The sequence below is a fragment of the Phytoamicus setariae genome (assembly GCF_016722925.1).
Lineage (GTDB): Bacteria > Pseudomonadota > Alphaproteobacteria > Rhizobiales > Rhizobiaceae > Rhizobium_E > Rhizobium_E setariae.
Window position 1 is genome coordinate 1 of the sequence record NZ_JAEQNC010000020.1, and the last position, 55,632, is coordinate 55,632.

At 58.1% G+C, this 55,632-nt stretch carries 60 protein-coding genes, 1 tRNA gene and 2 pseudogenes (1 of these 63 only partly in view); 14 read left to right on the plus strand and 49 right to left on the minus strand.

Annotation, left to right across the window (positions count from 1 at the left end; all coding sequences use genetic code 11):
- Positions 1–177 precede the first annotated feature (177 nt).
- A complete protein-coding gene (locus tag JJB09_RS24540) occupies positions 178–354 on the minus strand; it encodes a Flp family type IVb pilin (protein WP_201663738.1) in 177 nt (58 codons plus the stop codon).
- Between the two features lie 471 nt (positions 355–825).
- Between JJB09_RS24540 and JJB09_RS24545 the strand changes: the two genes are divergently transcribed.
- From JJB09_RS24545 to JJB09_RS24570, 6 genes are all read left to right on the plus strand, one after another.
- Positions 826–1,203 (plus strand): pilus assembly protein N-terminal domain-containing protein, encoded by a 378-nt coding sequence (locus tag JJB09_RS24545; RefSeq protein WP_201663739.1) that lies wholly within the window; start codon positions 826–828, stop codon positions 1,201–1,203.
- 117 nt (positions 1,204–1,320) lie between these two features.
- Positions 1,321–1,935, plus strand: a complete 615-nt coding sequence (locus JJB09_RS24550; RefSeq protein WP_201663740.1) for a TadE/TadG family type IV pilus assembly protein — start codon at positions 1,321–1,323, stop codon at positions 1,933–1,935.
- A 15-nt stretch (positions 1,936–1,950) separates the two neighbouring features.
- Positions 1,951–2,553 carry a TadE/TadG family type IV pilus assembly protein gene (locus JJB09_RS24555; RefSeq protein ID WP_246748960.1) on the plus strand — a complete coding sequence of 201 codons (603 nt, stop codon included), beginning with the start codon at positions 1,951–1,953 and terminating at the stop codon, positions 2,551–2,553.
- A 109-nt stretch (positions 2,554–2,662) separates the two neighbouring features.
- Positions 2,663–3,883, plus strand: a complete 1,221-nt coding sequence (locus JJB09_RS24560; protein WP_201663741.1) for a phosphopentomutase — start codon at positions 2,663–2,665, stop codon at positions 3,881–3,883.
- 123 nt (positions 3,884–4,006) lie between these two features.
- Positions 4,007–4,636: a uracil phosphoribosyltransferase gene (gene upp / locus JJB09_RS24565; RefSeq protein ID WP_201663742.1), complete on the plus strand. Its 630-nt coding sequence runs from the start codon at positions 4,007–4,009 to the stop codon at positions 4,634–4,636.
- A 126-nt stretch (positions 4,637–4,762) separates the two neighbouring features.
- Positions 4,763–5,275, plus strand: coding sequence for a retropepsin-like aspartic protease family protein (locus JJB09_RS24570; protein ID WP_201663743.1), 513 nt, complete (start codon positions 4,763–4,765; stop codon positions 5,273–5,275).
- On the opposite strand, the gene deoA is transcribed toward JJB09_RS24570, so the two are convergent.
- The 5 genes from deoA to JJB09_RS24595 are packed head-to-tail and all read right to left on the minus strand — an operon-like array spanning position 5,268 to position 10,630.
- Entirely contained in the window at positions 5,268–6,578 is a 1,311-nt protein-coding gene (gene deoA / locus JJB09_RS24575; protein WP_201663744.1) for a thymidine phosphorylase, read from the minus strand. The two genes, JJB09_RS24570 and deoA, sit on opposite strands and share 8 nt — an antisense overlap.
- Positions 6,575–6,988 (minus strand): cytidine deaminase, encoded by a 414-nt coding sequence (locus JJB09_RS24580; protein WP_201663745.1) that lies wholly within the window; start codon positions 6,986–6,988, stop codon positions 6,575–6,577. The genes deoA and JJB09_RS24580 overlap by 4 nt, the downstream gene beginning before the upstream one ends.
- Before the next feature lies 1 nt (position 6,989).
- Entirely contained in the window at positions 6,990–7,961 is a 972-nt protein-coding gene (locus JJB09_RS24585; RefSeq protein WP_201663746.1) for an ABC transporter permease, read from the minus strand.
- A 3-nt stretch (positions 7,962–7,964) separates the two neighbouring features.
- Positions 7,965–9,098, minus strand: coding sequence for an ABC transporter permease (locus tag JJB09_RS24590; protein ID WP_201663747.1), 1,134 nt, complete (start codon positions 9,096–9,098; stop codon positions 7,965–7,967).
- On the minus strand, positions 9,095–10,630 hold the full coding sequence (locus JJB09_RS24595; protein WP_201663748.1) for an ABC transporter ATP-binding protein: 1,536 nt from the start codon (positions 10,628–10,630) through the stop codon (positions 9,095–9,097). Before JJB09_RS24595 ends, JJB09_RS24590 begins: the two co-directional genes overlap by 4 nt.
- Positions 10,631–10,779: 149 nt before the next feature.
- On the opposite strand from JJB09_RS24595, the gene JJB09_RS24600 reads away from it, so the two are divergent.
- Positions 10,780–10,965 carry a SlyX family protein gene (locus JJB09_RS24600; RefSeq protein ID WP_201663806.1) on the plus strand — a complete coding sequence of 62 codons (186 nt, stop codon included), beginning with the start codon at positions 10,780–10,782 and terminating at the stop codon, positions 10,963–10,965.
- A gap of 81 nt (positions 10,966–11,046) precedes the next feature.
- Here the strand turns inward: JJB09_RS24600 and JJB09_RS24605 are convergent, their stop codons facing one another.
- From JJB09_RS24605 to JJB09_RS26800, 3 genes are all read right to left on the minus strand, one after another.
- Complete coding sequence (locus tag JJB09_RS24605) at positions 11,047–12,042, minus strand: BMP family lipoprotein (protein WP_201663749.1); 996 nt, start codon at positions 12,040–12,042, stop codon at positions 11,047–11,049.
- Positions 12,043–12,274: 232 nt separating this feature from the next.
- Positions 12,275–12,922, minus strand: coding sequence for a peptide-methionine (S)-S-oxide reductase MsrA (gene msrA, locus JJB09_RS24610; RefSeq protein ID WP_201663750.1), 648 nt, complete (start codon positions 12,920–12,922; stop codon positions 12,275–12,277).
- A 47-nt stretch (positions 12,923–12,969) separates the two neighbouring features.
- Positions 12,970–13,515: a hypothetical protein gene (locus JJB09_RS26800; RefSeq protein ID WP_246748962.1), complete on the minus strand. Its 546-nt coding sequence runs from the start codon at positions 13,513–13,515 to the stop codon at positions 12,970–12,972.
- An 83-nt stretch (positions 13,516–13,598) separates the two neighbouring features.
- Between JJB09_RS26800 and JJB09_RS24620 the strand changes: the two genes are divergently transcribed.
- Positions 13,599–13,688, plus strand: a tRNA-Ser gene (locus JJB09_RS24620).
- A gap of 79 nt (positions 13,689–13,767) precedes the next feature.
- Here JJB09_RS24620 and JJB09_RS24625 read toward each other — a convergent pair.
- The 4 genes from JJB09_RS24625 to JJB09_RS24640 form a co-directional block, all read right to left on the minus strand.
- Complete coding sequence (locus JJB09_RS24625; RefSeq protein WP_201663751.1) at positions 13,768–15,048, minus strand: tyrosine-type recombinase/integrase; 1,281 nt, start codon at positions 15,046–15,048, stop codon at positions 13,768–13,770.
- A complete protein-coding gene (locus tag JJB09_RS24630) occupies positions 15,032–15,223 on the minus strand; it encodes a hypothetical protein (RefSeq protein WP_201663752.1) in 192 nt (63 codons plus the stop codon). The genes JJB09_RS24625 and JJB09_RS24630 overlap by 17 nt, the downstream gene beginning before the upstream one ends.
- Positions 15,224–15,241: 18 nt before the next feature.
- Positions 15,242–15,781: a hypothetical protein gene (locus JJB09_RS24635; RefSeq protein WP_201663753.1), complete on the minus strand. Its 540-nt coding sequence runs from the start codon at positions 15,779–15,781 to the stop codon at positions 15,242–15,244.
- 100 nt (positions 15,782–15,881) lie between these two features.
- Positions 15,882–16,046, minus strand: a complete 165-nt coding sequence (locus JJB09_RS24640; protein ID WP_201663754.1) for an Arc family DNA-binding protein — start codon at positions 16,044–16,046, stop codon at positions 15,882–15,884.
- 97 nt (positions 16,047–16,143) lie between these two features.
- Here JJB09_RS24640 and JJB09_RS24645 point away from each other — a divergent pair, with 97 nt between their 5' ends.
- Entirely contained in the window at positions 16,144–16,689 is a 546-nt protein-coding gene (locus tag JJB09_RS24645; protein WP_201663755.1) for an Arc family DNA-binding protein, read from the plus strand.
- A gap of 11 nt (positions 16,690–16,700) precedes the next feature.
- Positions 16,701–16,973, plus strand: coding sequence for a hypothetical protein (locus JJB09_RS24650; protein WP_201663756.1), 273 nt, complete (start codon positions 16,701–16,703; stop codon positions 16,971–16,973).
- An 872-nt stretch (positions 16,974–17,845) separates the two neighbouring features.
- Here the strand turns inward: JJB09_RS24650 and JJB09_RS24655 are convergent.
- The 26 genes and pseudogenes from JJB09_RS24655 to JJB09_RS24780 form a co-directional block, all read right to left on the minus strand.
- On the minus strand, positions 17,846–18,781 hold the full coding sequence (locus JJB09_RS24655) for a S49 family peptidase domain-containing protein (RefSeq protein ID WP_201663757.1): 936 nt from the start codon (positions 18,779–18,781) through the stop codon (positions 17,846–17,848).
- Between the two features lie 161 nt (positions 18,782–18,942).
- Positions 18,943–19,632 (minus strand): Fic family protein, encoded by a 690-nt coding sequence (locus tag JJB09_RS24660; protein ID WP_201663758.1) that lies wholly within the window; start codon positions 19,630–19,632, stop codon positions 18,943–18,945.
- Positions 19,625–19,765, minus strand: a complete 141-nt coding sequence (locus tag JJB09_RS24665; protein ID WP_343229083.1) for a hypothetical protein — start codon at positions 19,763–19,765, stop codon at positions 19,625–19,627. The genes JJB09_RS24660 and JJB09_RS24665 overlap by 8 nt, the downstream gene beginning before the upstream one ends.
- Positions 19,766–20,123: 358 nt before the next feature.
- Positions 20,124–21,308, minus strand: a complete 1,185-nt coding sequence (locus JJB09_RS24670) for a phage major capsid protein (protein ID WP_201663760.1) — start codon at positions 21,306–21,308, stop codon at positions 20,124–20,126.
- Between the two features lies 1 nt (position 21,309).
- A complete protein-coding gene (locus JJB09_RS24675; RefSeq protein ID WP_201663761.1) occupies positions 21,310–21,984 on the minus strand; it encodes an HK97 family phage prohead protease in 675 nt (224 codons plus the stop codon).
- 166 nt (positions 21,985–22,150) lie between these two features.
- Positions 22,151–22,426: a hypothetical protein gene (locus tag JJB09_RS24680; RefSeq protein ID WP_246748964.1), complete on the minus strand. Its 276-nt coding sequence runs from the start codon at positions 22,424–22,426 to the stop codon at positions 22,151–22,153.
- 482 nt (positions 22,427–22,908) lie between these two features.
- Positions 22,909–23,853, minus strand: coding sequence for a helix-turn-helix domain-containing protein (locus JJB09_RS24685; RefSeq protein ID WP_201663762.1), 945 nt, complete (start codon positions 23,851–23,853; stop codon positions 22,909–22,911).
- Positions 23,854–24,389: 536 nt separating this feature from the next.
- A pseudogene (locus JJB09_RS24690) lies at positions 24,390–24,614 on the minus strand (ATP-binding protein); the annotation flags it as partial.
- A pseudogene (locus JJB09_RS24695) lies at positions 24,596–24,990 on the minus strand (IS21 family transposase); the annotation flags it as partial. The pseudogenes JJB09_RS24695 and JJB09_RS24690, both read right to left, overlap by 19 nt.
- Positions 24,991–25,136: 146 nt before the next feature.
- Positions 25,137–26,165, minus strand: a complete 1,029-nt coding sequence (locus JJB09_RS24700) for a phosphotransferase family protein (protein ID WP_201663763.1) — start codon at positions 26,163–26,165, stop codon at positions 25,137–25,139.
- A 2-nt stretch (positions 26,166–26,167) separates the two neighbouring features.
- The gene (locus JJB09_RS24705) at positions 26,168–27,373 is read right to left on the minus strand and encodes an acyl-CoA dehydrogenase family protein (RefSeq protein ID WP_201663764.1); all 1,206 of its coding nucleotides are present in this window, start codon (positions 27,371–27,373) and stop codon (positions 26,168–26,170) included.
- 7 nt (positions 27,374–27,380) lie between these two features.
- The gene (locus tag JJB09_RS24710; RefSeq protein ID WP_343229085.1) at positions 27,381–28,139 is read right to left on the minus strand and encodes an SDR family NAD(P)-dependent oxidoreductase; all 759 of its coding nucleotides are present in this window, start codon (positions 28,137–28,139) and stop codon (positions 27,381–27,383) included.
- Entirely contained in the window at positions 28,126–29,328 is a 1,203-nt protein-coding gene (gene bktB, locus JJB09_RS24715) for a beta-ketothiolase BktB (protein WP_201663766.1), read from the minus strand. Before bktB ends, JJB09_RS24710 begins: the two co-directional genes overlap by 14 nt.
- A gap of 23 nt (positions 29,329–29,351) precedes the next feature.
- The gene (locus JJB09_RS24720; protein WP_201663809.1) at positions 29,352–31,307 is read right to left on the minus strand and encodes an acetoacetate--CoA ligase; all 1,956 of its coding nucleotides are present in this window, start codon (positions 31,305–31,307) and stop codon (positions 29,352–29,354) included.
- A gap of 30 nt (positions 31,308–31,337) precedes the next feature.
- Positions 31,338–31,874: a flavin reductase family protein gene (locus JJB09_RS24725; RefSeq protein ID WP_201663767.1), complete on the minus strand. Its 537-nt coding sequence runs from the start codon at positions 31,872–31,874 to the stop codon at positions 31,338–31,340.
- A gap of 22 nt (positions 31,875–31,896) precedes the next feature.
- Complete coding sequence (locus tag JJB09_RS24730; protein ID WP_201663768.1) at positions 31,897–32,979, minus strand: ABC transporter ATP-binding protein; 1,083 nt, start codon at positions 32,977–32,979, stop codon at positions 31,897–31,899.
- Positions 32,966–34,090, minus strand: a complete 1,125-nt coding sequence (locus tag JJB09_RS24735) for an ABC transporter ATP-binding protein (RefSeq protein ID WP_201663769.1) — start codon at positions 34,088–34,090, stop codon at positions 32,966–32,968. The genes JJB09_RS24730 and JJB09_RS24735 overlap by 14 nt, the downstream gene beginning before the upstream one ends.
- 15 nt (positions 34,091–34,105) lie before the next feature.
- Complete coding sequence (locus tag JJB09_RS24740) at positions 34,106–35,083, minus strand: carbohydrate ABC transporter permease (protein ID WP_201663770.1); 978 nt, start codon at positions 35,081–35,083, stop codon at positions 34,106–34,108.
- A complete protein-coding gene (locus JJB09_RS24745) occupies positions 35,080–35,937 on the minus strand; it encodes a carbohydrate ABC transporter permease (protein ID WP_201663771.1) in 858 nt (285 codons plus the stop codon). Before JJB09_RS24745 ends, JJB09_RS24740 begins: the two co-directional genes overlap by 4 nt.
- A gap of 73 nt (positions 35,938–36,010) precedes the next feature.
- Positions 36,011–37,618 carry an ABC transporter substrate-binding protein gene (locus JJB09_RS24750; RefSeq protein WP_201663772.1) on the minus strand — a complete coding sequence of 536 codons (1,608 nt, stop codon included), beginning with the start codon at positions 37,616–37,618 and terminating at the stop codon, positions 36,011–36,013.
- A gap of 87 nt (positions 37,619–37,705) precedes the next feature.
- Complete coding sequence (locus JJB09_RS24755) at positions 37,706–38,797, minus strand: LLM class flavin-dependent oxidoreductase (protein ID WP_201663773.1); 1,092 nt, start codon at positions 38,795–38,797, stop codon at positions 37,706–37,708.
- Positions 38,798–39,035: 238 nt separating this feature from the next.
- Positions 39,036–39,785 carry a FadR/GntR family transcriptional regulator gene (locus JJB09_RS24760; RefSeq protein ID WP_201663774.1) on the minus strand — a complete coding sequence of 250 codons (750 nt, stop codon included), beginning with the start codon at positions 39,783–39,785 and terminating at the stop codon, positions 39,036–39,038.
- A gap of 468 nt (positions 39,786–40,253) precedes the next feature.
- Positions 40,254–40,466 carry an AAA family ATPase gene (locus JJB09_RS27190; RefSeq protein WP_201663775.1) on the minus strand — a complete coding sequence of 71 codons (213 nt, stop codon included), beginning with the start codon at positions 40,464–40,466 and terminating at the stop codon, positions 40,254–40,256.
- Positions 40,467–40,523: 57 nt separating this feature from the next.
- Positions 40,524–40,937 carry a GFA family protein gene (locus JJB09_RS24770; RefSeq protein ID WP_201663776.1) on the minus strand — a complete coding sequence of 138 codons (414 nt, stop codon included), beginning with the start codon at positions 40,935–40,937 and terminating at the stop codon, positions 40,524–40,526.
- 17 nt (positions 40,938–40,954) lie between these two features.
- Positions 40,955–41,434 carry an SRPBCC family protein gene (locus JJB09_RS24775; protein WP_201663777.1) on the minus strand — a complete coding sequence of 160 codons (480 nt, stop codon included), beginning with the start codon at positions 41,432–41,434 and terminating at the stop codon, positions 40,955–40,957.
- On the minus strand, positions 41,431–41,760 hold the full coding sequence (locus JJB09_RS24780) for an ArsR/SmtB family transcription factor (protein WP_201663778.1): 330 nt from the start codon (positions 41,758–41,760) through the stop codon (positions 41,431–41,433). The genes JJB09_RS24775 and JJB09_RS24780 overlap by 4 nt, the downstream gene beginning before the upstream one ends.
- A gap of 1,011 nt (positions 41,761–42,771) precedes the next feature.
- Between JJB09_RS24780 and JJB09_RS24785 the strand changes: the two genes are divergently transcribed.
- Positions 42,772–44,229: a winged helix-turn-helix domain-containing protein gene (locus JJB09_RS24785; RefSeq protein ID WP_246748967.1), complete on the plus strand. Its 1,458-nt coding sequence runs from the start codon at positions 42,772–42,774 to the stop codon at positions 44,227–44,229.
- Between the two features lie 240 nt (positions 44,230–44,469).
- Positions 44,470–45,651: an MFS transporter gene (locus JJB09_RS24790; RefSeq protein ID WP_201663780.1), complete on the plus strand. Its 1,182-nt coding sequence runs from the start codon at positions 44,470–44,472 to the stop codon at positions 45,649–45,651.
- An 892-nt stretch (positions 45,652–46,543) separates the two neighbouring features.
- Here the strand turns inward: JJB09_RS24790 and JJB09_RS24795 are convergent.
- The 10 genes from JJB09_RS24795 to JJB09_RS24840 form a co-directional block, all read right to left on the minus strand.
- Entirely contained in the window at positions 46,544–47,008 is a 465-nt protein-coding gene (locus JJB09_RS24795) for a DUF411 domain-containing protein (protein ID WP_425523768.1), read from the minus strand.
- A gap of 82 nt (positions 47,009–47,090) precedes the next feature.
- Complete coding sequence (locus JJB09_RS24800) at positions 47,091–48,332, minus strand: adenylate/guanylate cyclase domain-containing protein (RefSeq protein ID WP_201663810.1); 1,242 nt, start codon at positions 48,330–48,332, stop codon at positions 47,091–47,093.
- Positions 48,333–48,404: 72 nt separating this feature from the next.
- Complete coding sequence (locus JJB09_RS24805) at positions 48,405–48,689, minus strand: copper-binding protein (RefSeq protein ID WP_201663782.1); 285 nt, start codon at positions 48,687–48,689, stop codon at positions 48,405–48,407.
- Positions 48,690–48,715: 26 nt separating this feature from the next.
- Complete coding sequence (locus tag JJB09_RS24810) at positions 48,716–49,195, minus strand: cupredoxin domain-containing protein (RefSeq protein WP_201663783.1); 480 nt, start codon at positions 49,193–49,195, stop codon at positions 48,716–48,718.
- A 56-nt stretch (positions 49,196–49,251) separates the two neighbouring features.
- The gene (locus tag JJB09_RS24815) at positions 49,252–50,601 is read right to left on the minus strand and encodes a multicopper oxidase family protein (protein WP_201663784.1); all 1,350 of its coding nucleotides are present in this window, start codon (positions 50,599–50,601) and stop codon (positions 49,252–49,254) included.
- 13 nt (positions 50,602–50,614) lie between these two features.
- Entirely contained in the window at positions 50,615–52,066 is a 1,452-nt protein-coding gene (locus JJB09_RS24820) for a TolC family protein (protein WP_201663785.1), read from the minus strand.
- Complete coding sequence (locus JJB09_RS24825) at positions 52,063–52,293, minus strand: putative periplasmic lipoprotein (RefSeq protein WP_201663786.1); 231 nt, start codon at positions 52,291–52,293, stop codon at positions 52,063–52,065. The genes JJB09_RS24820 and JJB09_RS24825 overlap by 4 nt, the downstream gene beginning before the upstream one ends.
- 86 nt (positions 52,294–52,379) lie before the next feature.
- Entirely contained in the window at positions 52,380–52,784 is a 405-nt protein-coding gene (locus JJB09_RS24830) for a hypothetical protein (protein WP_343229084.1), read from the minus strand.
- 253 nt (positions 52,785–53,037) lie between these two features.
- Positions 53,038–53,241, minus strand: coding sequence for a heavy-metal-associated domain-containing protein (locus JJB09_RS24835; protein WP_201663787.1), 204 nt, complete (start codon positions 53,239–53,241; stop codon positions 53,038–53,040).
- A 155-nt stretch (positions 53,242–53,396) separates the two neighbouring features.
- Positions 53,397–53,888 carry an Lrp/AsnC family transcriptional regulator gene (locus tag JJB09_RS24840; protein WP_201663788.1) on the minus strand — a complete coding sequence of 164 codons (492 nt, stop codon included), beginning with the start codon at positions 53,886–53,888 and terminating at the stop codon, positions 53,397–53,399.
- Between the two features lie 127 nt (positions 53,889–54,015).
- Between JJB09_RS24840 and alr the strand changes: the two genes are divergently transcribed.
- Positions 54,016–55,134, plus strand: coding sequence for an alanine racemase (gene alr / locus JJB09_RS24845; protein ID WP_201663789.1), 1,119 nt, complete (start codon positions 54,016–54,018; stop codon positions 55,132–55,134).
- Between the two features lie 34 nt (positions 55,135–55,168).
- Positions 55,169–55,632: the beginning of a D-amino acid dehydrogenase gene (locus JJB09_RS24850; protein ID WP_201663790.1), read on the plus strand. Its footprint extends 787 nt past the window's final position; the window shows 464 of its 1,251 coding nt (coding positions 1–464); it begins with the start codon at positions 55,169–55,171; the stop codon falls past the right edge of the window.

Here is a 55,632-nt window from a genome sequence, read left to right on the forward strand (position 1 = left end):
TAGAACCTCCGTTCTGTGTCGCGCATAAAATAGCGGTCCAAGCACGGAGGTCTCTCAACTACGATGTAGAACACGTCCAGTCCTCCACCGTAGGTGGAGGTTTACTTACTTCATAACGAAAAATGGCCCGCTATTGGCGGGCCATTTGGTCTATCGCTCGGAACGCATGCGGCTAAATCAGCTGCCGGTGTAGTTCAGCTTGGTCGACAGGGCATTAAACTGGGCGTTCAGTTTAGTGCCAAGCGCTGTAGCACCGGTGATCAGGGCGACAGAGATGAGAGCAGCAATGAGGCCGTACTCGATGGCGGTAGCGCCGGACTCATCTTTCATGAAACGTGCGAAAATCGCGGACATTCGGTTTCTCCTGGTAAGGGTAATCAGCACTTCCGCCAACTGTTCCGTTGATCGGATAGCTGCAACCTACATGTTGGTCGTTTCAACCCACTTAATATTTACGGTTAAGATTTCGTATAAGCTCCGGAAGTTCTGCAATGGTGAATTTTCTTATAAGCAAACCAACCGCTTTTGACGTATATCCCCTGACGACATGCCGTGCGTTGCTTTGCAGCGCTCGGAGAAACTCTTCAATGGAAAGAAACGACAGCGGGCAGGCGTAAAGGGCAGCGCCAAAACGGGACATCTGATCACACGACGGAGAGACAAAGGCTCGTATGCGTATCAGAATGGACGATTTACACGCCATGGCGCGCCCATCTTAAGGCTTCATTCATCAATCTTGTCCATTGTTGATTCATCAACCCGGTTTCGGAAAACAGGTCTATGCGCATATCGGCCGCTTTCAGACGTACATCCAGCAAGATAGGCATGGCGCTCCTCGGAGGTGTCACCGCAATTGCTGTGGGAACGGCCTCGCTCGCCGAAGAAGGCATGATGCGTGTGTTCCTCAACCACGCCAAGGTGCTGAAACTCGATCGCCCAGTCTCGAAGGTGATCGTCGGCAATGCCAAGGTCGCCGACGCGACAGTCGCAGATGCGCAGACGATCGTGCTGACAGGCAAGGCATTCGGAACCACCAACCTCGTGCTGCTTGATGCCGATGGCAATGCGCTGCTCGACGAGCGCATCCTTGTTTCAATCGATGAAGGCAATACGGTACGTATGTTCCGGCAGACAGACCGGACAGTGCTTTCTTGCACCCCGTCTTGCGAAGTGCATCAGGCCCTCGACACGGAAGAAAAATAGACGGCCACCAGCCGTTACCTTTGCGTTTATTGGATGGCTAAACTTTTAGACTCCTGCAAAACCACGATTTAAACCCTTGCTGCTAGATTCTGGAAAATTCCAGCGCAAGGACGCTTGATGACCAGACAAATTAGCGACAGAAAGCGCGGATGGCGCCTATTGGTGCAGTTCCGCAAGGATCGCGACGGCGCGGCAGCGATCGAGTTCGCACTGCTTTCGATCCCCTTCCTAATGCTAGTCTTTGCAACATTCGAGACATTCATAGCCTTTGCCGGCGAGCAGTTGATGTCCAATGCGGTCGAAACAATGGCGCGCAAGATCCGCACCGGCGAGATCACCTTTGCGCAGGGCAAATCGACCGACAAGACCGAGGCCGAGTTTCGGGCAATGTTCTGCGACGAAATCGCTGTGCTGAACATGTGCTCATCGACGGAGGCAAACACGCCGGAAAAGCTTTATGTAGACGTTCGGCAGTTTGCCAGCTTTGCCGATATGCCGAGGGACATTCCCAAAATATCGAGCGAGGAATATTCCGATCTGGACACATCGGAATTTGCATTCTCTCCCGGCGGCGCCGACTCCAACAACATGGTGCGCGCCTATTACCGCTGGCAAATCATGACCGATCTCGTCAGGCCCTACATCACCAACATACGACCACCCGGGAAGTTGATTCCGACCGATTTTCTCATCGTCTCGACAGCCGCCTTCCAGAACGAAAAATACAACTGAACCCGAGAGCCAACCATGCGTCGCTTTGATGGACTGTCCAGGATAGGAGTGCAGAAAGCGCTCTCGCGGCTGCGACACGTACTCGTCGACCGCTCGGGTGCGAGCGCGGTCGAATTTGCATTTCTCGTCCCTATTCTGCTTTGCATCTACCTCAGCTCGTTCGAAGTCACCAACGGCTATACGGTTGCCAAGAAGGTGTTGAAGGCATCCGGCACGGTCGCCGACATCGTCACGCGCCAGTCGAGCGTCGACAAAGCTTTCCTCAATGGGATGATCGACGCCGCGGAGGCAACGGTCGCCCCACATGCGACCGACACCATGACCATGAAAATCAGCGGCATCACCATCGACAGCGCCGGAAATGCCAAAGTGTTGTGGTCGTGGGATCAGAGCAACAGCGCACCCTACGTCAAGGGTTCGACCGTCGACATTCCCTCCGACATGAAAACGCCGTCGTCCTTCCTCGTTCATACCGAGATCTCGTTGCCGCATGAGATGCTGTTGTTCCTCGGATCTGGAACCGATTTCGCCTCCTCTGCCCGGACAGTGACCATCACGCGGGAGTTCTTCTTCCGGCAGCGGCTCAGCGAGGAGATCGCGTGTACAGATTGCTCCTGAAAATCGCCTTTCAGCGCGATTGCAATTCGCCTCGCCTCTCATTAGTCAAATAGTCAGCATTCATTGAACGCCCGGGCGCATTCGACCCGTCGCGTGGGAGAGGCGTATCATGGCGCGTGCATTTCTTTTCGTGCTGGATTCCTTCGGCATCGGAGGTGCGCCCGATGCTGACAGCTATGGTGACATGGGTGCCGACACATTGGGGCACATCGCCGAGTTCTGCGCTGCAGGTCTCGGCGATCGGCAGGACCTGCGCGAGGGTTCCTTGAACTTGCCTAACCTCGGCAGCCTCGGTCTGCTTCACGCCCACCAGATGTCCGCGGGCATTGTTGCCGCAGGCATGCAACTTCCAAAGAAGATAATTGGCTCCTATGCGGTTGCGCGCGAGATGTCGCGCGGCAAGGACACACCGTCCGGTCATTGGGAAATCGCCGGCACTCCTGTGATGTTCGACTGGGGATATTTCCCACAGGGAGAAGAAGCCTTTTCGCCGGAACTCGTCGCCGAAATCTGCGCTGCCTGCGAACTGCCGGGTATTCTCGGCAATTGCCATGCATCCGGGACCGAGGTTATCGCCCGCTTTGGCGAAGAGCATGTGTGGACGGGCAAGCCGATCTGCTATACGTCCTCGGATTCGGTGTTCCAGATCGCTGCGCATGAAAAGAGCTTCGGTCTCGATCGCCTGATTGCCGTGTGCGAGAAGGTGCGAACGATCCTCGACTCCCTCAACATCGGCCGCGTGATCGCCCGGCCGTTCGTCGGCACAAGCCGGGAGAATTTCGAACGCACCGGCAACCGACGGGATTTTTCCATTCCACCGCCAGAGCCGACATTGCTCGACCGCCTGGTCGATGCAGGCGGGAGTGTCCATGCCGTCGGCAAGATCGCCGACATCTTCGCCCATCAGGGGATTAGCACCTTGACCAAGGCGAACGGCAACATGGCGCTGTTCGATGCCACGCTAGAGACAATGGACAAAGCTGACGAAGGCGATCTCGTTTTCACCAATTTCGTCGATTTCGACATGCTTTACGGTCACCGGCGCGACGTGCCGGGCTACGCCGCCGCACTTGAAGCTTTCGATCGGCGCCTGCCCGAAATCGCGCGACGGATGCGCCCCGACGACCTGGTCATTCTCACCGCCGATCATGGCTGCGACCCCACCTGGCGCGGCACGGACCACACCCGCGAAACCGTCCCGGTGCTCGCCTTCGGACCGGCCATTCCAACCGGCCCGGCCGGAGTGCTGAAAACTTTTGCCGATATCGGCGAAACTGTTGCCGCGCACTTGACGATAGGCCGTGGCAAACACGGCCGCAGCTTTCTCTGAGGGACACGTCCAGCCGCCTAAAATGGGGATGATGACGTGAATCCGAACTGGGTACTTGCAGCGCGCGGCCGGGCGTGAAAAGACTTGGCCTTGTTCAAGTCAAGAAAATATGAGGGCTTCCCGATGGACGGCGTTACGGTCATCAATCACCCGCTGGTGCAACACAAGCTGACGATCATGCGCAAGAAGGAAACGTCTACGGCAGGTTTCCGGCGGCTGCTCAGGGAAATTTCCACGCTGCTCTGCTACGAGGTGACGCGCGATCTCGAAATCACCTATGAAGAAATCGAAACGCCGATCACCACCATGCAGTCGCCGATCCTCGAGGGAAAGAAGCTGGTCTTCGCCTCGATCCTTCGGGCCGGCAACGGCCTTCTCGAAGGCATGCTCGATCTCGTGCCTTCCGCGCGCGTGTCCCACATCGGCGTCTATCGCGACCATGAGACCCTGAAGCCGGTGGAATATTACTTCAAGGCCCCCGAGGACATCGACGAGCGCCTGGTCATCGTGGTCGACCCGATGCTGGCGACCGGCAATTCCTCGATTGCGGCCATCGACAAGCTCAAGGAACGCGGCGCCAAGAACATCCGCTTCCTCTGCCTGCTGGCTGCTCCGGAAGGGATCCGGAATTTCCATGAGTTCCATCCCGATGTGCCGATCTTCACCGCGTCCATCGACAGCCACCTGGACGAGAACGGTTATATCGTTCCCGGCCTCGGCGATGCCGGCGACCGGATGTACGGCACGAAGTAATTTACACTCTGTTAACTGCAAGACGAGACGCCCGGGGACGGACCGGGCGTCTCGTTCCCAAATTTACCCTTCGATCAGAGTTTCCGCCTACTGTTCTGAAATTGTTAAGAACCGGGGCAATATTTCATGATCGGACGCGCAATTCTCATTTGGTCGTCGGCGATTGTCGTCGCAATCAATGTTCCGAGCATGGTCGGCGTCGTTTCCAGTAAAGTCGAAGCGATAACCACTGAAGATGCATCCGTGCTCAACGCCTCGGCGTCGAATGGGCGCAGCTATGTGCTGAAATCGAACGACGGCGGGCATTTCGAAGGCAAATTCCGGTTTAACGGCAAGTCGCTCTCCGCGATGGTGGATACGGGCGCCACGTTCGTCACGATCAGTGAATCCGACGCACGCAGCCTGGGTTTCGGCGGCAATGAGCTTCGTTTCCGCTATGAAGTGATGACCGCGGGCGGCAAGGTGAAAGCTGCTCGGGTTCAACTGAAGTCCGTGGAAATCGGCACCGTACAAGTTCGCAACGTCGATGCGCTGGTGCTGCGCGGAAAGACGCTCAAGTTCCCGCTTGTCGGTATGAGCTTCATGAAGAAGCTTGGTTCCTACTCGGCCGACAACGACCAGATGACGCTCATCAACTGATAAGCTTCAGAATTACCGGCGCCGGCTCAACCGGCATTTCCGAAATCGTCACGCAATCCAGAAAAGCGCCCGTCGCCCTGGCTGCATCCGCTTCGTTTGCGGCATGCACGAAAGCCAGCGGCTGGCCCTTTTCCACACGCTGACCGATCGGCAGGATCTCGGTGAAACCGGTTCTGTGGTCAATAGCGTCATCGGGCTTCAGACGCCCTCCCCCCAGACCGATCACGGCAAGCCCGACATTGCGGGTTTTGTAGGCCGAGACGTAGCCTGGCGCCGTTGCTGCGATCGGCGCAATGACCGGGGCTACCGGCAGATGACGCTTCCAGTTCTCGACAAAATCCTTCGGTCCGCCCATGGCAGCCACCATCTGGCCGAACAATTCCAGCGCGCGGCCTGAACCAAGCGCCCGTTCGGCCGCTGCATCTGCTGCTTCCAGGCTACCCTCCACACCGGCATTGACCAGCATATGGCTGGCGAACGCTATGACGATCTCGTGGATGCGGGTGCCTCCCTTGTTGCCCGACAGGAACTGCATCGCATGGGCGACTTCCACCGCGTTGCCGGCACAATCTGCAAGCGGCTGGTTCATGTCGGTGATCAACGCCGAGGTTTTCACGCCAGCGCCATTGGCGACATCGACAATCGACCGCGCCAGGATTTCCGCGTCCTGCAGGCTCTCCATGAAAGCACCATTGCCGGTCTTCACGTCCATGGTCAGCGATTGCAATCCGGCCGCCAGCTTCTTCGACAAGATCGAACCGGTAATCAGAGGCACGGAATCCACCGTCGCGGTCACGTCACGGATCGCATAGAGCCGCTTGTCAGCCGGTGCGATCTCGCCGGTCTGGCCGACGATGGCATATCCCACCTGTTCGACGATGGCGCGAAATCGCTTCGCGGTGGGGAATATATCGTAACCCGGAATGGATTCGAGCTTGTCGAGCGTGCCGCCAGTGTGACCCAGGCCGCGCCCGGAAATCATCGGCACCGCCACGCCGCAAGCGGCGACGATCGGGGCCAGCATAAGGGAAACGTTGTCGCCTATGCCACCGGTCGAATGCTTGTCCCCCACCGGCTTGCCGAGTCCATCCCACCGCATGACATCGCCGGAATCCCTCATTGCCAGTGTCAGTGCCACGGTCTCCTCGGCGCTCATGCCGTTGAACCACACCGCCATCGCAAACGCCGCGACCTGCCCTTCCGAAATGCGGTTCTCTGCGAGTGCCTTGATGAAGGCATAGATCTCTGCGGGCGGAAGGCTTTCGCCATTCCGCTTCATCCGGATGACTTCCTGCGGGATCATTTTTGGCCGGCTCCGTCGATCGTATCGGTCTCAAAACTGAAGGGCAGCAATTCGTCCATTGTCATGGTCTTCTTGATGCCGGTCTCGTCGCAGAGATAAATGCGTGTTTCGCGGTCGGCGAACTCGGCGATCTTCTGCCGGCAGCCGCCACAGGGCGGGCAAAGCGCCACTTTTTCGGCGATGACCGCAATCTCGACGATTTTCTTCTGTCCACCCATGACCATCGCACCGATGGCGGTGCATTCGGCACACCAGCCCTGCGGAAAGGCAATGTTCTCGATATTGGCGCCCTTGTAGATCTTGCCGTCTTCGGCGCGGATCGCCGCGCCGACGGGGAATTTCGAATAGGGTGCATAGCAGAGCGCCATCGCCTCGCGCGCAGCTTCGAACAGTTGGTCGGTCGGCGCCATCTCAGCGTTCCTTCACATACGGGTTGCCCGATGCCTTGGGCGGAATGGCCTTGCCGATAAAGCCGGCAAGCAGGATGACCGTGAGGATATAGGGCAATGCGGTCCAGAGTTGCACGGGAACCGCTCCGATCAACGGGATCGTCTTGCCCTGAAAGGCGATCGACAGCGAATCCAAGAAGCCGAACAACAGGCAGGTCAGCAGGATGTTTTTTGGCTTCCAGTTGGCGAAGACCAGCGCGGCAAGCGCGATGAAGCCCTTACCGGCCGACATGCCCTTGGTAAAGCCGGCGCTCACAGCCATCGACAGGAAGGCGCCAGCGAGACCAACGAACACGCCGCCCAGAAGCACCGCCATGTAGCGTAGCCGCACGACCGAGATTCCGGCGGTATCGACCGCGCCGGGATTCTCGCCCACCGCGCGGAGGCGAAGACCGAAGCGGGTGCGATACAGGATCCACCAGGTTACCGGAATCATCGCATAGGCGAAGTAGGTCAGCAGGAAATGCCCTGACAGAATCTTCGCGTAGATGACGCCGATGAACGGCACCGACAGCATGGCGTCGGCAAACGGCAGCGTGATCGTTTCCAGCTTTGCGCCGGCCCCGAGCGACGGTGTGCGTCCCGCCATGCTGAACCATGCCTGACCGATGATGACGGTCGCCCCCATGGCGATAAAGTTGATCGCCACGCCCGAGACGATCTGGTTGCCGCGTTGGGAAATCGACGCATAGCCATGCACTGCTGAAAACATCACGGCGCAGCCGATGGCGGCGAGAATGCCCAGAAATGCCGAGCCCGTCACCGCGGCGGCCGAAGCCCCCGCAAACGCGCCGGCCAGCAACTTTCCTTCCAGCCCGATGTCGACGACGCCCGAGCGCTCGGCATAGAGGCCGGCGAGCGCGGTCAGGATCAGCGGCACCGACATGCGGATGGTGGATTGGAAGATCGAGACGATCCAGTCGATATTGTCCATCGTTCAACCTCCCACGGCTTCGGTGGCGGCCGAGCCGCTTTGTCGCATTCTTGCAAAAGCCGCGACGATCGCCGGCCGGAACATATGCTCGAGCGCCCCGGCAAACAGGATCACCAGACCCTGGATGATTACGATCATGTCACGCGAGATGTTGGGCATGTCGAACGCGATTTCAGCCCCGCCCTGGTAAAGCACGCCGAACAGAATGGAAGCGAGGATGATACCGATGGGATGCGAGCGACCCATCAATGCCACGGCGATCCCGACGAACCCGGCACCGGCGACGAATTCCTGCTGGATGCGATGCTGGTCGCCCATGATCGAGTTGATCGCCAGCAGACCCGCAAGCGCCCCGGAAATCATCATCGTCACCACGATGATGCGTTTCTCGGAAATGCCGGCATAGCGCGCCGCTCCGGCGGAATGACCGAGTGTGCGCATCTCATAGCCCAGCCTGGTTCGCCAGATCAGCAGCCAGACCAGATAGGCTGCGACAAGCGCCAGCAGGAAGGACAGGTTGAACGGCGAGTTGCGGTTGTCGAGCCCGAAGATCGCCAGCAGCCAGTCGAGCTTGGGCAAATGCCCGCCCTCACCGAACGTGCGCGACTGCGGCGCCATCTGCCCCAGCGGCTTGAACACGTTGTTCAGCATCCACAGCATCAGTGAATTGGCGATGTAGTTGAACATGATCGTGGTGATGACGATGTGGCTACCGCGATAGGCCTGCAGCCAGGCCGGTACCAATGCCCACAACGCGCCCATCAGCGCACTACCGGCGATTGCCAACGGGAAGATCACGTACCAGGGCAGCGAATTGTCGAAGAGAAGGCAGGCGGCGGCAACGCCGATGCCTCCGATATAGGCCTGCCCCTCGACGCCGATATTGAACAGCCCCGCATGGAAGGCGACCGCCACCGCAAGGCCGGCGAAGATGAAGTTCGTGGCGTAAAACAGCGTGTAGCCAATGCCCTCGCCCGAGCCGAATGCACCCGAGACCATAAGATAGGCGGCCTTCAGCGGGTTTTCACCCGCAAAGATCACCACCAGCCCCGCAACGAGGAAGGCAATGACCAGATTGACCAACGGGATGAGGCCATATTCCGCCCAGTTCGGCAATTTCGCAAAGGGCGCGCTCATTCCGCTGCCTCCAGTTCTTCTTCTACACCGGCCATCAGCAGGCCAATTTCGCCTTCCGGCGTTTCAGGGGTACGCTCACCGACGATCCGCCCGGCAAACATCACCAGCACCCGGTCGGCCAGCGAGCGGATCTCGTCCAGTTCGACGGAGACGAGAAGGATCGCCTTGCCGGCATCGCGCATCTCGATGATCCGCCGATGGATGAATTCGATCGCACCGACATCGACGCCGCGCGTCGGCTGGCCGATGATCAACACATCCGGATTGCGCTCCATTTCGCGCGCCAGAACGATTTTCTGCTGGTTGCCGCCGGAAAAATTGGCGGTCTTGAGCCGCGGATTGGGTGGCCTGATGTCGTATTGCTCGATCTTCTGCTGTGCATCGGCGCGGATCGCATCGACGTTCAGCAGCCAGCCCGAACCGTATTTCGGATCGTCGTGATAGCCGAGGACCGAATTCTCCGCCTCGTCGAATTTCAGGACCAGCCCGACATGATGACGGTCCTCGGGCACATGCGCCAGCCCGCGCTTGCGCAAGCCCGCCGGATCGCGCCGCCCGGTGACGTCGGTGTCCTGACTGTTGAGCTCGACAGTGCCGCTGACGGCTCGACGCATACCGGAAATCGCCTCGAGCAACTCCGATTGCCCATTGCCGGCAACGCCCGCAATGCCGACGATCTCGCCGGCGCGCACGTCAAAGGAAACGTTGTCGACCATCGTCACCCCGCGCGTGTCCTTGACCGTCAGGTTGCGCACCGAAAGCTTGACACCCGCAGGCTTTGCCTCGCCCTTGTCGACCTGCAGCAGGACGCGGCGGCCAACCATCAGCTCGGCCAGTTCTTCCACAGAGGTTTTCGCGGTTTCGCGGGTCGCCACGATCTCGCCGCGCCGCATGACCGACACCTCATCGGTTATCGCCATGATCTCGCGGAGCTTGTGCGTGATGAAAATGACCGTCTTGCCCTGATCCTTGAGCTGGCCGAGAATCCGGAACAGGTGATCGGCCTCGGCCGGCGTAAGAACGCCGGTGGGTTCGTCGAGGATCAGGATTTCGGCGCCGCGAAACAGCGCCTTGAGGATTTCGACGCGCTGCTGGATGCCGACTGGCAGTTCCTCGATGATCGCATCGGGATCGACCTCCATCTCGTATTCGACTTCAAGCCGCTTGAGTTCCTTGCGCGCCTTGGCAATACCCTTGTTGAGCACCGCGCTGTCTTCCGCGCCGAGCATGACATTCTCAAGCACGGTGAAATTTTCGACCAGCATGAAGTGCTGGTGAACCATGCCGATGCCGGCGGCGATCGCGGCACTTGGATCATGGATTGCAACTTTGCTGCCACCGATCTCGATCTCACCCTTGTCGGCCTGGTAGAAGCCATAGAGGATCGACATCAACGTCGATTTTCCAGCGCCATTTTCGCCGATAATGCCGTGAATGGTGCCCTTGCGAACCTTGAGGTCAATGTTCTTGTTGGCGTGAACAGGGCCGAAACTTTTGTCGATGCCCTTGAGTTCGATAGCGAGTTCGCTCATGACAACCCAATCGTAACCGTCCGGCCTTCATGGCGCGGATCCGGGTAAAATAATGCGAAGGTTCCGGACTTGTTGTCCAGCGCCTTTTTCAATTCGGGAAGCGAGGTGGAAAAGTGGACACTGATGACGATCGACTCCGAGCGCGCGTCATGCAGCTCGAAGAAAGCGCCGCCCATCAGGCCCGGACGATCGACGAACTGTCGTCCCAGCTTGCGGAGCAATGGAAGATCATCGATCACTTGCAATTGAAGCTTACGCGATTGTCCGATCAGTTTCAGGCACTGGAAGATGCCACGCTCGAGGCGCCTGCAAATACCAAGCCGCCGCACTACTGATCTTTCGCTGCTCTCTTTTCGTTCCCCGACCCATAAAAAACCCGCCCCTTTGATCAAAGGAGCGGGCCTTCATCACCTATTTCAATAGGGGCACTTTTCGTCCGACATGTAGTCGTGGACTTCGACGGTCCCGCCGACGATATCAGCCCTGGCCTTGTCGACGGCCGCAGTCATTTCCGGGGTCACGAGCGGCTTGTTGTTGTCGTCCATGGCAACGCCGACGCCATCTTCCTTCAGGCCGAGATTCTGGATGTCGGCCACGAACTTGTCGGACTTGACGTCACTGAAGGCGTTGTAGACGGCCACGTCGACGCGCTTCAGCATCGAGGTCAGCACTTTGCCCGGCTGCAGCATGTTCTGGTTGGAGTCGACGCCGATGCCGAGCTTGCCGGCTTCAGCCGCAGCCTGCAGAACGCCCACACCGGTACCGCCAGCGGCGTGATAGACCACGTCAGCGCCCTGGGCGATCTGCGATTTGGCGATTTCGCCACCCTTCACCGGGTCGTTCCAAGCGGACGGATCCGAGCCCGTATAGGCTTCGAACACTTCGGCGTCCTTCTTCACAGACTTGACGCCGCCGATATAGCCGCAAGCGAACTTGTGGATCAGCGGAATGTCCATGCCGCCGACGAAACCGACCTTGTTGGACTTGGCCGAAAGCGCAGCCATCACGCCGGCAAGGTAGGAACCCTCCTGCTCCTTGAAGACGATCGACTTGACGTTCGGCTGGCCGGCCACGACCATGTCGATGATCGCAAACTTGACGTCGGGATATTCCGGCGCGACCTTTTCGAGGGCAGCAGCCCAGGAGAAGCCGGCAACCACGATCGGGTTGTTGCCGTCGCCGGCGAATTTGCGCAGCGCCTGTTCGCGCTGTGCGTCGTTGGCGATTTCAAATTCACGGTATGCAATTCCGGTGTCGGCCTTGAATTTCTCCGCACCATTAAAAGCGGCTTCATTGAATGATTTGTCAAATTTGCCGCCCAGGTCATAGATGATCGCCGGCTTGATATCGGCAGCCCATGCAGAAGCGCTCATCGACGCGGTCGCCATGAGTGTCAGAAGAATTTTTTTCATTTTTTATAGCCCTGTTTTTGCACACACAGTTTTGCGGGTTAGCCGGAAGCCCTCGATTTCGGCTCGCAACCAAGCACCGGCCTCATTCCTCCTGAGGCGGGACGGCATGCATCCTTGCATGGCTTCGGAAAAAATTCACCAAAAATTTTTCAGATGGTAAAAAAAGCAAATTTCGGCCAATTAGCTGTTTGTTATCAACAGCTAACGGCCATGAAGAAAACGATCGAGACCGTCAGATGACGCAGGCCACGCCGGTCCCCTTGAGGCCGCAATAGCCACCCGGGTTCTTGGCAAGATACTGCTGGTGCGGTTCATCCGCATAGTAGAACGGCCCGGCAATGCCGATTTCGGTGGTGACCGCAGCATTGCGCCCGGCTTTCTTCAGCTCGGCTTGGTAAGCGTCGCGCGCGGCTACTGCGCGCCTCTGTTGATCCTCGTCGAAGGTGTAGATCGCCGAGCGATAGGTGGTGCCGATATCGTTGCCCTGCCGCATTCCCTGGGTTGGATCATGCTCCTCGAAGAATGTCTTCAGCAGTGCCTCGAAGCTGACAACCTGCGGATCCCAGACGACGAGAACGACCTCGGCATGGCCGGTAAGGCCCGTCGTGGTCTCCTGATAGGTCGGGTTCTTGGTGAAGCCGCCGGAATAGCCTACGGCAGTGACCCAGACGCCGGGCACCTTCCAGAACAATCGTTCGGCTCCCCAGAAGCACCCCATGCCGAACAGCGCCATTTCAAGGCCTACCGGAAACGGAGCCTTGAGCGCCCGGCCATTGACGAAATGATGGCTGGCGGTCGGAATTTCGGCCCCCCTGCCCGGCAGCGCATGCGCCGGATCCGGCATCGCCGTCTTCTTGTTGAACATATCGATCACAAACATCTCTTCGTCCTTTCACAAGCGATCCTGCCTCGCGGGATCCCGCGCAGTCAGGCCGCGAAGCGTCCAGCAGCAGGCTGACGCTTGAACGCACCCAGCCAGAACATCAGCGACAGGGCCAATAGCACCATGAACGCCGGCTGCAACAACATCCATTCGATTGCTGTATCCCACACATAAGCGGAAATATGGCTGCGAAAATAGTCCTCCGCGGCCGACAGCATATCCGGATTGACGCTGAAAAGAGCTGCGCCGAGAGGTGTGAGCAATACGCGTTCGCTGGCAACCGACTGGATAGAATCAATTATTCCAACAATGACGGCGGAAGCGAGAAACAAGAGACTCAACAGCCGCAACAAGAATCGCATCGCTATTCCTCCAGGTGAACCACCCCCAAACCGGGGCGACATGTCATGCAGTTCACCTGACGCGCTCCGCCTTGCGAAAAGCCCATTCCCGAACCGGTTTCCGCAGAAATCCGAACATTGTTTCCATGAGATAACGTTGATATCGCGGCCTTTCAATGGCGGCTGAGTGCCGGTTGTGAAAAAGCCGTTCAAAAATATGTTAAAGAGGGTTGATTGCGCGCAGATCATCGGTATATATCGCGCCGGAAGTTGGACGGACCAAGGCCCGCGCGTCGCGCAGGATTTGAATGCGGCCAGTCTCTCAAAAATGTGGACAGGTGGCCGAGTGGTTGAAGGCGCACGCCTGGAACGCGTGTGTACGTGAAAGCGTACCGAGGGTTCGAATCCCTCTCTGTCCGCCATTATCTTTATTTTCCGTAACCATTTCAGCCTCTTACGTTTCGGATTGTCCAACTTCTTGGGACAGTTGGACAAAAGTTTCTATTTTGCGCTCTCCGCGATCGCCGTTGACCAAGCAGCTTCGAAAGCAATTCTTGCCTCGTCCTCGGTTACTCGGATTTTCGAGCCGGAAAGACGCATAAACATAAGCTGATAGAGAAGCGCGGGCTCCGGGCGGCCGTCTACCATGTGGTTTTGGTGATCACGTCTCATCCGACCGGCGAGGCAGTCAGCCACTAGCACGCGGGCGACGTCCTGAATTAGCTCCTCCCGCTTGCGATCAGACCTTTCGGGCATGGTATCGACGGCTGCGTCGGCCATTTTTTGCTGGTCTGCATCTCGGGTGTAGACTTCGACTTCCTTAAGCGAGAGGTGGCCTGTCACAGCCGCGATATGATTGGCGCTGTTGCCTGCCTCGGCCAATCGACGCGCCGCTGCCTTGCGCAATCCGTGGGCGGTGCAGTGCGTGAGGCCAGCTTCATTACAACGATCACGGAACCAGTTGCCGAAGCCAGCCGCGGTGAAGGCCTTGCCGAAATGGGTCACAAGCAGTGTTTGGTAATTGGACCCGCGCACCATTTCGAGCGCATCGATCAGAGAACCATGCATCTTGATTGCAAGGCGGGTGCCTGTTTTCTCCTGCCGCACCTTGATCCGGTTGCCGGTCACATCCAACCAGCCCAGCTTGACCGCGTCGCCGCGCCGCTGGCCTGTGTAAAGCATTAGCGCCATTGCCAGACGCGGCTTCGTGCCGATCGGATGCCGCCTTTCATAGATGGCGATCTCCTCCTCGGTCCAAGTGTGAAAGCCATCCGTTTTCTTGCCGTACCCCTTCATCTTCACAGTCGGGTCGCGCGCTATCAGCTCGATGTCGATGGCATGCTTGATCAAGATCCGCAGCATACGGAGATAGTTGTTCGCCGCCGCCGGCGTCGCCGCCTTCTTGCCAATTATGGCCTTGACATGAGCACGCGTCAGATCGGCTATGGCCTTGGTGCCATGTTCCCGGCGAATGCTCTCGCAAATACCTCTGTAAGTGCGTTGCGTTGACACCGCCGTCCCCCGAAATTCGGGAGACTGATAATAGGAGGCAATCACCGATGACATGCTACCAGGCTTCTGCCGGGCCTTGCCGACCCGCGTAACCGCGACACGCTCATTCTTAAGTGCCGCCTGATATTCACGATCGAATTCATCAGAGGGGAAAGGTGACTTCAGATAGATCGAAGTCAGACCCTTGCGAAAGCGAAGCCGCAATTTCTTATGCCGGTCACGGCTTGCACTGACATATTTGGGCAGCGCGGTTTTATTCTTCCTCGCCATTGCCCAAGACCTCATCCCATTCGTTTTCTCGTATGGACAAATTGTCCAAACGGCCCGCCGCCTGGCTGATGATCCTAATACCGTCTTTGTTTGCGATGATTTCGCGGATGACAACGCCGGCCGCCAGCGCGCCCTTAACCGCCCTCGTGACTTCAATCTGCTTAAATGTGTTCATCAGTCAAATCCTCGATTTCTAGTCCAGCTCTTCAAAACGGCGAATGACATCTCGCTTTTGGTCGACGTTCATTCCCGCCAGCAATGCGACGAACTCCGACACCTTCATGCCGGCCTCGGCGGCGTCGATCTTGCGCACGATGGAGCGCGCTCCGATCAGAACGGCAGGCGCTATTCGGCGGCCGTCCCAGATATAGTTTCCCCGAAGGTAGTACCGCTGGTCCATTTCGCTGAAGAACCGTTCGATGTAGAAGACGCCGGCGACATTGTTGTCTGTCTCAGATACTTCGTAGTAGCCGGGACCGTCATATTCGACACGCGGCGGCGCATAACCATCCATCCACACCGAGAACGCCCTGCCGTTGTCCCAGGTACGATAAGCGAAGCTCACTTTGTCAGCGTCTGGATGCATCGTCGCTAGGACGGCCCGTATCTGGGCGACGCAGGCGTCAAACTGCTGGTCAAGCGGAACCAGCTCCGCGATGTCGGACGCCACGGCCGGTGCGGCGATCGCGACCGACGTCGCGGCAGTGCCGACGAGAAATCCCCGACGGCTCATTTCGCTTGCATTTTCAGAGGGATTTGATCTATACAATTCAGGCATTTGATGCACCTTTGCTATGGGGTGTTGAAGATAGAAAAAGGGCGAAGTCGGTTTCTCAGGCCGTGACTTCGCCCTTTTTCGTTTCCGTCGTTTTTCCGACGACACTTTTCAGCATCGTTACGATTTCGGAATTCATGGAGCGACGGTTTTGGGAGGCGATCTGCTTAATGCGATCTCTCAGCCCGTCGGGCACCCGTATCTTAAGCTGGTCACTGCTCATCGGCGTCTCCGTCAATTGGACCTAAAAGGTACCGCAACTTTGGTGGTACCTTTTAGGTCCAATTGCGTCAAGTACCTTTTTGGTCCATAGAATTTTTATGGCGCCTAAACAGACCGACCCACAGTTTAAATTAAGAATGCCGCCCTCCCTAAAGGAGGCGATCGAGGCTGCCGTTGTAGAAACGGGCCGTTCAATGAACGCGGAAATGGTCCATCGCCTCGAGCAATCCTTCAGGCCTAGTCAAGGATTGTTGCCGGAGACGGATTTAAGATTCCTTGTTGAGCACATACAGTCTCTCCAAGAAAACATTAAACAAAGACAGAAATGGACAAAAACACAAACTACAACTGTCAAATTTTCCATTTTAGCGCTGATGAAGAGCGCAAATCTTCTGAGAGAGGGCGCGGAATTAATACTAAATACTCCGGAAGCACCTGAAAATATAATTAATTTTGCGATGGAGATGCACAAATTCTCTAAAGAAACGCTTGCGGTAGCATCAAAGATTCTAGGATCTTCTGCAGATGAAGCACCGACGCTTGTGGAAGAGTTTCAGCAAGAGGTACGCGAATTCGACACGCACCAGCGGTCAATCTTTGACCAGAATGCGTTCAAGGATCTCGACCTTCCAGACGACGACTGAGAGGAAGGCAAATGGCTGAAGAAAGCGAGCAGGAACGGCTTGCATCCTTGGCGAAAGCCGAGATCGAAAATGCCGAGGCATTTCTGCCAGGCAGTTTCGGCTGCCACGAAGCCTTGCATGCAGCGTCAATCATGACCGACGCCGTTGCCCGCAACCTCCTCGAACACGAAGCGATCTTGCTGGACCCCGAATTCTACCGCCTTGCCAGCGCCGCGCACACCGCGCTTTTCGATCTCTATCAGGCGATCGGCGCAAAGCACCTCAGCCCCGTTGACGACGATTGACGATGCGACTGCATGCCTCGCGCTACGACACTACACCCGCTAGGTCAGCTCTGACAGATCGCGGCCGGGAAAACTGGGATGACGACTAAGCCGCACCTGTTCGACTATCCGGATATAGATGATGCCGTTTCAATACAAAGACCGAGCGTTTAGCTATGTGATAGGCAGCGACCTAATTCGCGACGGCATGTACATCGAAGTGACTGAAGATTTTGACGGGGCAAACACCCTGATGGAGATATTCTACTCCGACACCACCCACGAAATGTCATTCACTCTGTTTTGCTCCGATACGCCCCTTGAGGTTGTCGAATGGGCTATATCTGTCGCAAGAGAGCACCTACCGGCGGCCTGAGAATAGCAACCATGCAGTCACGTCCAAAGCCTCATGGAACATGGGGTGCGAGCAACGATGAAGGAAGAAAGATGGTCTGGGTACTGATTTTCGCCCTAACAACTCCGACCGGCACGGCTTTGTCCTCAGCAGAGTACCGCAGCCGTGACGCTTGCATGCAAGCAGGCCAGAATTTCACTGCGGCCACGGCAAACGACGGCTGGCGATCGAGCTATTCATGCAATCCAAAGGGCTGAATGCGCGATGGCGATTGAGGAAACGTTGATGGCCGAAGGCGTGCTCGTCAACGCCAACGCGACCAAGCCCTATGAGGGGCGGCGGTAGGAATATCATCAAGAGGGAATGCACATGTGGATGCGCTTAAGGGTGTGGAATGTTGCCACCACTCAACCGACCCCGATGGTTGCTCAGGAAGGAAGTGATAGGCCAAATGAAAAGGCCCCTCTTGGGGGCCTTCGTTTACATTGCACAGCTTTCAAGCGTTCGATTGTACCATTCGCCACCTAACGATCTCTTTTCATCCCGTGGCGGCGGCGTCACTGTCTTCGTCGCCGGTCGCAGCACTTTCAGTTCCGACTGCTGCTGGAGGATTTTCTCCATCGGCGTCTGGTCGTTCGGTTGCTTCTTCGTCGTCGGCAGTTTCTTCATGATCGTTATCGCTCTCTAGGTTAGTTGCGCCAATATCCCTAACTTTCTGTAGTGTCAAACTCCTTTGAGGATGTCTCGCCAGCAAGCCCAATTCTAGCACAAGGCCGAGCTCCTCGTCATTTGCCATTCTAACGCGACTAAAAAGGGCCTCAGCTTCTTCCGAATCTATTACGAATCCGTGACTAGAGTATGTCTGCGAAAGCTTGGCCAATGCGCCCGGCTTAAGATTGTTCCATTTGGAATTCAGTCGCTTACCGTAGTCCTCGCCTATGCGCATCGCGCGAGACCGGCTACCGACTTCTTCCGGGTCTATTCTACTAAAGATCGGACCATACAGAGCAGTGACGATTTCAGTTGCGGCGTGCGAAGCTGTCGGGAACGAAACTACGCCGCCGCTAGAGGATATAATGTCGAACGTAACGTTTTGGTAGGTTTCACGAGCCCGGTTTTCCAAGGTCGAAAACGCCTCGCTTATGTTCAGTCCAGATTCCAGGCCTGTAAGGTGATCAGTCCGCGCCATTTGGACATCTAACGGTCCTAGCTCGCCATAGGGTGTGAAAATCAGCTCATTCGCGCCGATGGCAAAGAGTGTTCCGGCACTTTTGCAATATCCCGAAATCAGAACCTTGTAGGAGTCATAGCGGCGCTGCAAGTAGCGCGCCATCTTGTATGCCGCATCCGGATCACCTCCTGGCGTGACCAAGATTACCAAGCACTGATTCGATTCCTGAGTATCCGAAACCAACTCAATGAACTTAAGGTCATTACTGCGGCTTATCTCGCCGTTGTAAAGGTATACGTCCATCGCCCCTCGCATGCATGCCCCTATAGCGAGGATGCATGAAAAGCCTTACGCGTGCAAGCTTGCCTGTGCATGAAGCCTGTCGTGCACGAAAGCGAATAGTCACACCCTCGCATCGCCTATCGGCACATGCACAACGGCCTCACTCGGAGCTAGATTCTCTATTATGAGTTGGTTGAACTGGATTCTGCGCCTAAATATTGCTTCCCGCTTGCTCTCTCTAAAACACTTGTCAGTTGGACAGCGAGCATGCTCTCAATTAGGTCTTCCATCTTTGAGAGATCTATTCGGCCGGCCGCCTCAGCTTCGTCAGCCGCTTCAAGTGCGTCAAAATAAGGTTTTCGATTGTCAACGATTTGGTCGGGAATGGTGTTTCTGCCCGGGAGCAACAACCCTTCCTTCACACTTAAGACCAGGTAGGAAACCATCCTAGATGTTCGCCCGTTACCATCACTGAAAGGATGGATCCAGTTCAGCCGCCACATAATGTATGCCGCCAAGTGGATGCCGGTCTTATCCCAATTTTCATTTACATAGTCACACAGGTCCTCGATAAGCTCGGGAACCTGAAAAGCTTGGACCGGCTTGTGATGACTGCCTTGAATTGCAACATCTGAGGGTCTGAAGTTTCCGGCATACGAGCTGATACCATTCAATGCGGCACGGTGCAGCGCCAGTACGGCCGAAGTTCGGAGCTTCCATTTCTCGCCCCGATCGATAGCGTCAATTATCATTTGACAAGCAAGATCGAACTGAAGGAGGCCATTTCTGGCCTCAGCTTCAGCGCGCTCTTTCTCATCCCTTATAAGATAAGCTTCGCTAGCCACGCTGTGGCGGCGATCTTCCTCAGTCATGATCGCCCTTCACTTTCGGAATGGAATACGGAGACGGCATCTCGTCAGCGATCTTATTGACCATTTCTCGAGTAATCAGGCTGTTCTCGAAATGCGTGTTACCATAGGCAAAGCTTCGACGTTGAACTTCCATGTCACTCTTCGTTTGGGGAGCTTTCCGAGCGGCTTCCAGAAGATTTCGGAGTGGTTCATTCATAGGCTTGTCCTTTCGTTCACATGAGCCTTAGAGACTGATTTGGGATTTCGTTCAATCCGAAATCAGGCCATCAAGCGAATGTGAGATCGAATGCGGCCAGCATGTTGCAATCGATCACCAACGCTATTTTGGCACGGATAGCTCAAATAACAATGACAAACGAAAATTGCGCCAATCTGTAGATGATGGGTATCAAAAGCGTCCACACTGAGCTTCAGCTCGGTGAACTCGTGCGGAGGATATCACCTCTCCCCCCGCACGCAGGCGCGGCCAGACCAAATTGGCCACGCAGAGATCAGGCAACGTTTCCGAAATCGCCATAGGTCAATGCAGTCGGCCGCTTGACCGCAAGTCCTAACCGCTCCTCACAGAGGATGGCAACAAGGTTCTTGGTGAAGAAATCGGCGTGTTCGGTCGATACTTCGATCCGTGCATCCCAACGGTCATAGATCGTGGCCGCCGCCTGGAAACTGCCGACAAGGAACTTGTCGATGGTCATTCCGGTCGTGTCGACCACAGGCAGGCCGAACAGTACTCGGGCGGTATCCTTGGCAGGGTCGCCGAGGATGTATTCGCCATCGGCATTCTTCAGCAAGCGCATGCGCATCCAGTCGGATGGATGAACAATGATCCCGTCGGCCGGATACTCGGCAAGGGCGTTCTGCAGGATCGCAAGGCCGAGCTGGTCAATCATCGTCGGCGATGTCAACGTGATCGGTGCAGAATAGGCCGTTGCCTGCGGGATCAAGCCGAACAGGTTCTGCCCGGTGCCGTCGCCGGCGAGCAACTGGCTGTCTTCCTTCAGCTTGAGGCCGTACATAAGCTCGGTATCGATCAACCCACGCAGCTGGGGGGCATCGTCGAGCACCTGTCGGGAGGCCGGGATCCAGTGTGCAATCGTGCGAATTGGCGTGTTCTTCATCTCGAACGCGTATTCGCTTTCGGGCTTGGATGCGCCTTCGGCGACTGGCGCGGCTGCATTGGTGCGAGTGGTCTGCCGAGGATACTCCACCGATCCCTCGGTGACCCGTATCGTGGGGATTAGATCCCGCACGGCAAGCCGGCGCTGCGGCTGCATAACAACGCTGTCGCGATGTGTGTTCGTAAGCGCTTCGCCGGAAGCGGTCGCGGAAGTGATCGTCGCTTTCATCCCCATGCTGAAACGCGAGGGACGCGTGCGATACTCCGAAAACGTCTTCAGTTCCGGATTATCGGTGAACTCTTCGCCAATCGTTTTCTTGTAGGCATAGCCTTCATATCCGCCCCCGCGTGCGGCCTTCTGCTCCATTTCGGCAAGTTGTTCCTTGATGCCAGCCAGGTCGCCATTGGTGGCGCCGAGCTTAGTCAGCACTTCCGAAACATGATCGCCGAATTTCTTGGCGAGGATGTCGAGCGGGTCGCCAGCATCCTTGGTATTGATCGGGGCGGCCGAGGCGAGCAGGTGCGCCGCTGCGGCGGTTACGGGATAGGTATGCAACATTTCAAAGGCTCCTGATTTTTGCCGTCGCAGCGTCTATCTGGGCGGCGAGGTCGATTGCTTTCTGGTGATCGGCGTTCGAGAGCGCGGGCCATCCACCCGCTGCCACCCGCTGGGCCGCAGTCTTTGCCAAGCCGGCCTCGCGTAAAAGGTCGACCAGTTCCGTTTTTGAGTTGATGGATTTGACCGTGGCGATACGAGCGCGACGATTGGCAGGCGTCGGCGTCACGCTGATTTCGATCAGGTCAATGTCGGTGAGCGTGAAAGAACCATCCCGGTTGTAATTCCGGCCACCTTCCGGCAGCAGAAAGCCAATCGAGAGGCCGGTGGCGCTGCCGCCGACGATATGATTGAAAGCCTTGAGGCCGTACTCAGTCTTAAGATTGATCTGGCCTGTGACAGCCAGGCCGAAACCATCCTCTGCGATCGACAACCATTTGCCGATCGGCTCATCCTGCTTGTGATGCCAGAGCATCGCCGGAACCACGCCTTCCGCCTTCTGCTCGCGCAGGGTACGGGTGAAAGCCCCAGGAGCGACGATATCGCCCTGAAAATCCGGCGCACCGCCGAACGGCGAGGCATAACCGGAAATCATGCCGTCTGGCTGCGCCTTGATGCCCAGGTCGGACACAACAGACAGCCGCATAGCGGAAACATCGAAATTCTTGCGGAAGTTCATAGCGCACCTTCGGAAACGTCAAAGCTTCGGGCGAATTGCCCGTTTTTAGCTTCGCGCCCGGTATGGTCGCCGGTGCTATCGAAGGTGGATTGTTTATGCGCTCCCTGCCTAACAGGTGAGCCGTCAATCAAGCCAAGAACGAAAATGCCAGCTTTGCGAATCATCGTCAATGCCTCGCGCTGCCGGTGTCGTTTTCGCCGGTTATCCTGTGGAAAAGTCCCGCCTCGATCTTGTCGGCGACCTCACGGAACACCTGGGCAGCACGGGGCGAGCCCTCCAGCGAGGCAATTTGCGCCGCTACGAAGGTCATCACACGATCGATGACCATTTCCAGCGATGCGCCTGCGTCCGTCATCATCAAATCTGTCGCGTGGCCGAGGATACTGTCGCAGACAGCTTTGCGGGCTTCATCGTTCTCGGGCATTGAGGGAATGGTGGTCATGGCTTGGTCCTTTCGGAGTTCAGGAGGTCGAAGAGATCCGGCCGGCGTTCGTGGAGCGGGTGATAGAAGGCCCGCTTGCAGGTCGGTGAACAGAAATGCGGTGCGCGACCGCGACGGGAATTACTGAGCGTGAACGGCGCGCTGCATTGTCGGCACGTTCTGGTCTGGTCAATCGGCGAGGGGTGTTCCGCCTTCCATATCTTCACTTGCCGATGCCAGTTCGTTTTGCGGCAAGCCGGCGAGCAATAGCGCTGGCCACCATGCGGCGGTCTAAACTCGGAGCCGCATTCACGGCACGCAAGACGCAGCGAGTTTGAACTGTGTTTTGGGCCCAGAAATTCAAAATAATCCCACGGAAACAATGTGTTATTCATTTGTTCAGCCCAGAAATTTTTAATCCGCCAATTTCGCGGCGATACGCGCAAGCACACCCACCGGTCTGGACCCTCGGGCCCCCAGACTTTCGACCGCCCCCACCCCCATCAATGCGCATTGGCATGGCCTCCAGCTCCTGGCGTGGCGGCGCTTCGCATCTCATCGAGGATGATGACCAAACCTTGCCCTCGTCGGCGCATCTCAGCAGAAACGGCGAGGTTCCATGTGATCTCGGTGGAATGTTCGATGATGTTGGCCTGCAAGTCGAACGACAGCTTACGCGTCGCATCCTGCAGTCGAGCTTCAGCCGTCGCCCAAGCTGCATCGGCATGGCTGCAACCTCTCGTTGCTGCCCGCTCTCGTGCTTCGTATCCAGGCGGTTTGGCTGCCGCGATTTCCCCTCTCAAGAGCCCTTGCGACAGAGGCTCCAAATTCGGTTTTTGAGGGTCGCGCGCAGCCACAAACTCAGTGGGTTCTGACGCTATGGGTTTATAAGATGGGTTATTAAGATTGGTTTGTAGGACATTTTCGCCCGGTTCTACCGGGCATTTTTGCCCGGTGTAAGCGGACATTTCTGTCCGGTTGCCATCGTCTTTCTTGTCATAGATGTCACGCGTGACATGCGTGACATGCGTGACATTGCGTGACATCGGCGCTTCGTCAGCGCTCGCTGAACCGGACATTTCTGCCCGGTTGCCGCCACTACCGTTCGTGGTGGGATCGCCCTTCATTCGCTGGTCCCATTCGTTGACGATGGCGCGGAACGTGGACCAGATCGGCGCGTAGCTGGCCCGAAATGACTTGCCGCCGTGACTACGCTTGCGAAATAGTCCGTGCTCGGCAGACAAAGCCGCCGTGGCACGGCGCACCGTCCGTTCGTCGAGTTCGAGTAAAGCCGCCAGGCGCTCAATGCTGGGATCGCATTGCCCGGTCTTTCTGTTGAAATGATCAATGATCGCGGACGCGACGGCCTTCTCAGCCCCAGACAGACCGCGCGCCAGGTTTATTGCCTTCTGTGCAATGGCAACGTCATTCCTCTGTAAGGCTGTCATTTTGGTCAGCGCTCGCGATGTCGGAGCACGTGAGCCACCTTCAGTGCGTCAATGGCCTCTCTGATGTCGAGATTAAAGCACTTCATGACGGCAGGGATGACAGGGCCGACAAGGTCTTGTCGATGTTGTGCAAGCCATATCGCCGCGACGCGAACCGGGTTGGGAACCGCCGCGAATTCCGGCGTATTTTCAAAGGGGGTTTTTGGTCGGTTGGGCGGGTTAACTACTTGATCTTGCTCAAATGGTTGACACCCTCTCTGTCCGCCATTTTATTCCGTCAAGCAATTGATAATGTTTAGTTTATTTATTTTCGGCGCGGTTGCCCTGCACTCTTTTCTGGACCTTTGCCTCCCCGACTGAACTTGACGAGCAGGATTTCATTCGCTGTTCCATAAAGTACCTGCCCCATTCAAACCAGAGGTCACAGGGTTGCCCCACCTACCCCCTACCCCTATATCGGCTTGCCACCCTGCACACGCGTCCATACTAATCGCAACGAACGGATCTAGCAGGTTCAGGAAAAATTTTGAAAAATTTCAATCGCTTGTCAACGGCGGAGTAAAATCCCGCCACGCGCCGGAGTAATAGTCGGCCACGGTTTGCACGAGACGATAGCTGTCACCATTCATCTCGAGAATATTGACGTGGTGGGTGATGCGGTCGAGCAGCGCGCCGGTCAGACGCTCGGCCCCCAAGGTTTCCGTCCATTCGTCAAACGGATGATTGCTGGTGATCAGGGTGGCATCGCCTCGCCGAAATCGGCCTGCGCATGCCCTGGCGGATGCGACAGCGGCACGAACACCTCCTGGCTACGCTGATCCCGCTAGCGCATGTAATCCTTGATGATTGTGTAGCCGCCGGTGAACCCGCAGTCGTCCCGAAGACGGTCGAACACCCGCTTGGCCGTATGGCGCTGCTTGCGCGGCACCTTCATGTCCTCATCAAGCCAGTGATCGATCGTCGAAACAAATGCATCCAGCTTGGGCCGCCGGATCGGTGACTGACGCTGATAGCCGGGCGGGTCGAATACGACATCATCTTGACCACGCTATCGCGCGATACGTTGAAATGCTTTGCAGCCTGACGCCGGCACATACCTTCCGAGCAAGCCAGACGGACCTTCAGATATAGTTCCACGGTATAGATCCCCAATCCTCCCGCAATCGTTGCAGAAGGAAAATAGGTGGCCGGGTTTTACGCCGCTCGCGACGGGACCATCCCGCCGCTACCGTGGACTTGCACCGCCGCTCTCAGCTTCCGAACAGGTCGTGACAGCAGGCCAGCTATCTCCCTTCGATAAGGTCCATGGCTCGCTTGGCAAAGCGTTCGGCAAGCGGCGCCACGAGCGCAGCATTTGCGGCTGCGGCGTTTCCGGCGCGCGCGCGATCGGCAATGCCGATGAAAATGACGGCAAACCGGAACAGTGCAAAGACGATATGAAACGGCTGCAGCGGGGCAGCGCCAATGGCAGTTTGATAATATCGTCCCAGGAACTCCTCCTCGGACGGCAGGCCAAGCGCGTGGGCATCACGACCCAGAATGCCGCCATATTCCTCCGGCGACGTATGCCAAGGCATGGCAGCGAAACCGAGATCTGCAAGCGGATGCCCAAGCGTGGAAAGCTCCCAATCGAGAATTGCGACGACGCGCGGCTCCGTCGGATGAAACAGCATGTTGCCGAGCCGAAAATCCCCATGCGCGATCGAGGCCGCGCCATCATCGGCCGGCAGATTGTGCGGCAGCCAGTCGGCCAGCCTGTCGAGCGCCTCGATCGGCTGGCTTTGCGATTCCCGCCACTGGCGGCTCCAGCGTTTGATCTGGCGTTCGAAGTAGTTTCCAGGCCTGCCGTAGTCGCCGAGGCCGACAGCCTCTGGCCGCACCGCATGCAGGCTGGCAAGCGCATCCGCCATGCCGAAATAGATTGCTTTACGTTCGCCTGGCTCAAGTTCCGGCAGTGCGCAATCGCTGAAGACACGCCCCTCGACCCGCTCCATCAGGTAGAACGGCGTTCCCAGCACATGGCGATCCTCATGCAAGAGGATCGGCCGCGGCACCGGAACGGTAGTCGGATAGAGTGCGCTCAAGATGCGGAATTCGCGCTCGATTGCATGCGCACCGGCGAGAATGGGGCCAGCAGGCTTTTTCCGCAGGACCATTCGCCTGTTTCCGAAGGTGACGAAATACGTGGGGTTCGACTGCCCACCACTCACCCTTTCGATCGAGATGGCGTCGCTTTCACCAAAGCGCTCTGTGAGAAAGATGCGGAGCTTTGCCGGATCAAAATCGAGCAACGATGCGGGAGCCTCGAGCATTGTCACGTTGCTCCCACGCCCCAATGCCAGAACGATCGTTCTTCCGTCGTCAGAAGGCGGCTGAGCACCATCTTGTGGACTTCGTCGGCCCCGTCGACCAGCCGCGCCTGACGGGCATAGCGGTAGATCCATTCGAGCACCGTGTCGGTGGAGTAACCGCGTGCACCATTGATTTGTATGGCTGTATCCGCTGCCTTGTGAAGCAGGTTGGCGACATGCACCTTGGCCATCGACACCTCCTTGCGGGCAAAGCCGCCGCGATCGAGTTCCCAGGCGGCTTTCATCACCAGCAGGCGACCGATCTCGATGCCCATGGCGAGATCGCCAAGCATGATCTGGATGCTTTCCCGGTCGGCGAGCCGAACACCGAAACCATGACGCTCGGCGGCATAGGCGGAAGCGATCTCGACGCAGCGCTTTGAAAGCCCGAGCCAGCGCATGCAATGGGTCAGCCGCGCCGGCCCGAGGCGGATCTGCGTAAGCTTCATGCCCTGCCCTTCGCCGAGCAGCACATTTTCCGCCGGAATTTCCAGGCCGTCGAATTCCAATTCGCAATGGCCGCCGTGCTCCTCCGGCCCCATGATGCCGATGCGGCGGACGATCCGCCAGCCGGGCTGGTCCTTGTGAAATAGAAATGCCGTCAGCCCATGGCGGGGATCGTCCGATGTTCTCGCCACCAGAATGAAGTGGCTTGCCTCGCCGGCACCGGTGATGAACCATTTGCGGCCATGGACAACATAGTTGCTGCCCTTTTTCTCGGCGCGGGTCTGTATCATTGAAGGGTCGGAGCCGCCGCCCGGATGCGGTTCAGTCATGGCGAATGCCGATTTTACCGAGCCATCTTCGATCGGGGTCAGCCAGCGCTTCTTCTGCTCCACCGTCGCCACCCGGTCCAGGACCATCATGTTGCCGTCATCGGGGGCAGCGGAGTTGAAACAGGCCGGGCCGAAGATGGAACGGTTCATTTCCTCATAGCAGACAGCCATGCCCACCTTGCCGATTGAAGGCCGGCCGGGGCGATCGAGTTGCAACGTCCACAGCCCTTCGGCCTTCGCCCTGGCGCGGACCTGGTCGAGCAGCTCCATGGTAATATTGCCATGCTCATCAAAGGAAGAATGGTCGCTTTCAAGCGGCAGGATCTCAGCCTCGACAAAGCGGCTGATCCGGGCTCTTAAGTCCTCGATAGTGGGAGAAATATCGAAATTCATCTGGCCCTCACAAGGATGAAACAAGGTGGCCGCCATCGACCACGAGCGCGGATCCGGTCATGTAGCTGCCGGCTTTGGAGCAAAGCAGCAGCAATGGCCCGTCCAACTCTTCGGGCAAGCCGAGACGCCGGCTCGGGATGCGATTGACAAGCGCTTTACCCGCCTCGCTTTGGAAGAAATCCCGGTTGATCGGTGTTTCGATGTAGCCGGGGCAAAGCGCATTGACGCGGATGCCATGGCGCGCCCATTCGAGCGCCATGGATTTCGTCAGCTGGATCACTGCTGCCTTGGAAGCCGCATAGGCCGCGAGGTGTCCTATGACCCGCAGGCCGAGTATCGAAGCGATATTGACGATCGTTCCGCCGTGGCCCTGATCACGCATGCGCCGCGCCGCAGCCTGGGCAACCAGGAATACCCCCTTGAGGTTCGTATCGATTACCGCGTCGAAATCGGCTTCACTCTGGTCGATGACAGCCGCTCCGCCACTGATGCCGGCATTGTTGACGACGATATCGACCTCGCGGTCGATGGACGCAAAGAGTTGCTCCACGCCATTCGACACAGTGACGTCCAGCGCGATAGCCTCGGCGCTGCCGCCACGGGTCCGGATTGCCAGCGCATTTTCTTCGATAGCAGTCACATTGCGCGCGGCAAGGATCACATGGGCGCCCTGACTGGCCAAAAGCGTGGCGAAATGCAAACCGAGCCCGCCTGAGGCTCCTGTTACGAGTGCAGTCTTGCCAGAGATATCCTCAAACAATGCGATCTCCTCCTGACGTGTTTTCGACCACGACAGCGATGCCCTGTCCGCCACCAATGCACATCGTCGCCAGGCCATACCGGCCGCCGATGCGGCGCAGTTCGTAGACGAGCTTTATAAGGATAATCGCGCCCGATGCTCCAACCGGATGGCCGAGTGCAATCGCCCCGCCGTTCGGGTTGGTCTTGTCGGCAGGAAATCCGAGTTCGCGCGCCACGCCGCAGGCCTGGGCGGCAAACGCCTCGTTGGATTCGATCACGACGAGATCGGCGACCGTAAGCTTCGCTCGTGCGAGTGCCTGTCTCACGGCCGGCACCGGACCCAGCCCCATGACATCGGGCGCAACGCCGCCCAGGCCGTAGGAAACGATCCTCGCCAGCGGCGTGACACCCCGCGCTTCGGCAGTGCTGCTATCCATCAGGACCAGCGCCGCAGCCGCATCGTTGATGCCGGAGGAATTGCCGGCAGTGACGGTGCCGTCCTTCTTGAACACCGGCTTGAGGCCTGCGAGATCGCCCTCGGTCACATTTCCGCGTACATGCTCGTCTGTCTCGAAAACACGTTCCTTCTTTCCCTGGCCGACGGTCACGGGCAGGATCTGCTCGCGAAAACGGCCTTCCGCAATGGCGGCGGCGGCGCGCTGTTGGGATGCGAGCGCGACCTGATCCTGCTCCTGGCGCGATACACCCACCCGCTCGGCGACATTTTCGCCGGTATTGCCCATATGCCCAGCGCCGAAGGGATCCTGCAGCGCACCCAGCATCATGTCGACGGCGGTGACATCGCCCATTTTGGCGCCAAAACGCGCCTTGCTCAGCAGATGACCCGTGCGGCTCATGCTTTCAGCGCCGCCTGCAAGCACAATATCGGCATTTCCGAGCAGAACTTGCTCGGCCGCCGTGACGACGGCCTGCAGACCGCTGCCACAGAGCCGGTTGACGGTCAGCGCCGGGGATGTTTCCGGCACGCCTGCTTTAATCGCTGCCACGCGAGAGAGGTACATATCCTTCGGCTCGGTATGGATGACATTGCCGAAAACGCTCTGCTGGATATCGGCCGGCGCGCAGCCCGCACGCGCAATCGCTTCCCGCGCCACGGCAGCGGCCAGATCCGTGGGCGGGAAGTCCGCAAGCGAACCGCCAAAACTGCCGATGGCGGTGCGCACTCCTGAGACGATGACGACTTGGCGATCCATTGCATTTTCCTCGATATGGCGGGTCAGGCGCTGAGTTCAGCGAGACCTTCGAATAGTTTCAGGGCTTCGGGATTGGCGAGCGCGTCCTGGTTCTTCACGGCAAGCCCATGCACGATGTTGCGGACCGCAAGCTCGCTGATCTTTCCGGACTTGGTGCGCGGAATGTCAGCGACGGCGACAACGCGAGCCGGCACATGCCGGGGAGAAAGATTGTCCCGGATTTTTAGCCGGATTCGATTGCGAAGCCGGTCGTCCAGTGTGACATCCTTTGCCAGCCGGACAAACAGCACCGTGCGGACGTCATTGTCCCAGATCTGCCCGATGCACACGGCCTCGACAATTTCCGACATCTGCTCGACCTGACCGTAGATTTCGGCCGTGCCGATCCTGACGCCGCCCGGATTGAGCGTCGTATCGGAGCGACCGTATATGACCATGCCGCCATGTTCGGTCCATTCGGCGAAATCGCCATGGCACCAGACGTTGTCGAACTTGCCGAAATAGGCTTCGTGATATTTCGTTCCGTCGGGATCGTTCCAGAACATCACCGGCATGCACGGAAATGGCTTGGTGCAGACGAGTTCACCCTTGTCTCCGACGACCGGAGCCCCGTCGTCACTCCAGACATCCATCGCCATACCGAGGCCGGAGCCCTGGATCTCCCCACTCCAGACGGGCAGGATGGGAACACCGACAACGAAGCCCGAAACGATATCGGTTCCGCCGGAAATCGATGCGAGATGGACATCGTTCTTGACCGCTTCGTAGACATAGTCGAACGACAAGGGCGACAACGGCGAGCCCGTCGAGAAAATCGTCCGGACCGAAGACAGCCTGTGCGTATCGATCGGACGCAAGCCGGTTTTGCGCAGTCCGTCGATGAATTTGGCCGAGGTGCCGAAATGGGTGATCTGCTCAGCGTCCGCATAATCGAACAAAACATTGGCATCAGGATAAGCGGGCGAACCGTCGTAGAGAACCAGTGTCGCACCCGATGCGAGTGCTGTCGCCAGCCAGTTCCACATCATCCAGCTCAGTGTCGTGAAATAGAAAAGCTTGTCGCCGTCACGGATGTCGGCATGCAGCCGATGTTCCTTGACATGCTGGATCAGCGTGCCGCCTGCCGAATGGACGATACATTTGGGAACGCCAGTGGTGCCTGACGAGAACAGGATATAGAGCGGGTGATCGAAAGGCAGAGGCTCAAAACGCAGCGGGGCCACCGCGATAGGGGCAATCAATGAATCGAGGCTGATTGCGTTGGCAATGCTACCTGCGACGGCATCCGCGTCGCCGATGTAACGCACGACAATCGTCTGTTGCGGCTTTAGCTCCGCCGCGATTGCCGCAACCTTGTCTCCCACCTCGAACGTGTTGCCGTTGTAGTGATACCCGTCGCAGGCAATGAACAGTTTGGGTGCGATCTGCGCAAAACGGTCGAGCACGCCCTGCTTGCCGAAATCGGGCGAACAGGACGACCAGATTGCCCCGAGTGATGCCGCTGCCAGCATGCACGCGATGGCCTCAGGCACGTTGGGCAGCATTGCCGCAACCCGGTCGCCGGGCTGCAGGCCGGCATTTGAAAATGCCTGTTGCAGCCGGGAAACGAGCGCGCGCAACTCGTCCCAGGTGAGATGTCGCTCAACCTTGTCCTCGCCCCGAAAGACGATCGCATCCGTCCCGCCGGTCTTCCAGAGCAGGTTTTCCGTAAAGTTCAACCGGGCTTCAGGAAAGAACGAAGCTCCCGGCATGCGTTCGCCATCAGCAAGAACCACCCTACCACGCTCGCCGCGAAGCCCGCAGTAGTCCCACACGAGCGACCAGAAGGCTTCACGATCATCAACCGACCATGCATGTAGCTCCTGGTAGTTAGCAAGCGTCTTGCCCGTCGCTTTTGCAGCAGCCGTCATGAAATCCGACATGGCGCTTGCCCGAACGCGCGCGGCAGAAGGTGACCACAATGGCTGTTCAGCTGGCATGTCTTTCATGTCCTCTTCAAACCGTTTCAATCATAGTGTCGCATGATAGGCGAGCGGAGTTGCGGCCAGCGATATCTCGTATTGCCCGCCGCCATAAAGCAGCGGCGTACCCTCCGAGACGTCGATACCGACCACCTGGCCGAAGAAGATGTCATGGGTGCCGATCGTCACGACCTTGATGACCTGGCAGGCAAAGCTCGCGAGCGCGTCCTCCATGACTGGTACACCCAGAGCGCCTTCGGACCATTGCCCGATTTCGAAGCGCGCTTCGCCGGAAAGACCCGATGAGAACCGGTCAGCGAGATGGCGATGCTTCGGCCGCAGGATGTTGACCCCGAACGCACCGGTGCTCTCGATCTGGTCGTGAATGCTGGCGCCGAGATTGATCCCGACAAGCAGGATCGGCGGTTCGGCACTGACGGAGCAAACCGCAGTTGCCGTCATGCCGTTGCGTCCTGCAGCGCCGCCGGCAGTGATGATCGAGACCGACGAGGAAAGCCTGCGCATCCCCTTCTTGAAGTCCGCTTGCAGAACTGCACCCGGTTGCGGCTGTTCCTGTGTAACCATTGCTACCTCCCGCATCTGTCTCTCACGCCATCACATTGTGCAGCAGATTTGCACCGTTTATCGGATCGAACGCATGACAATGGCCGGGCTCAATGCGCAGCGCCACTTCTTGACCAAGGCTAAGCCCGGCAAGACCGCGCATCTGCGCTTTCAGGATGATATCGCCCGCGATGATGTCGACTATCGAATAGGCACCGAGCGGTTCTGTCTCGTATACCTTGAAATTCGAGCCATGCCCCTGGGCGCCGCCGCCTTCGTGCAGGCTAAGATCTTCGGGTCTGATGCCAAGCACGATGTCACGGTCGGACAGGCCATTGTCGAGATTCACCTCGAGATCGAGCTTGCTGGCGCGGAAGCGCCCGGAAACGATGCTGCCTTCGATAAAATTCATCGGCGGCGATCCCACCAGCTCGGCCACATAGCGCGATGCCGGGTTGTTGTAGATCTCATCAGGCGACCCGATCTGGGCAATCCGCCCATTCTCCACGATGGCCATGCGATCGGCGATCGACATGGCCTCTTCCTGGTCATGGGTCACATAAACCAGCGTGTGGCCGACTTCCCGCTGCAGGCGCTTGAGCTCCACGCGCATTTCCTCGCGCAGCCGGGCATCCAGCGCCGCGATCGGCTCATCCATGAGATAGGCGCTCGGCTTTCGAACCAATGCCCGGCCGATGGCGACGCGCTGACGTTCGCCGCCGGAAAGCTGGGCCGGAAATTTTTCCAGCAAAAGTGTTATATGCAACTTCTCAGCGACGCTTTTCACTCGGGCATCGATGATGGCCTGTGTTTCACGGCGTTCCCGAAGCGGAAACTCCATGTTTTGCCGTGCCGTCAGGTGCGGAAAGAGCGCAAGGTTCTGAAACACCATGGCGAGGTCACGGTCGGCCGGCGGCACGTCCGTGACGTCCCGACCGCCGATCAGCACACGCCCGCTATCGGCATGTGCAAGCCCGAGAAACAGACGCAAAATCGTGCTCTTGCCCGAACTCGGCGGTCCGAAGATGCAGAAGAATTCGTTGTTTTCGATCTTCAGGTCGATTCCATCTACGGCCACCGTGTTGCCGTAAGCCTTGGTGACATTGACGAGTTCAAGCGTTGACATGACGCGCCTCCATCCGAAGTGCCGCACCGCTTTTGGTGTCGAACAGATGGCATTTGGGTTCGGGCATGATGATCTTGAGCGCCTGGCCCAATCCAGTCCTGAAGCGTTTTTCGGTGATGACCTTCATCCGAACCTCGCCCTCGCCCAAGTGGATGGTGGTGCGTGGGCCGATCGGCTCGACGAACGTGGCGGGCAGCGTCAACCCGGGTCTCGGGTCGCTGGTATCGGCCAGTTCAACATCTTCCGGACGGATGCCGAAGGTGACCTCACGTGACTTCGACGACAGAAGTCGTGTGGCCAGCGGCCCGTCTGCCGTAAGGGCGAGATTGCAGGCATTCTTGAAAGACATGGCCGTCCTGCCACTCTCCTCCGTCACAACCGCGGTGATCAGGTTCATGCTTGGGCTGCCCATGAAATTGGCAACAAAGGTATTCGCGGGCGCATTGTACACCTCTTCCGGGGTGCCGAACTGCTGCAGAACGCCGTTGCTCATCACCGCGATCCGATCGGCAAGGCTCATTGCCTCGATCTGGTCGTGGGTCACGTAAACCATCGTCTGCTTGAGCGCGTGCTGCAGGTGTTTGAGCTCCGTCCGCATAAAGGCACGGAATGCTGCATCGACATTGGACAGCGGCTCGTCCAGCAGGAAGATCGCCGGTTCGGCGATGGCGGAACGCCCGATCGCCAGTTTCTGCATTTCGTTGACGCTGAGCCGCGCCGACGGCCGGTCCAGCTTGTCCGACAGCCGCATCAGCGCGGCGATATCAGCCACTCTTCTGTTTATTTCCTGGCGTGGAACACCGCGTACCCTCAGCGCAAATGCCAGGTTTTCCCGCACGCTCAAATGCGTAAAGATCGCATAGTTCTGGAAAACAAACCCAATTCCACGCTTATTGGCAGGCAGGCCGGAAATGTCGCGGCCGTCGAAGCGGATCTCGCCGGACGTCGGATGCTCGATACCGGCGATCATGTTCATCGTCGTGGACTTGCCGCAGCCGCTCGGCCCCAGCAAGGCCACGAACTCGTTATCGCGAACATTCAGCGTCAGGTCATTCACCGCCGTGGCGGGGCCGAATGTCTTGGTCAGGTTGATAAGGTCAATCGAAGCCATCGTAAATCCGAATTCCTATGCGTTGCCAGCCGTGACGCCTGCCATGCGGCGGCGGCCGGCAGCCTTCAGGGAAGCCATCAGACCCAGCGCGATCAGCGACATCGACAGCACGATGGCCAGTCCGAGCGCCGAAACATAGGCCCATTCGAGATCGCCGTAGGTGCGCTTGTAGATGTAGAGGGAGAGCGTTTCGGTCGCGACACCCGGTCCACCCTTGGTCATGATGTACATGATGTCGAACAGTTTGAGCCCTTCGATAAAACGGATCCCGATCGCAATCGCCATGACGGTCTTGATGCGCGGGATCGAAATGCGCCACAGCACCTGCCCCCCATTGGCACCGAGCAGCCGCGCTGCCTTGATCTGGTCTTCCGGCACCGACATCAGGCCGGCCAGCAGGATCAGAAACACCATCGGCGTCCATTGCCAGACCTCGCCGACGATCACGGCGACCAGGGCAAGCTTTTCATCCGCCAGCCACACAACCTCGAACGGCTGGCCGATCACGGCCGAAATGATCTGGTTGATGGGGCCTGTGCTCTGGAAGAGCATGAGGAACATGTAGCCCGCCACGGCCGGCACGACCATCATCGGCATGAGGATCAACGTGTAGTAGACCGGCCGCATGCGGAACTTGTCTACGAATAGCAGTGCAAGACCGAAGCCGAAGACGAATTCCAGCGCGCAGGCGATGATGACGATGAAAAGTGTCCGCCCCAGCGCTGCCATCAGCTTGTTGTCGTTGAAAATTTCGACGTAATTATCGAACCAGGCAAATGACGTATAGGCTTCGGTCCAGGGGATGCCATCGAGCGGCGTCCACCAAGTCAGGCTGATATAGACGGTGACGATCGTCGGAAAGACGACGATGAACAGCAGCAGCAGCTGTGCCGGCAGCGTGGTGAAAAGGCCGATCTGCGCGCTCTTCCTGGCACCGATCGCTTCGGCAAGCTTGCCGGCGCCGCTGTTGCTGGGTGTGGACGAGCCGCTCATTGCTTCAACGCTCCGAAAGTCAGGCCACGCACGAGGTGCTTCTGGATCAGGATGCCCAGGATCAATGGCGGTACGATTGCGATCAGCCCGAGCGCTGCCTTCGCGCCATAGAGCTGGCCAGTCTGGGCAGTGTTCAGGTCGTTCATGAAGACGGGAATGGTGATCCATTCCTTGCGCGTCAAAAGCAGCGCCATGATGTAGTCGGACCAGTTGAGAATAAACACGAAGAGTGCCGTGGTGGCGATAGCGGGCTTAACCAGCGGTAGCGTGATCTTGTAGAAGATGCCCCAGGAACTCGCGCCTTCGATCATCGCCGCTTCTTCGAGTTCCACCGGAACTTCGTCCAGGAATGTCAGCATCAGCCAGAAGCCGAATGGCAGGGTCACGATGCCATAGATCAGCGACAGCCCCCACCAGGTATCGATGAGATCGAGATAGGCCCACATGATCATGATCGGGATCATCACGGCGAGCGGCGGAAACATCCTCAGCTGGATGAGCGAGAACGGTAGGTTCTTGCCCCATCTGTGACGCGAAAATCCGTAGGCTGCCAGCGAGCCGACCACGGTGGCGATGAGGGTCGCGACCGACGAGACCAGGACGCTCGCCAATACCGGTTGCCATGCTGTCCGTTCCATGACGGTCGACGTGCCGTAGGCTTCGCTCTTGCCCGTGAAAATGTATTCGAAATTCGCCAATGTCGGCGCTTGCGGCAGCCAGGTGACGGTGCCGGCAGCGCTCGTCCATTCGAGTGGCGGCTTGAAGGCCATGCTCGCCATCCACGCAATCGGAAACAGCGCGACGATGATTGCCAACACGATCACCGCATGGCGAAAAATATCTCTGAATTTCATTGGCGGACTACTCCGACTGCATAGGCTGAAGAGTGGCCGCGCTTGGAAGCGCGGCCACTGTCGGCTGTTTTGTCTACTCGACGGATGTCGGCCATGCGGCCGCCTGGGCGCGAATTGCCGCGACAGTTTCGTCCTTGCGCTTGGAAATGATTTTCTTCCAGGCCTTTTCTGTCGCCGCCATCGCTTCCTCGGCGGTCATCTTGCCGGTCAGCGCGGCCTGCAGATTTTCATCCAGCGCGTTGTCGAGGGCAGCCTGTCCGGCAAAGTTGATCGAAGGCACGGCATGGGCGATCGTGTCCTTGATCGGATCCATCATGTATTCGTTGACATTCGTACGAACATTCGGATCCGCGAGGTTTGCGAGCTGGAACGGGTCGCAGCCACCGACCGGGTTGCCGCAAAGGCGGCTGTAGGTGCGGGTCGAGCTGATATACTGCAGGAACAGATATGCAGCTTCCGGGTTCTGGGATTTCGCCGCCACCGAAGCGGTGACGTTGAAATAGATTACCGACCGGCGCACAAGCTTGCCGTCGACCCTGCTGCCCACCGGCTTCCACGCCGACAGCTTGCCCGTCAGCGGCGTTGCCGGCTTGCCGTCCTTCATCTTGTCGTTGATGGCGGCCATGTTGGAATAGGTCATGGCCATGCAAGCCTGCAGGTTCGCCATTGCGCCATATTGTTCGGCCCAACCCCAGGTCAGGTTGTCCTTGGAGGTCCACTGGGCGCTTCTGATATGCGCTTCAGCCGCCTTGATGCCTTCCGGCGTCGTCAGGGTCGGGTTGGCATCCTCGTCCAGCCAGTTGTTGTTGGGAGCCTTCATCGAGGCGAAGCGTGCATAGAAGTTCGACAGGCCCCAGAACGGACCGAGGAGGTTGGCATGGCCCATGCCATGGCCGTGGAAATATTCCGAGATGTTGTCGATCTCGTCCCAAGTGGACGGCTGTGCAGGGATGTCATAGCCGAATTTGGACTTGAACGCCGCCATGTGTGTCGGGTCGGTCATCAGGTCCTTGCGGTACTGCCAGCAGACGAAGTCGCCGTCGAGCGATGCCACATAGTTCGAGCCATTGTACTTGTAGAGCAGTTCGCGAATCTGCGGCGTCGGTGTGCCACGGTCCGGGTCACCCCAATCCGGCTGGTATTTTTCCACATACTCGTCGAGATTGAGGGCGCCCTTGGCGCTTACGAGGTCGCCGATATTGTTCCACGAATGGGTATAGAGGTCGTAGGTACCGTTGCCCGTCGTGACATCCTGGAGAACCTTTTTCCAGATTTCACCGGCTTCCGTGCTGACGATATCGAGCTTGATGCCCGTTTCGCGTTCCCATGTTTCCTTGACGGATTCGCCGCCGCCTGGTGGCGGGCTGATAAGCTGCGGCACACAGGATGCGACAAACAGAAGCGTCAGCTTTTCCGGTGCCTTACCGGCTGCCTTGAGCGCCTTGATGCCCTCGATGGCGCGCCCCTCGGACATGCCTGAATTGTATTGATAGAGTTCGGAGCCCGCGAAATTGTCGGGACCGCCGGTCATACCGGCAGAGAGACCCGCCGCATACGCACTGCGGGGATTGAAAAAGCCGGGCAGCGGCGCAAGCGCACCGATTGCAGCGGCTCCCGTACCGGCCATGAAGGCACGGCGGCTGGGACGTAACACGTTAGACAGACTCTTGGACGCACTCATTTAGTTCCTCCCTTGGTTTAAATGAGACTCAATCAGTATCCGCCGGCACCGCAAATCTGCGGTGCTCCTCCCGGCGGCTACGGATTGTCAGGCAGCCTTTTCCTCTATGGAAAGTGTTGGCAGCACCTCGGTTTTCAGTGCTGTGAGCGATTCCCGATACGACGACATCTCCTCCAGATGGTCGTAGCCGACATGCAGCAGGGTTCCGAAATCCCCAACCTTGTCACGCAGACGCGCGAGCCTGTCGGCAACCGTCTTCGGGCTTCCCACGGCCCAGACATGGTCGGCGAGATATTCGACGGTGACATCCGAATCCGGCACCGACTGGTCGTGCTTGCAGGCGCCGATCGCGCCGAGCTTGGCAAGCAGCGGCAACATGTAATTGCGCCAGCTTTCGCCCATGGAGCCGTTGATGCAGCGCTTGCGGGCTTCGGCGTCAGTCTCGGCGACATACATCTCGACGCCGATGCGCCAACGCGAGCGGTCGGCCGGCTTGCCGGAGGCTTCCGCACCTTCCTCGAAGGCCTTCCAGTGCGAGACGAGATAATCCGGGCTCCAGGCAAGGCTCATGGGCAGGAAGCCACGCAGACCGGCAAAGCGCAGCGTCGGCGACGAGTTGCTCAGCCCGGCGATCGCAATATCGGGATAGGGCTTCGTCAACGGCTGCATATGATAGGCAAGGCCCATCTCCGGCATTCCGGCCGTCCGGCCACCCTTGTAGTAGGTGCCGTGATGCTGGAAGGGACCGTCGCTGGTCCAGAATTTCACCATCAGGTCGAAGGCCTCGACCATCATGTCGCGATTTTCACCGGCCGCGCCGTCGACACCGAACAGATCGCAATCCGTCGGCAGGCCGCCCGCGCCGATGCCGACCATGAAACGACCACCGGAAATATGGTCGAGCCACATGATGCGGTGAGCGAGTTCAGCAGGCAGGTGATACGGCAGCAGGAATGCGCCAGCACCCAATCGGATCTGCTTGGTCTTGACGAAAGCCTGCGCGATCAGGATGTCCGGGCAAGGCAGCGGCTCGCGCTTGCAAGTGTAATGCTCGCCCACCCAGGCTTCGCTGTAGCCCAGGCCATCGATAAATTCCAAAGTGTCGAGATTGTGCGAATGCGCATCCGCATAGCGTCGATGCTCCGGATGGTTGGGCATCATGAAGTAGCCAAGTTTCATCGCGCTTTCCTCCCTATGCGGCGCCGGCAATATCGAGCTCCTCAACCCGATTTTTATTCCACTATCATATGTTCCTATTGTCCGACAATGGGTCAAAACAAAAAATGTGATGCATAGTCAGATCAGCCAAAAGGAAAGACGCAAACTTCTGGGAAGATGGCGACGTCGAACCGCCGACCGAATTCTCATCGGTCGAGCGCACACTAAAATGTCTGATATTGCCTGCCTGGAAGCGTGCTCAGCCGTCGGCGCCTGGCAGCCGCACCGGACCATGGAAATCGAAACCGGCGATCACATGGCCTCGCTTGAAATCCTCGATGTGCTTGCGCATCCAGGTTTCTGCCGTATCGGCATCGCCACTGGCGATCGCCTCATAGATTTTTCTATGTGCCTCGAGCAGGCGATAGCGCGCCTTGGGCGACGCTCGGTAAAGTCGCCTGGTGGAATTGTAGAGCAGCAGCCCGAGCGGCTCTTCAGACAGAACAAGGACACGGTTCTGCGTCGCCTGCGAGACGAGGCTGTGGAACTCCACGTCGAGGCGTATGATGGTTGCGTCATCGTGCAACCGCTCCTCGGTCTCGGCGACATTCGCCTCGATCAGCTTCAGGATGTCCTTCGGCGCCCGCTCCGCCGCATAGCGAGCAGAAAGCGGCTCCAGCACGATCATCATCTCCCACAGCTCGGCAAAGGTGACGCTGTGCAGGCTCATCGCACGGCTGGTATATTGCGCGATTTCCGAACTTTCCGGAATGCTGACGATCAGCTTCTTGGCGCCCGCGCGCTTGATGAAGCCTGCATTTTCAAGTGCGCGCAGTCCTTCGCGCAGCGTCGAGCGGTTCACACCCAGCTGTTCGGCGAGCGTATGCTCGGTCGGCAGCGCCTCACCCGGCTTGATCTTTCCGCTGATGATCTGCTCTTCAATGGCCAGCGAGACACGTTTGTAGCTCGGCATCGCATCTATAGCCTCGAAGAGCGCCTTACCTTCCATAGTACCGCCTGAGATTCCCGGATTCGTACAGATATTAGCATCTGTTGGATGCGAAGCGTCATACCTGCGATTGAAAATACGTTGAAATTTGCAAGAGAACCCTTCCTTAACAGAAGCCTCAGCAGTTGCAACCGGGCCAACGGGGCACCACTTCGCAACTACCTTGTTTGTTGCCGGCGTTTAGCAAGGCTATTCTTCAGCAGCCTCCGTGGAACCGCATTGCATAGGCCGGCCCGTCCATGGCCTACGCGCCTCGCATGACCCGCCGGACACGAACCGAAACGGGGCGATTGCGGCCTGTATCGACGGTTGTGATGCACCGAATTCACTAGCCTCTATTTCTTTGAGTTCATAAGATATTCAGCGACCGCTTCGTAGGCCGGAAGCGATGTCACATCGTTGGCCGCGTTGCCGGCGGTGGGGTGGGAGGAAATGCTCAACCGGTCCTGTCTTGTCCTGGTACTACGTCTAAGCATGGCCGGAGGAGACAGACAGCAGGAGGTCGAGTGCGAGAAAAGACTTACCAACCCCTGAAGCCCCATAAATCAGGAAGATGGCCCCCTCATGGATGAGGCCGTCAACAAGATAGGAGCGCGGTGTTGCACCGCTATAGAACGACTCCCACGTTGAGCCAAGTTTGCCGACAAGGGCGTGTCGGTACGCAATCGCTCTGCAACTCATGACATTTGTCGCCAAATGCCATGAGTTGACTGTCGCAAGCCGGTATCGCGCATTATTTCACGAAGTCGGCATCTTGTCGAATTTCGGCAGTGCCGGATCGAGGTGATCCCAGGCATGTCCGGCTGCGGTCCAGGACACCAGTTGTGGCTTATAGCAGCTTGGGTCGTCTAGGCTTGCCGGCGTGACGATGAACACATCCGGCATGTCGGGAAATGTCAGGTAGACGGACGAACCGCATGTCGGGCAAAAGGCACGCCGCTTCACGGTTCCGCCATCGCCGACGGTCTGCCAACGCGATACTTCTCCCTCGACCTTCACCTGCGCTGCAACAAAAGTCAGGTGCGATTGATGTCCGGTGCCGCTGTCACGCTGACATTGCCGACACTGACAGTCAATCATGACGGCCGGTTCACCTGATATCTCGTAGCGGATCGCGCCACAGGCGCAGCCACCGGTATAGGACCTGTTCATGTCGTTCTCCTGTTGCTTCAATGCAGCGTTTGCGAAGCCGCTTCTTCGGCGACCACTCTGTCGAGATTCTTGACCACCTTTTTCCAGCCTTCGCTCATGTTGCGGTAGGCGGTGTCGTTCTTCGGAAGCACGAAGCCGGAGTGGACCAGGCGCAGGCGCGTGCCTGTCTTGGCCTGGGAGAGGGTGAAGGTGACCACCGTCTCCAGTTTTGAGCCATAGCCGTCATTGCCCTCATGGCCGCCCTTCCACGCATAGGACAGCCGCTCATTCGGCACGACCTCCAGCACCTCGCAATGAATGGTGCCGTCCCATTCGCCTGCCGGATTGGTTTGAAAGGTGAAATGGCTGCCAGCCACAGGCTCGAAGCCCTTCGGCGCCATCAGCCAACGGCCGATCAGCTCGCCGCTGGTCAAGGCTTTCCAGATGACATCAGGCGCATGCGGGAAGACTTCGTCGACCACAATGGCCTGCGTGTCCGGAATCACGGCTTGGTTCATGGGTCGATTTCCTTCAGCAGGTTTCTCAAATCGGCGAAGCGTTCGCGCCAGAATACGCCATAGTGGCTCATCCAGTCGGCCAGCGGCTCCAGGCCGCCTGGCTGGGCACGATAATAGACATTGCGACCCTCAGGGCGCTCGCAGACAAGGCCGGCCTGTTTCAAGGACTTGAGATGTTGGGAGATGGCGCCCTGTGTGACACTGCTGCCGCGGGTCAACTCAACGACGGTGATCTCGTCGGAATTGACGATGCGCTCGAACACGGCCCGCCGCGTGGGATCGGCAAGGGCGCGCATGACAGCAGTTATGGTTTCAGCCTCGATCATGAACAACCAAATAGCAAGCGCTAATCAATTAGTCAATACTATTTGAATTGACCTGTGCGCCCTTTCAGCATCGCCGTAGTGGCTGCCTCCAGCCCGCATGTTCGGCACATGCATGGCTACGGCGATCGGATTTGGCCGCACCAAGCGGCCAAGTTTCACTACAGTCCTTTCGCTCTGAGTGGTGCCGGTGCTGCGGGTCGTGCCTGGCTCCAGAAGCACAATTTCGCAGACGACTTTTCCGAATGAAATCTACTCGCCAGTGGCGACATACTTAAATTCGCCCACGCGGCCGATGAGCTCGCCTCGTGCGATCCGTGGGCAGAGCAAACCGCACTGCACCTAAGCAACGTTATCTTCAACAGCAAGGCGAAGAAGCCGGTCAATGCTGCTCATGGGTAACGTTTCCTCAACATAGGCCGCCCCGAAAAACCCATAAAACGACAGTTCTTCTTCTGATTTTTGCCACGTCGCAGAATAGGGACTTTTGCAATCGCCGCAATGTCCGCTTCTGGCCCAAAGCGGACTTGGCCGGGCTTTCAGTTGGCTCGACCATTTTCGGAAGCCCCAAACCGGATATCCCGCGCAAACGGAAGGTGGCGGTGAACCACTCGGTGAGGACCTATAGGTCACCAGCTGGCATCTCGGCCTCCGAGTTCATCGTCCGGGACGATTTGAGGTTGGCGGCGAAGACTGGTGTAGGGTTCCACGTAGGCCATAGTGAATGCATCGCCGATCAAGCGGGTTATGGCATTGAGCGACGCGCCGATTGCAAGCCTCGGAAAGCTTAACCGTGGCAGTCTAAGGCGTCGGATGGCATTCGGAGCAGTGGGTGAGATATCAGTCATGGTGTCCTCCTGTAACCGTGAGAATGACACCGCTTCCCATTCAGGTCCTTGGCTCAGGCCTGAAGAGTCCTGAACAGCCCTGAAGTTCGCCTTTAGGGTCATCTTGGATTATCTTGTCCGCGAGGGACGGGTTTTGGCCATGGACGTGGTGTTTGGGAACTATCGTTTGAAACGAGCCGAACGGCTGCTGCTGGGGCCGGAAGGGCCGGTGGAGCTTTCAGCGCGTTCCTTCGACATCCTTGCCATATTGGTCGAGAGGCCAGATGAGGTGATCGGCAAGACCGAACTTTTCGATGCGGTTTGGCCCGGCCTGGTGGTAGAGGAGAACACCCTGCAGGTGCACATTTCGGCACTCCGAAAGCTGCTGTCTGCCGAGATGATCGTCACCGTGCATGGTCGCGGCTACAAATATGCCGGTCCCAAGCCCTTCATGGCTTCGACAGAGGCTACCGCACCATCCAGGCCATCCATCGCCATCCTTCCCTTCGACAACATGAGCGGCGACCCCGAGCAGGACTATTTCAGCGACGGAATTACCGAAGACATCATCGCTGAGCTTGGCAAGTTCAAGGAGTTTCTGGTCATCGCGCGGAACTCTTCCTTCCAGTTCCGCAAGGCGAATGACCTGGCCGAGGTGGCAAAGAAACTTGGCGTCCAATACGTCGTCGAAGGGAGCGTGCGGAAAATCAGCAACCGGGTGCGGATCACCGTGCAGCTGATCGATGCCTCCTCGATGGCGCATATCTGGGGTGAACACTACGACCGGGAACTCGATGACATTTTCGCGATCCAGGACGAAATCACCCAGATGACGGCAGCCCGTCTGGCCCGGCAGGCGAGAACCGCGATCGCATCGCGCGCCAGGGCCCGGCCGACCAACAATATGTCGGCTTATGAGTCTTACTTGCGGGCGCTGCAACTCGCAGCCGTCTATGAAACGGCCCACGAAGCAGAGCCCTTTCTGCGCCAAGCGATAAAGCTCGATCCGCAGTTTGCTGCCGCCCACGCCATGCTCAGTTTCGTGGAGACCCTCAAGTTTTTCTGGGTCTTCTACAACCCCGATCTTCTGCATTCCGGACTGGAGATCGCCAGAACCGCATTGCAGCTTGACCCCGACGAGGCCTATGGGCATCTCGCGACCGGCTTTGCTCTCTTGTTCTTGCGCCAATTCCGGCAAGCTGAAATCAGTCTTGACCGGGCTGTTTCGCTCAATCCGAACGACCCATTCATCCTTACTGTCCATGCGCTTCTCCTCAACTACACGAACAGGCCGGATGAAGCGCTTGGTGTCATCACTGAAGCCCAGCGCCGCGATCCATACGCGGTGGGCTGGTATGAAGACTTTTGTGGCGTCATGCTGACGACGGCTGAACGATATAGCGAGGCAACAGCCTGCTACGCGAAGATGGCAACTGTGCCACCGTGGTCGCTCATTCGGCTTATCGTCTGCCATTTCGAACTGGGCGAAATCAAGCTGGCGCAAGACGCACTCGCGAAGCTCAAGGCACATTGGCCCGGACGACGCATTGACGAGATCGTTGATTCGGAAGTGGATTTCTATGAGGATCCCGCCGTCTGTAGCCGATATCGCGCGATCGTGCAGCGCGTTGACGGGCAAGAATAAGCTCTTCCCAGGCCGCGCGCGGTACCGAGCTATAAGCACCCCGTCCACTCAGCGGCGAGAAGTCGGGGCATAAACGCGGCGTTGTCCGCCTTTGGCGCCAAGCAGATATCTAGCGAGGTGGCGCAGTTGGTTTTCGGCAGATTCGTTCCGCAACTCTCGATTTGACATCGACCACTCGCTCTTGTTGTGGCGCGAAACATGATATAAAGAAATCCTTATATCTTTATTTGGGAGCAGGATTTGCCCTTACCCTTGTTCGCTTTGTTTCTGGCTGCCTTCGCGTTCGGCACAACAGAATTTGTCATCGCAGGCATTCTCCCGGATGTGGCTGTGGGATTGGGTGTTTCGATCCCATTTGCCGGCTATCTGGTTTCTGGTTATGCGTTGGGCATTGCAGTGGGTGGGCCGCTATTGACCATGGCGACACGGCATGTTTCGCGCCGTACCATTCTCATCTTGCTTACGGTCGCGTTTTGCTTGGGGCAGATAGCGTGCGCACTCGCGCCCACCTTCGCCGCCATGCTCCTATTCCGCATTGCCACCGCCATCGCTCATGGTGCCTACTTCGGCATTGCAATGGTGGTTGCGGTCAGCTTGGTCCCGCCGGCGTTTCGGGGGCGTGCGGTGTCGGTGATCCTTGCGGGTTTGACCGTGTCGAACATCATCGGCGTACCGGCCGGCGCGGCTATCGGCGGAATTTGGGGATGGCGCGCAACATTTTGGGCAATGACTTTGATCGGTGTACTGGCATTGGTCGCCATATGGACTCTGATCCCACAAACGAAAGCCGAAACCCAGCAGCCCAGTCATTTGAGCCGTGAAGTTCGCGTGCTCGGCCGCCAGCAGGTCTGGACCTCTCTCATCATGATGCTCGCTCTGATGATCGGGCAAATGGTGCCGTTCACCTACATCACGCCGCTCTTGCGAGACGTGACGGGCCTTGATGCCATGGTTATTCCCTGGGTGCTCCTGCTCAATGGCGTCGGGGCAACGCTGGGTGTTCTGATAGGTGGGCGGCTGTCGGATTGGAAACTAATGCCATCGCTTATCGTAATGCTCGCAATTCAGGCGGGGATACTCGTCATTCTTTACGTGGTCAGCCCCTATCCATTGCTGATGACGGCGACGATTTTCGTTTGGGGTGCGCTTAATTTCGCAATCGGTGCCCCGATTCAGGCTCGTATTCTTATGTGGACTGCCGATGCACCGAGCCTGGCTTCCTCGCTCATCCCATCGGGGTTCAATATTGGAATTGCGATCGCAGCTGTCGTGGGAGCGGGTTTGCTTGATGGTGGATATGGCTATCGCAGCTTGCCAGTGCTGGGTGCTGTTGCACTTGCACTGGCCTGCGTGGTCGCTATCCTCTCTGCTGCAAGTGAAAAGCGCAGCGGTGCTGTCGCCCCACATGCAGCTGTGACGTAACTGTGCCCCTAGGTTCCCATTTGGCGGCCCAAAGCGGCCTTTCACCAACTGGACGCGGCATGCCTCAAACCAAGCAAACCGCGCCCGAGGAAATTAGGAAAGCTGACCAACGAAAGCCCGGATATCGTCAGCAAGGAGTTTCGGAACTTCGAGGCTTGGGAAATGCCCCCTCGTTCCATCACTGTCCATAGACGGATATCAAGCCACCGTTCGCCCCAGGCTTGGGGTGCCGGTAGGATGTCCTTTGGGAAATCGCAACAGCCACAGGTGCCCCCTGTTTAGGTGGCGGTGACATTGCACCGATGTCGCCGAATGCCTCGCGGTAGAGCCATTGAGACGATCCAATGGTTTGTGTGGCCCAATAGATAGTCAGGATCGTGCAGATAACGTCGAGCGAAACCTTGCTCTCGTCGGTCCAGGCTTGGAACTTCTGTGCGATCCACGAGGCCAGCCCAGCAGGTGAATCGTTTAGCGCGGCGGCAATGGTGTGGGGCTTCGCGGCGTGTAAGCACTAAGCACGCCACTGACATCGTCGAATATCCCGACAGTGGTAGGTTTCGAGTAATTCATGCGCCGACATCGCACCCCTCTCCGGATGACCAGCCGCTGGATATTTGGGGGGTGCGGGACGATGATGCGGACTATTGGGATGCGGGCTAAGTCAAACCTATGTCGATCACCCGCAAGTTCTCCTTTTGGGCATTCCGGACGGGGGCAAACGGCTGTTTTTGGCCCCAAGCGGAAATCATTTCCGCTTTGTCGGCTGCTATATGTCTGAAATTACAAGTCTCTGTGTCATCAGGCCCCCGCAACCAATCCATCCCCCACAACGTCCCGACACCCCAAGCAAATCTGCAAGGGGCTATTCGCGTTTCGACTTCACCGATCCGGATCACACCCGCGGTCGGATCGCATCGTAGACGTAAAGCTTGGCCCCCTTGACCTTGGGAACCGCAAGCACCTCAAAGTTCCCTTTGGCTTCGTCGCCCATGCCTAGCGAACCGGCCGGCATGCCGGGAACTGCCAGACCGGCGAGAGCGGGTTTTTCCAGCAGCAGCCGGGTGACCGACTTCAGCGGCACGTGTCCCTCAAGGAAATAGCCGTCGATCTCGGCGGTGTGGCAACCCTGTAGCTGTTCACTGATGCCGAAGCGCGTCTTTATCGGCGACAGATCGTCAAGATCGACGGTTTTGACCAGAAAGCCGGCATCTGCCATTGCCTTGCCCCAAAGGTGGCAGCACCCGCAGTTCGGATCCTTGTAGATCGTCATGGTCTTTGGTGATGCAGACGCTTTCACAGAGCCGAGAGCGGCTGTTGAAAGCGCCAGGCCACTGAGAAGTATATTGCGGCGGGTGATGTGCATGGCGGGGTCCTTTGTGTGTTTGCTCCCGGCGGGAGGTTATGGGATTCTGGATGGTCGGGCCATTGAATTGGATACTTCATTGGCTTTTCAGGTAGGCTATGTCGATCGGGGTTCTGCGACCGGGAAGGGCGACCGCTTCCTGGGTGACCCAGTTCGCCTTCGGGATCGGTCCGGTCAGATTCCCAAACAGCGAAACTGAAACGGCGAGCGGTGATTCAAACACTTTCGATACCGACTCAAGCCGTTGCGCAACGTTGACTACATCGCCGATGACTGTGTATTCGCTATGGCAACCTGCTTCGATGACGCCGCCGACGACGGGGCCGAAGTGAAGTCCGATACCGCTTTCCAGACTCGCAAGACCCTTGCTCCGGCAATGATTTTTCCAGTCGTCCAACGCGTCCACCAGGTCGAGTGCGCAGGCCAGCGCGCGGTCTGCGTCATCGACCGCAGCGGCGGGTTGACCGAAAACCGCCATCACGCCATCGCCGATGAACTTGTCGACCGTGCCGCCGTGTCGCAGCACGACGTCGGAGACGACATCGCGGTAAACGGCGAGAACATAGGCCAGTTCGTTGGCGGGCGCATTCTCGGCAAAGCGGGTGAAATCACGCAAATCCACGAACATGATCGCTGCATTGCGGCGCTCCAGCGCCAGTGAGGCTCCACCCTCTTCGAGGTCGGCGACAACGTGAGGCGAAAAAAACCGTGACAGGTTGATGCGCCTTTGGTCGGCGTCCAACGCCTCTCTTCTGGTTTGCTCGTGATCGGCGGCTATGAGATAGATGGCGAGCGCGGTGAAACCGAAGCTGATTGCCAGGCCCAGGTCGCGGTTGACGAGGTTGGCCAGCAGACCCGGAATGTCGGCTTCATGGTGGCGCATGCCCATCGCCAGGAGCATGGCGATCCATGATGTCAGGACGATTGCGGAGAAGATCAGGATCGGCGTTCGCTTCAGGCTGAGACCGACGTGATTGAGAAGAATGAATGCGACCACCAGGCTGGTCGTGGTCAGATTGTGATTGTCGGTCACGGGGGCGCCGAGGATGTGGGCATAGAGGATCACCCCGACCAGAACTGCATCGAGAACCACCGTCAAGGTGTGAAGCAACGTCCGTTCTGTGCGATAGCGCGCCGCGATCATCAGCGCCACGCTGGCGGCCATGTAGTTCATCACGACGACCAGATAGGTCCAACGTGTTGCCTCCTTCTCTCCGAGCAGGAGGTTTGCGATGAGGATGACGAACACGACAAAGCGTAACGAGATCGAGCGAAGTTCCCGGGAGGAACCGGAGCGCGGGTTCGTTTCAAACTTCATGGCCTGATCTGCCATTCGTCGCCTCTATCTGGTTTGGGGACCGCGCCGTTGCGGCCCCCGCGCTGCGTGCACCTACTTGATGGCGGTGACTGTCAGCTTGCCATTGACCCGTTCGGCGATGAACTCGATCTTGGCGCCTTCCTTCAGTTTTGTGAGCATGGCGTTGTCGCCCACCCGGAACACCATCGTCATGGCCGGCATCTCGAGGTTTTTCAGCTCCTCGTGGATGATCGTGACCTTTCCGGCTTTCTCGTCGAGCTTCTTGACCGTGCCCTTGCTGAATTCGGCCGCGTGAGCGGCCAATGCCGCGGCCGCGACGAGCACGGAGGTGAGTGCAAAGCGGATCATCGTCTTCATCGGTTTTCTCCTGTGTTAATCGTGGATTACTTGTTGGCGACTGTGACGTCGCCATGCATGCCGGCGTCGTAGTGGCCGGGCACCAGGCAGGCGAACTTGAACGTGCCGTCGTTGGTGAACTTCCAGACGATCTCGCCGGATTTGCCCGCAGCCAGGCGGATGGCATTGGCATCTTCATGTTCCATGTCGGGGAACTTCTCCATCACCGCCTTGTGCTCCATGATCTTGTCCTCCTGATCGAGCACGAATTCGTGATCGAGCTCGCCGACATTGCTGATGGCGAAGCGAACCGTCTGGCCCTTGCGCACCTTGAAGCTGTCAGGTGCAAACAGCATCTTCCCGTCGTCGGTTTCCTTCATGGTGATCTTGATCGTCTGGGTGACCTTGGCTTTGTCTCCCGGTTCGCCAATTGCCATTGCCTGGCCGTGGCCGCCATCATGGGAGCCGGAAGCCAGGACAGGGGTTGCGGAAACGGCGAAGAGAAGTGCGAGAATGGTCGTCTTCATAATCTGGTCCTTTCGATTGGTACCAATGTGTTTGCGGGTTGCGTGTTCGTACGCATTCAGTCGTGTTTCATGGGTTTTGGGGTTATCCGGGTTTTTGCGTCGGCGGCCTTGGCCGGGTCGGGCAAAGCGCCGGTCCATTCGTAGGCCTGGGTGCCCGGCGGGTTTTCATACCACCCGGGGTCGGCGTAATCGGTGGCGGAGATGCCCTCGCGTACCTTGACGACGGAGAACATGCCGCCCATTTCGATCGGGCCGTGCGGCCCCCATCCAGTCATCATCGGGACGGTATTTTCGGGGATTTCCATCTCCATCTCGCCCATGTCGGCCATGCCCTTGGTGCCCATCGGCATGTATCCGGGCTGCAGCTTGCGGATCTTTTGCGCCACGTCCTTCTTGTCGACGCCGATGAAGGTGGGGATGTCGTGGCCCATCGCGTTCATGGTGTGGTGCGACTTGTGGCAATGGATCGCCCAGTCGCCGAGATATTTTGCATCGAACTCGTAGGCCCGCATGGCGCCGACGGGGATATCGATGCTGACTTCTGGCCAGCGTGCTTCCGGGCGCACCCAGCCGCCATCGGTGCAGGTCACTTCAAAATCGTAGCCGTGCATATGAACCGGGTGGTTGGTCATGGTGAGGTTGCCGACGCGCACCCGCACCCGGTCGTTTTTGGAAACGACCAGCGGGCTGATGCCGGGAAAGATACGGCTGTTCCAGCACCACATGTTGAAGTCCGTCATCTCCATGATACGCGGCACGTAGGAACCGGGCTCTATGTCATAGGCATTGAGCAGGAAGACGAAGTCGCGATCCACGGGCATGAACTTGGGGTCCTTGGGATGGACGACGAAGAAGCCCATCATCCCCATCGCCATCTGCACCATCTCGTCGGAATGCGGGTGGTACATGAAGGTCCCAGACTTCACGAGGTCGAACTCGTAAACAAAGGTTTTACCAACCGGGATATGCGGCTGCGAAAGACCGCCGACGCCATCCATTCCCGATGGCAGAATCATGCCGTGCCAGTGCACCGTTGTGTGCTCGGGAAGCCTGTTGGTGACGAAGATCCGCACCCGGTCGCCTTCCACGGCCTCGATGGTCGGCCCCGGCGACTGGCCGTTATAGCCCCAGAGATAGGCCGTCATGCCCTCGGCCATTTCTCGTTCGACGGGTTCGGCGATGAGGTGGAATTCCTTGACGCCGTTGTTCATGCGATGGGGCAAGGTCCATCCGTTGAGCGTGACGACAGGCTGGTAGTCGGCGCCGGACTTTGGATAAAGCGGCGCCTGGGTATCGGCACTGTCCATGAGGGTTGCTTCGGGCAACCCCATGTTGGACGTTGCCGCCCAGGCCGACGATGAAACGAGCGCGGCACCCGCGCCGAGGACTTGTCTGCGACTGAACATTCGATTTTCCTTTCTAGTGTCCGCCGGCATTTTCAGCCGGGGCGTCCGCCGCGCCGGCCGCAGGTGAAGAACTTGCAACACCGCCGTGGACAACAGCTGTCAGGTTTGCCGCGGCAAGCCAGAAATCGCGTTTGGCATTGATGGAAAGTTCGATGGCATTGATCTTCTCACGGGTGTCCGTGAGGAGTTCGAAAGTGTTCGAAATCATGCCGTTGTAGCTGAGTAGCGATTCTTCCTCGATTTTCGTGCGCAGTGGAACGAGGCTGTTGCGGTAGTGACGGGCGATATCGTAGCTCGACCGGTAGGCCTCGTGGGCAGACCTCGCTTCGGAGCGCACGTTGACCGCTTTTTCCGCCAGCAGATTGGCTGATTGCATGTAGGCAAGTTCGGATTTCCGCATTCTGGCCTTGCCGCTGTCGAAGATCGGAATGACGAATTCCAGTTCCTTCGCATATGTGGCGGTCTTTTTGGTCTTGCCGTCTTCTTTTTCCCGCTCAGCCTCGAAGCCGGAAATGATTTCCAGATCGGTGACATAGCGGGTCGCTTCCGTCAGGCCGTAGGTCTTGGCGGTCGCCTGCAGTTCCAGACGCGCCACCTGCAGGTCCAGGCGCTGTTGAATCGCTTGGGCCTCGATCACTTCGCTGACGATCAGCTTCTTCGGCAAGGGCGGTAGGCGGTTGGGAATCTGGTAGGCGGTTTCGTCGCCCCAGAGACCCATCAGCCGCGTCAGTTCCTCCTTGGCGAGACGGGCGGAAAGACGTGCCTGCGCGGCTTGGCCCGCCAGCTCGGCATAGAAGGCATGCTCTCTCGCCTGGGCGCCCTTGGTCATTGCGCCGCTCTCGCCAAGCTTTTTGGCGAGCGCCGATGCCGCATCTGCGGCCACCTGGGCCTGGCTTAGCTGGCCGACCGTTTCCCATGACGAGACCGCGTTGATCCAGGCGCGCCGGGTGTTTGCGGCCAATTCGAAGGTCTTCAACGCTGCATTCTGCTCGGCCTGCCGGAACCTGACCTTGGCGATGTCGATATCCCTTTCGCGCGTCGCTAGCGCCAGCATGTTTATGGCAAGCGCCCCCTCGATCGTCTGGTAAGCTTCAAGACCCGGCGTGCCGATGCCGCCTAGGCCGATGGAGGCTGTCGGATTGCGCAGCATCGTTGTCTGCCAGACATCAGCGCTGGCGTCGCCAAGATCGGCATAGGCTGCCTGGAGGCCCTTGTTGTTGAGAAGGGCAATCTGGACCGCAGTCTCGATGTCGAGTAATTTACTGGCGGAAAGCAGGCCCTTGACGCGCTCTGTGCTTTTCTCTGCCTGGGCACGATTTTGTACCCAGACGGTTTCCTTATCGAGTGCTGCCGTGCTGCTTTTGACGGTGCTGAAGCCGGCATCTCTGGCGGAGAACTCTCCGCCTGTCGTACAACCGGCAAGCAGGAGCGTCCCAGCCAATCCCCCTAATACGTAGGTTCTCATGACGCGTCGCCTCCATCGGGAGAGACATCCTCGTTGAGCTTGCGCCATGGCTTCGGGTCTACGGGCATGCGGTGGGCATAGCCGGAGACAGGACTATGGAAACGGCTTAGAGTTATGGTCGCGGCGACGTCCGAAGGGTCACGCGGGGTCGTGACCTCGGCGGGAGGTGTGGCAGCGCATCCGCCCAGAACAATGGGCAGGATCGCCACCGAAAACAGGTGTTTCATGATGAAATCCGAACATGGGTTGAACAATGGCCGGGTCAAGCGCAACGCTTGAAACAGGCCAATTCTGCCGCGTCAGCGGCGTTCAATCATGTGCGGAAATTTGGGGGGCGATGCAGGCTCGACAGTTCACCGAAAACGGAGCGCTCGTCGAAGAAAATGCGAATCGAGCCCGGCAACGAAGTTGCCAATTGCTGAACGTCGGCAACTATCGCCATGTTGAGGCAGAAATCGCTGCAGCAATCCTGTTTGGCCTGTTTGCTATCGCGATCCGCCACAGAACCGAGCTTGCCGTGATCGCCATGATCGCTATCGGCGTTGCCGGCAGATACATCCTGATCGGCATGGTGGGAGGCTGCGGATTGGGTTGCATAGGCCGAAGAGGCTTGGCCATGCATGGCGGTGCTGACGGTAGGAAACGTATAAGCAGCCAGTGATGCGACGATCACCAGCCGGAGCAGAACCAGCATCTTGTTCAATGCGATTCGAAGCACGTTTCCCTCACGTTTCGACAGCCTCGCGCCGTCGGCGGCAATTGACACTGATTTGCAGGTGTCCGTCAAGTTGGCAGATGCGAGCTTCCAAAGCGGCGACGTCGGGCATTTCTCAACCTTGTCACCGTTGTAAGGTCAAGTGGCTTCTTCCGAAGGCTATACGATTTCATTGGCGGCACCCCGATTTGCGAATGTCGATCGCCCCTGTAGCGCCAACCCCTCGCCGCGGTGTCGGCGAGGGGTTGGGGCGCCATCAGATCGCAGAAAATGTCGCCGGATATCCGGCATCTTCCATTGCCGCGCCGATCGCGCCGGGATCGGTCTTGGTCTCAACCGTCACCTTGCGGCGAATGAGATCAATGTTGGCGACGGCATCCGGATCCGTTGCCTTGATCACCTTGGTAACCGTGTTGACGCAATGGCCGCAGCTCATGTCGGGAATGTCGAATTCGTACATCGTCAAAGCTCCTGTCGTTTGGACATGACTGATATGGGGTTTCCAACGATGGCAAGGTCAAGACCTCGGACAGCTTCTTTTTGCGGGCGTCTGGCAACGTGGAAAAACGGGTGTCTTCTCCCTGGTTCGCACGACCGGACCGAAGGACCGCTCAATCATCCGCTCGAGCGAGTTGTTGACTTTTGAGTGCCGCGACCTGGCCTGACCTTCAGCACGTTCCGGATGGAAAAGCTTGAATGGATGCGTGCCACGCCCGGCAGAGCCGACAGGATTTCCTTGTGGATGCGCTCGAATTCTCCGGCACTTTCGACCTCCACCCGGAGAAGGTAGTCCGAGCCTCCGGTCATCAGGTAGCACTCCTGGATTTCGGGATACTTGCGGATGGCAGCTTCGAAGCGGTTAAGGTGTTCCTCTGTCTGCCGCTCAAGGGTGATATTGATGATCACCGCAATCGCGTCGGCGCCGTCTGTCTGGCCAACGAGAGCGGTATAGCCTCTGATATAGCCTTGCTCCTCCAGTATCGAGATCCGGCGCAGGCAAGCCGACGGCGACAGTCCCACTTCCGCCGCAAGCTTGGTGTTGCTGACGCGCGCGTTCAGTTGCAACTGCCTGATGATGTTGCGGTCAATCGTGTCGAGTCTGCTCATGCAATTATCCTTTGTTTATTCGCTGATTATTGCGCGAATGCGTTCAATACGCAATTATCCAGCGAAAATTGCACGGCAATTCCCTCATTGTTTCAATATAATTGGTGACCAGAACGAGGACGTGCCAATGGACAATTCTCTCAACTTCGAACTCGACAACGACGCGCTGTCCGGGCGCCTGGTCATCGATCTTCAGGCGCTGAAGACGAATTACGTCAAACTGGCCGGACTTGTCGGCGTTGCCGAAGCCGGGGCTGTCGTCAAGGCGGACGCCTATGGTCTGGGCGCAGCCCGCATCGCGCCAGCGCTTTACGAGGCAGGCTGCCGCAAATTCTTCGTTGCCCATCTTCAGGAAGCAGCCTCACTCAAGCGCTATCTTCCGAAGGACGCCAGGCTGTATATCTTGAACGGCTTGCTGCCGTCCGGCGAAAAATTTGCCGCCGCCAACGGTTTCGTTCCGGTGCTCAATTCTCTGGAGCAGATTGCAAACTGGGCTGCCACGGCACGGGCGCTGGCGCGTGAACTTCCGGCAGTCTTGCAGTTCGACACGGGCATGTCGCGGCTCGGCCTCTCGGGCGAGGAGATTGCGACTTTGCTGGACGATCCATCCCTCCTAGACGGCATCGACATGCAGTTCGTCATGAGCCATCTCGCTTCGGCCGACGAAGGCGGCAGCCAGCAGAATGTGGATCAGCTCGCAGTCATGAAAGCGTCCGCACAGTTGTTTCCGGATGTGTCTCTGTGCTTTGCAAATTCCGGCGGCATCTTTCTCGGCGGCACGTATCACGGTGCGCTGGTTCGGCCCGGTATTGCGCTTTATGGCGGCATTCCGACGGATGCAGCCACTACCCGCATGCAGCAGGTCGTGCGCCTCGATGCTCGGGTCATTCAGACGCGCACCGTCCCCGCTGGGACCCTGGTGGGCTATAGTGGCGCGCACCTGACCTCCCGCGAAACGCGCCTTGCAACAATTGCTGCCGGCTATGCCGATGGCCTGCCTCGCAGTTTGAGCGATAGGGGGGCTGCCTATTTCGGCGAAACCCGCCTGCCGATCGTCGGCCGGGTCTCCATGGACAGCATCACGCTCGACGTCAGCGCATTGCCATCCGGCACGCTCAAGCTCGGCAGTTTGGTCGAGCTGATCGGCCCGCACCAGACGCTCGAGGATATTGCGGCGGCAGCCGGAACCATTTCCTACGAAATCCTGACCAGCCTCGGCCATCGCTATCACCGCGAATACGTTTGAGCGGGCAGACATCAGACAATAAACAGAGGGCATCATGAAGGTTACAATTTTGGGCGCTGGGGTCGTTGGGGTCACCTCGGCTTATTACCTGGCAAAGGCCGGCCACGAAGTGACCGTGATCGACCGCCAGACCGGGCCGGCGCTCGAGACCAGCTTTGCCAATGCGGGCGAGGTGTCTTTCGGCTACTGCTCTCCCTGGGCAGCACCCGGTATTCCGCAGAAGGCCCTGAAATGGCTGTTCATGGAGCATGCACCGCTGATCCTGCGGCCGAAGCTCGACGGGGCAATGATCTCCTGGATGCTGCAGATGCTGTCCAACTGCACCTCCAGCCGCTACGCCATCAACAAGAGCCGCATGCTGCGGCTGGCCGACTACAGCCGTGTATCGTTGGCCGAGGTACGCAACGACACTACGATCGCCTATGACGAGCGGATGCAGGGCACCTTGCAGCTGTTCCGCACCCAGGCGCAGCTCGATGCGTCGGCCAAGGACGTCAA

Coding starts and splice junctions, on each gene's coding strand:
- JJB09_RS24540 (WP_201663738.1), bottom strand. CDS start 354: ATGTCCGCGATTTTCGCACGTTTCATGAAAGATGAGTCCGGCGCTACC.
- JJB09_RS24545 (WP_201663739.1), top strand. CDS start 826: ATGGCGCTCCTCGGAGGTGTCACCGCAATTGCTGTGGGAACGGCCTCG.
- JJB09_RS24550 (WP_201663740.1), top strand. CDS start 1,321: ATGACCAGACAAATTAGCGACAGAAAGCGCGGATGGCGCCTATTGGTG.
- JJB09_RS24555 (WP_246748960.1), top strand. CDS start 1,951: ATGCGTCGCTTTGATGGACTGTCCAGGATAGGAGTGCAGAAAGCGCTC.
- JJB09_RS24560 (WP_201663741.1), top strand. CDS start 2,663: ATGGCGCGTGCATTTCTTTTCGTGCTGGATTCCTTCGGCATCGGAGGT.
- upp (WP_201663742.1), top strand. CDS start 4,007: ATGGACGGCGTTACGGTCATCAATCACCCGCTGGTGCAACACAAGCTG.
- JJB09_RS24570 (WP_201663743.1), top strand. CDS start 4,763: ATGATCGGACGCGCAATTCTCATTTGGTCGTCGGCGATTGTCGTCGCA.
- deoA (WP_201663744.1), bottom strand. CDS start 6,578: ATGATCCCGCAGGAAGTCATCCGGATGAAGCGGAATGGCGAAAGCCTT.
- JJB09_RS24580 (WP_201663745.1), bottom strand. CDS start 6,988: ATGGCGCCGACCGACCAACTGTTCGAAGCTGCGCGCGAGGCGATGGCG.
- JJB09_RS24585 (WP_201663746.1), bottom strand. CDS start 7,961: ATGGACAATATCGACTGGATCGTCTCGATCTTCCAATCCACCATCCGC.
- JJB09_RS24590 (WP_201663747.1), bottom strand. CDS start 9,098: ATGAGCGCGCCCTTTGCGAAATTGCCGAACTGGGCGGAATATGGCCTC.
- JJB09_RS24595 (WP_201663748.1), bottom strand. CDS start 10,630: ATGAGCGAACTCGCTATCGAACTCAAGGGCATCGACAAAAGTTTCGGC.
- JJB09_RS24600 (WP_201663806.1), top strand. CDS start 10,780: ATGCAGCTCGAAGAAAGCGCCGCCCATCAGGCCCGGACGATCGACGAA.
- JJB09_RS24605 (WP_201663749.1), bottom strand. CDS start 12,042: ATGAAAAAAATTCTTCTGACACTCATGGCGACCGCGTCGATGAGCGCT.
- msrA (WP_201663750.1), bottom strand. CDS start 12,922: ATGTTTGTGATCGATATGTTCAACAAGAAGACGGCGATGCCGGATCCG.
- JJB09_RS26800 (WP_246748962.1), bottom strand. CDS start 13,515: ATGATCTGCGCGCAATCAACCCTCTTTAACATATTTTTGAACGGCTTT.
- JJB09_RS24625 (WP_201663751.1), bottom strand. CDS start 15,048: ATGGCGAGGAAGAATAAAACCGCGCTGCCCAAATATGTCAGTGCAAGC.
- JJB09_RS24630 (WP_201663752.1), bottom strand. CDS start 15,223: ATGAACACATTTAAGCAGATTGAAGTCACGAGGGCGGTTAAGGGCGCG.
- JJB09_RS24635 (WP_201663753.1), bottom strand. CDS start 15,781: ATGAGCCGTCGGGGATTTCTCGTCGGCACTGCCGCGACGTCGGTCGCG.
- JJB09_RS24640 (WP_201663754.1), bottom strand. CDS start 16,046: ATGAGCAGTGACCAGCTTAAGATACGGGTGCCCGACGGGCTGAGAGAT.
- JJB09_RS24645 (WP_201663755.1), top strand. CDS start 16,144: ATGGCGCCTAAACAGACCGACCCACAGTTTAAATTAAGAATGCCGCCC.
- JJB09_RS24650 (WP_201663756.1), top strand. CDS start 16,701: ATGGCTGAAGAAAGCGAGCAGGAACGGCTTGCATCCTTGGCGAAAGCC.
- JJB09_RS24655 (WP_201663757.1), bottom strand. CDS start 18,781: ATGGACGTATACCTTTACAACGGCGAGATAAGCCGCAGTAATGACCTT.
- JJB09_RS24660 (WP_201663758.1), bottom strand. CDS start 19,632: ATGACTGAGGAAGATCGCCGCCACAGCGTGGCTAGCGAAGCTTATCTT.
- JJB09_RS24665 (WP_343229083.1), bottom strand. CDS start 19,765: ATGGAAGTTCAACGTCGAAGCTTTGCCTATGGTAACACGCATTTCGAG.
- JJB09_RS24670 (WP_201663760.1), bottom strand. CDS start 21,308: ATGTTGCATACCTATCCCGTAACCGCCGCAGCGGCGCACCTGCTCGCC.
- JJB09_RS24675 (WP_201663761.1), bottom strand. CDS start 21,984: ATGAACTTCCGCAAGAATTTCGATGTTTCCGCTATGCGGCTGTCTGTT.
- JJB09_RS24680 (WP_246748964.1), bottom strand. CDS start 22,426: ATGACCACCATTCCCTCAATGCCCGAGAACGATGAAGCCCGCAAAGCT.
- JJB09_RS24685 (WP_201663762.1), bottom strand. CDS start 23,853: ATGACAGCCTTACAGAGGAATGACGTTGCCATTGCACAGAAGGCAATA.
- JJB09_RS24700 (WP_201663763.1), bottom strand. CDS start 26,165: ATGCTCGAGGCTCCCGCATCGTTGCTCGATTTTGATCCGGCAAAGCTC.
- JJB09_RS24705 (WP_201663764.1), bottom strand. CDS start 27,373: ATGAATTTCGATATTTCTCCCACTATCGAGGACTTAAGAGCCCGGATC.
- bktB (WP_201663766.1), bottom strand. CDS start 29,328: ATGGATCGCCAAGTCGTCATCGTCTCAGGAGTGCGCACCGCCATCGGC.
- JJB09_RS24720 (WP_201663809.1), bottom strand. CDS start 31,307: ATGCCAGCTGAACAGCCATTGTGGTCACCTTCTGCCGCGCGCGTTCGG.
- JJB09_RS24725 (WP_201663767.1), bottom strand. CDS start 31,874: ATGGTTACACAGGAACAGCCGCAACCGGGTGCAGTTCTGCAAGCGGAC.
- JJB09_RS24730 (WP_201663768.1), bottom strand. CDS start 32,979: ATGTCAACGCTTGAACTCGTCAATGTCACCAAGGCTTACGGCAACACG.
- JJB09_RS24735 (WP_201663769.1), bottom strand. CDS start 34,090: ATGGCTTCGATTGACCTTATCAACCTGACCAAGACATTCGGCCCCGCC.
- JJB09_RS24740 (WP_201663770.1), bottom strand. CDS start 35,083: ATGAGCGGCTCGTCCACACCCAGCAACAGCGGCGCCGGCAAGCTTGCC.
- JJB09_RS24745 (WP_201663771.1), bottom strand. CDS start 35,937: ATGAAATTCAGAGATATTTTTCGCCATGCGGTGATCGTGTTGGCAATC.
- JJB09_RS24750 (WP_201663772.1), bottom strand. CDS start 37,618: ATGAGTGCGTCCAAGAGTCTGTCTAACGTGTTACGTCCCAGCCGCCGT.
- JJB09_RS24755 (WP_201663773.1), bottom strand. CDS start 38,797: ATGAAACTTGGCTACTTCATGATGCCCAACCATCCGGAGCATCGACGC.
- JJB09_RS24760 (WP_201663774.1), bottom strand. CDS start 39,785: ATGGAAGGTAAGGCGCTCTTCGAGGCTATAGATGCGATGCCGAGCTAC.
- JJB09_RS27190 (WP_201663775.1), bottom strand. CDS start 40,466: ATGAGTTGCAGAGCGATTGCGTACCGACACGCCCTTGTCGGCAAACTT.
- JJB09_RS24770 (WP_201663776.1), bottom strand. CDS start 40,937: ATGAACAGGTCCTATACCGGTGGCTGCGCCTGTGGCGCGATCCGCTAC.
- JJB09_RS24775 (WP_201663777.1), bottom strand. CDS start 41,434: ATGAACCAAGCCGTGATTCCGGACACGCAGGCCATTGTGGTCGACGAA.
- JJB09_RS24780 (WP_201663778.1), bottom strand. CDS start 41,760: ATGATCGAGGCTGAAACCATAACTGCTGTCATGCGCGCCCTTGCCGAT.
- JJB09_RS24800 (WP_201663810.1), bottom strand. CDS start 48,332: ATGAAGTTTGAAACGAACCCGCGCTCCGGTTCCTCCCGGGAACTTCGC.
- JJB09_RS24805 (WP_201663782.1), bottom strand. CDS start 48,689: ATGAAGACGATGATCCGCTTTGCACTCACCTCCGTGCTCGTCGCGGCC.
- JJB09_RS24810 (WP_201663783.1), bottom strand. CDS start 49,195: ATGAAGACGACCATTCTCGCACTTCTCTTCGCCGTTTCCGCAACCCCT.
- JJB09_RS24815 (WP_201663784.1), bottom strand. CDS start 50,601: ATGTTCAGTCGCAGACAAGTCCTCGGCGCGGGTGCCGCGCTCGTTTCA.
- JJB09_RS24820 (WP_201663785.1), bottom strand. CDS start 52,066: ATGAGAACCTACGTATTAGGGGGATTGGCTGGGACGCTCCTGCTTGCC.
- JJB09_RS24825 (WP_201663786.1), bottom strand. CDS start 52,293: ATGAAACACCTGTTTTCGGTGGCGATCCTGCCCATTGTTCTGGGCGGA.
- JJB09_RS24835 (WP_201663787.1), bottom strand. CDS start 53,241: ATGTACGAATTCGACATTCCCGACATGAGCTGCGGCCATTGCGTCAAC.
- JJB09_RS24840 (WP_201663788.1), bottom strand. CDS start 53,888: ATGAGCAGACTCGACACGATTGACCGCAACATCATCAGGCAGTTGCAA.
- alr (WP_201663789.1), top strand. CDS start 54,016: ATGGACAATTCTCTCAACTTCGAACTCGACAACGACGCGCTGTCCGGG.